General features: G+C 41.5%; 44 protein-coding genes and 1 pseudogene (1 of these 45 running past the window's edge). 18 read left to right on the top strand and 27 right to left on the bottom strand.

Going from position 1 to position 57,671, the window contains the following annotated elements:
• On the top strand, positions 1 to 1,521 hold the 3' portion of the coding sequence (locus tag H6G97_RS11050; protein ID WP_190940660.1) for a B12-binding domain-containing radical SAM protein. Its footprint begins 81 nt before the window's first position; the window shows 1,521 of its 1,602 coding nt (coding positions 82-1,602); its start codon lies beyond the left edge, outside the window; its stop codon occupies positions 1,519 to 1,521.
• 108 nt (positions 1,522 to 1,629) lie between these two features.
• On the opposite strand, the gene cas1d is transcribed toward H6G97_RS11050, so the two are convergent.
• The 4 genes from cas1d to H6G97_RS11030 form a co-directional block, all read right to left on the bottom strand.
• A complete protein-coding gene (gene cas1d, locus H6G97_RS11045) occupies positions 1,630 to 2,634 on the bottom strand; it encodes a type I-D CRISPR-associated endonuclease Cas1d (protein ID WP_190940659.1) in 1,005 nt (334 codons plus the stop codon).
• 212 nt (positions 2,635 to 2,846) lie between these two features.
• The gene (cas4, locus tag H6G97_RS11040; protein WP_190940658.1) at positions 2,847 to 3,440 is read right to left on the bottom strand and encodes a CRISPR-associated protein Cas4; all 594 of its coding nucleotides are present in this window, start codon (positions 3,438 to 3,440) and stop codon (positions 2,847 to 2,849) included.
• Between the two features lie 31 nt (positions 3,441 to 3,471).
• Positions 3,472 to 4,329, bottom strand: coding sequence for a CRISPR-associated endoribonuclease Cas6 (gene cas6, locus H6G97_RS11035; protein ID WP_190940657.1), 858 nt, complete (start codon positions 4,327 to 4,329; stop codon positions 3,472 to 3,474).
• The gene (locus H6G97_RS11030; protein ID WP_190940656.1) at positions 4,319 to 4,939 is read right to left on the bottom strand and encodes a 2OG-Fe(II) oxygenase; all 621 of its coding nucleotides are present in this window, start codon (positions 4,937 to 4,939) and stop codon (positions 4,319 to 4,321) included. Before H6G97_RS11030 ends, cas6 begins: the two co-directional genes overlap by 11 nt.
• Before the next feature lie 109 nt (positions 4,940 to 5,048).
• Between H6G97_RS11030 and H6G97_RS11025 the strand changes: the two genes are divergently transcribed.
• Complete coding sequence (locus H6G97_RS11025) at positions 5,049 to 5,459, top strand: hypothetical protein (protein ID WP_190940655.1); 411 nt, start codon at positions 5,049 to 5,051, stop codon at positions 5,457 to 5,459.
• On the opposite strand, the gene cas5d is transcribed toward H6G97_RS11025, so the two are convergent.
• The 9 genes from cas5d to H6G97_RS10980 form a co-directional block, all read right to left on the bottom strand.
• A complete protein-coding gene (cas5d, locus tag H6G97_RS11020; RefSeq protein WP_190940654.1) occupies positions 5,460 to 6,167 on the bottom strand; it encodes a type I-D CRISPR-associated protein Cas5/Csc1 in 708 nt (235 codons plus the stop codon).
• Positions 6,167 to 7,183: a type I-D CRISPR-associated protein Cas7/Csc2 gene (cas7d, locus tag H6G97_RS11015; RefSeq protein WP_190940653.1), complete on the bottom strand. Its 1,017-nt coding sequence runs from the start codon at positions 7,181 to 7,183 to the stop codon at positions 6,167 to 6,169. The genes cas5d and cas7d overlap by 1 nt, the downstream gene beginning before the upstream one ends.
• A 50-nt stretch (positions 7,184 to 7,233) precedes the next feature.
• Positions 7,234 to 10,602 carry a type I-D CRISPR-associated protein Cas10d/Csc3 gene (cas10d, locus tag H6G97_RS11010; protein WP_190940652.1) on the bottom strand — a complete coding sequence of 1,123 codons (3,369 nt, stop codon included), beginning with the start codon at positions 10,600 to 10,602 and terminating at the stop codon, positions 7,234 to 7,236.
• A complete protein-coding gene (gene hepT / locus H6G97_RS11005) occupies positions 10,595 to 11,038 on the bottom strand; it encodes a type VII toxin-antitoxin system HepT family RNase toxin (RefSeq protein WP_190940651.1) in 444 nt (147 codons plus the stop codon). The genes cas10d and hepT overlap by 8 nt, the downstream gene beginning before the upstream one ends.
• Positions 11,035 to 11,487, bottom strand: coding sequence for a type VII toxin-antitoxin system MntA family adenylyltransferase antitoxin (gene mntA, locus H6G97_RS11000; RefSeq protein WP_190940650.1), 453 nt, complete (start codon positions 11,485 to 11,487; stop codon positions 11,035 to 11,037). The genes hepT and mntA overlap by 4 nt, the downstream gene beginning before the upstream one ends.
• A gap of 58 nt (positions 11,488 to 11,545) precedes the next feature.
• Complete coding sequence (locus H6G97_RS10995) at positions 11,546 to 12,565, bottom strand: PDDEXK nuclease domain-containing protein (protein WP_190940649.1); 1,020 nt, start codon at positions 12,563 to 12,565, stop codon at positions 11,546 to 11,548.
• Between the two features lie 187 nt (positions 12,566 to 12,752).
• A complete protein-coding gene (locus H6G97_RS10990; RefSeq protein WP_190940648.1) occupies positions 12,753 to 12,944 on the bottom strand; it encodes a hypothetical protein in 192 nt (63 codons plus the stop codon).
• 453 nt (positions 12,945 to 13,397) lie between these two features.
• Positions 13,398 to 15,575 carry a type I-D CRISPR-associated helicase Cas3' gene (cas3, locus tag H6G97_RS10985; RefSeq protein ID WP_190940703.1) on the bottom strand — a complete coding sequence of 726 codons (2,178 nt, stop codon included), beginning with the start codon at positions 15,573 to 15,575 and terminating at the stop codon, positions 13,398 to 13,400.
• A 2-nt stretch (positions 15,576 to 15,577) separates the two neighbouring features.
• A complete protein-coding gene (locus tag H6G97_RS10980) occupies positions 15,578 to 15,838 on the bottom strand; it encodes a DUF433 domain-containing protein (RefSeq protein WP_190940647.1) in 261 nt (86 codons plus the stop codon).
• Between the two features lie 169 nt (positions 15,839 to 16,007).
• On the opposite strand from H6G97_RS10980, the gene H6G97_RS10975 reads away from it, so the two are divergent.
• Positions 16,008 to 16,871, top strand: a complete 864-nt coding sequence (locus tag H6G97_RS10975) for a WYL domain-containing protein (RefSeq protein ID WP_190940646.1) — start codon at positions 16,008 to 16,010, stop codon at positions 16,869 to 16,871.
• Positions 16,872 to 17,286: 415 nt separating this feature from the next.
• Here H6G97_RS10975 and H6G97_RS10970 read toward each other — a convergent pair whose 3' ends face one another.
• The 3 genes from H6G97_RS10970 to H6G97_RS10960 form a co-directional block, all read right to left on the bottom strand.
• A complete protein-coding gene (locus tag H6G97_RS10970) occupies positions 17,287 to 17,925 on the bottom strand; it encodes a histidine phosphatase family protein (protein WP_190940645.1) in 639 nt (212 codons plus the stop codon).
• Between the two features lie 262 nt (positions 17,926 to 18,187).
• Complete coding sequence (locus tag H6G97_RS10965; RefSeq protein ID WP_190940644.1) at positions 18,188 to 19,051, bottom strand: fructosamine kinase family protein; 864 nt, start codon at positions 19,049 to 19,051, stop codon at positions 18,188 to 18,190.
• Between the two features lie 122 nt (positions 19,052 to 19,173).
• Positions 19,174 to 20,472 (bottom strand): M16 family metallopeptidase, encoded by a 1,299-nt coding sequence (locus H6G97_RS10960; RefSeq protein WP_190940643.1) that lies wholly within the window; start codon positions 20,470 to 20,472, stop codon positions 19,174 to 19,176.
• A gap of 254 nt (positions 20,473 to 20,726) precedes the next feature.
• Between H6G97_RS10960 and crtD the strand changes: the two genes are divergently transcribed.
• The 3 genes from crtD (at position 20,727) to H6G97_RS10945 (ending at position 24,206) form a co-directional block, all read left to right on the top strand.
• Positions 20,727 to 22,286: a C-3',4' desaturase CrtD gene (crtD, locus tag H6G97_RS10955; RefSeq protein WP_190940642.1), complete on the top strand. Its 1,560-nt coding sequence runs from the start codon at positions 20,727 to 20,729 to the stop codon at positions 22,284 to 22,286.
• Positions 22,287 to 22,480: 194 nt separating this feature from the next.
• Positions 22,481 to 23,587, top strand: coding sequence for a saccharopine dehydrogenase family protein (locus tag H6G97_RS10950; protein WP_190940641.1), 1,107 nt, complete (start codon positions 22,481 to 22,483; stop codon positions 23,585 to 23,587).
• 229 nt (positions 23,588 to 23,816) lie between these two features.
• A complete protein-coding gene (locus H6G97_RS10945) occupies positions 23,817 to 24,206 on the top strand; it encodes a hypothetical protein (RefSeq protein ID WP_190940640.1) in 390 nt (129 codons plus the stop codon).
• A 244-nt stretch (positions 24,207 to 24,450) separates the two neighbouring features.
• On the opposite strand, the gene H6G97_RS10940 is transcribed toward H6G97_RS10945, so the two are convergent.
• Both H6G97_RS10940 and H6G97_RS10935 read right to left on the bottom strand, forming a co-directional pair.
• Positions 24,451 to 25,749, bottom strand: coding sequence for a cation:proton antiporter (locus tag H6G97_RS10940; protein WP_190940639.1), 1,299 nt, complete (start codon positions 25,747 to 25,749; stop codon positions 24,451 to 24,453).
• Between the two features lie 340 nt (positions 25,750 to 26,089).
• The gene (locus H6G97_RS10935; protein ID WP_190940638.1) at positions 26,090 to 26,992 is read right to left on the bottom strand and encodes a glycosyltransferase family 2 protein; all 903 of its coding nucleotides are present in this window, start codon (positions 26,990 to 26,992) and stop codon (positions 26,090 to 26,092) included.
• Between the two features lie 688 nt (positions 26,993 to 27,680).
• Between H6G97_RS10935 and H6G97_RS10930 the strand changes: the two genes are divergently transcribed.
• Positions 27,681 to 27,950 carry a hypothetical protein gene (locus tag H6G97_RS10930; RefSeq protein WP_190940637.1) on the top strand — a complete coding sequence of 90 codons (270 nt, stop codon included), beginning with the start codon at positions 27,681 to 27,683 and terminating at the stop codon, positions 27,948 to 27,950.
• Positions 27,951 to 28,531: 581 nt separating this feature from the next.
• Here the strand turns inward: H6G97_RS10930 and H6G97_RS10925 are convergent.
• Entirely contained in the window at positions 28,532 to 35,170 is a 6,639-nt protein-coding gene (locus H6G97_RS10925) for a HAMP domain-containing protein (RefSeq protein ID WP_190940636.1), read from the bottom strand.
• 428 nt (positions 35,171 to 35,598) lie between these two features.
• Here H6G97_RS10925 and H6G97_RS10920 point away from each other — a divergent pair, with 428 nt between their 5' ends.
• From H6G97_RS10920 to H6G97_RS10910, 3 genes are all read left to right on the top strand, one after another.
• Positions 35,599 to 35,802, top strand: a complete 204-nt coding sequence (locus H6G97_RS10920) for an amidase family protein (RefSeq protein ID WP_199349343.1) — start codon at positions 35,599 to 35,601, stop codon at positions 35,800 to 35,802.
• Between the two features lie 244 nt (positions 35,803 to 36,046).
• Complete coding sequence (locus tag H6G97_RS10915) at positions 36,047 to 37,126, top strand: WD40 repeat domain-containing protein (protein WP_199349342.1); 1,080 nt, start codon at positions 36,047 to 36,049, stop codon at positions 37,124 to 37,126.
• Positions 37,127 to 37,724: 598 nt separating this feature from the next.
• Complete coding sequence (locus tag H6G97_RS10910; protein ID WP_190940635.1) at positions 37,725 to 38,006, top strand: DUF5132 domain-containing protein; 282 nt, start codon at positions 37,725 to 37,727, stop codon at positions 38,004 to 38,006.
• Between the two features lie 47 nt (positions 38,007 to 38,053).
• Here the strand turns inward: H6G97_RS10910 and H6G97_RS10905 are convergent, their stop codons facing one another.
• Together H6G97_RS10905 and H6G97_RS10900 are read right to left on the bottom strand one after the other, a co-directional pair.
• A complete protein-coding gene (locus H6G97_RS10905) occupies positions 38,054 to 38,392 on the bottom strand; it encodes a thermonuclease family protein (protein WP_190940634.1) in 339 nt (112 codons plus the stop codon).
• Between the two features lie 15 nt (positions 38,393 to 38,407).
• Positions 38,408 to 38,566, bottom strand: coding sequence for a hypothetical protein (locus H6G97_RS10900; RefSeq protein WP_190940633.1), 159 nt, complete (start codon positions 38,564 to 38,566; stop codon positions 38,408 to 38,410).
• A gap of 87 nt (positions 38,567 to 38,653) precedes the next feature.
• Here H6G97_RS10900 and H6G97_RS10895 point away from each other — a divergent pair, with 87 nt between their 5' ends.
• The gene (locus H6G97_RS10895) at positions 38,654 to 39,355 is read left to right on the top strand and encodes a serine/threonine protein kinase (protein ID WP_190940632.1); all 702 of its coding nucleotides are present in this window, start codon (positions 38,654 to 38,656) and stop codon (positions 39,353 to 39,355) included.
• A 12-nt stretch (positions 39,356 to 39,367) separates the two neighbouring features.
• Positions 39,368 to 39,493, top strand: coding sequence for an amidase (locus H6G97_RS10890; protein WP_190940706.1), 126 nt, complete (start codon positions 39,368 to 39,370; stop codon positions 39,491 to 39,493).
• 242 nt (positions 39,494 to 39,735) lie between these two features.
• On the opposite strand, the gene H6G97_RS10885 is transcribed toward H6G97_RS10890, so the two are convergent.
• Positions 39,736 to 40,863, bottom strand: coding sequence for a BUD32 family EKC/KEOPS complex subunit (locus H6G97_RS10885; RefSeq protein WP_190940631.1), 1,128 nt, complete (start codon positions 40,861 to 40,863; stop codon positions 39,736 to 39,738).
• Between the two features lie 225 nt (positions 40,864 to 41,088).
• On the opposite strand from H6G97_RS10885, the gene H6G97_RS10880 reads away from it, so the two are divergent.
• On the top strand, positions 41,089 to 42,039 hold the full coding sequence (locus H6G97_RS10880; protein ID WP_190940630.1) for a malate dehydrogenase: 951 nt from the start codon (positions 41,089 to 41,091) through the stop codon (positions 42,037 to 42,039).
• A 202-nt stretch (positions 42,040 to 42,241) separates the two neighbouring features.
• Here the strand turns inward: H6G97_RS10880 and H6G97_RS10875 are convergent, their stop codons facing one another.
• Complete coding sequence (locus H6G97_RS10875) at positions 42,242 to 43,036, bottom strand: DUF4198 domain-containing protein (protein ID WP_190940629.1); 795 nt, start codon at positions 43,034 to 43,036, stop codon at positions 42,242 to 42,244.
• A gap of 906 nt (positions 43,037 to 43,942) precedes the next feature.
• On the opposite strand from H6G97_RS10875, the gene H6G97_RS10870 reads away from it, so the two are divergent.
• From H6G97_RS10870 to H6G97_RS10850, 5 genes and pseudogenes are all read left to right on the top strand, one after another.
• Positions 43,943 to 44,218 (top strand): HU family DNA-binding protein, encoded by a 276-nt coding sequence (locus tag H6G97_RS10870; RefSeq protein WP_190940628.1) that lies wholly within the window; start codon positions 43,943 to 43,945, stop codon positions 44,216 to 44,218.
• 619 nt (positions 44,219 to 44,837) lie between these two features.
• A complete protein-coding gene (locus H6G97_RS10865; RefSeq protein WP_190940627.1) occupies positions 44,838 to 44,990 on the top strand; it encodes a ribbon-helix-helix protein, CopG family in 153 nt (50 codons plus the stop codon).
• 24 nt (positions 44,991 to 45,014) lie between these two features.
• Positions 45,015 to 45,545 (top strand): annotated as a pseudogene (locus H6G97_RS10860) (methyltransferase domain-containing protein); the annotation flags it as partial.
• 816 nt (positions 45,546 to 46,361) lie between these two features.
• Positions 46,362 to 48,674: an NACHT domain-containing protein gene (locus tag H6G97_RS10855; RefSeq protein ID WP_190940626.1), complete on the top strand. Its 2,313-nt coding sequence runs from the start codon at positions 46,362 to 46,364 to the stop codon at positions 48,672 to 48,674.
• 107 nt (positions 48,675 to 48,781) lie between these two features.
• Positions 48,782 to 49,825 (top strand): chemotaxis protein CheB, encoded by a 1,044-nt coding sequence (locus tag H6G97_RS10850; RefSeq protein ID WP_190940625.1) that lies wholly within the window; start codon positions 48,782 to 48,784, stop codon positions 49,823 to 49,825.
• 451 nt (positions 49,826 to 50,276) lie between these two features.
• On the opposite strand, the gene cruF is transcribed toward H6G97_RS10850, so the two are convergent.
• The 4 genes from cruF to H6G97_RS10830 form a co-directional block, all read right to left on the bottom strand.
• Positions 50,277 to 51,158, bottom strand: coding sequence for a gamma-carotene 1'-hydroxylase CruF (cruF, locus tag H6G97_RS10845; protein WP_190940624.1), 882 nt, complete (start codon positions 51,156 to 51,158; stop codon positions 50,277 to 50,279).
• 232 nt (positions 51,159 to 51,390) lie between these two features.
• Entirely contained in the window at positions 51,391 to 51,606 is a 216-nt protein-coding gene (locus H6G97_RS10840; RefSeq protein ID WP_190940623.1) for a hypothetical protein, read from the bottom strand.
• A 331-nt stretch (positions 51,607 to 51,937) separates the two neighbouring features.
• Complete coding sequence (locus tag H6G97_RS10835) at positions 51,938 to 56,170, bottom strand: chemotaxis protein CheB (RefSeq protein WP_190940622.1); 4,233 nt, start codon at positions 56,168 to 56,170, stop codon at positions 51,938 to 51,940.
• A 177-nt stretch (positions 56,171 to 56,347) separates the two neighbouring features.
• Positions 56,348 to 56,719: a response regulator gene (locus H6G97_RS10830; protein ID WP_190940621.1), complete on the bottom strand. Its 372-nt coding sequence runs from the start codon at positions 56,717 to 56,719 to the stop codon at positions 56,348 to 56,350.
• Positions 56,720 to 57,671: the final 952 nt, after the last annotated feature.

The following is a 57,671-nucleotide window of genomic DNA, read 5'->3' as shown; positions in this document are numbered from 1 at the left end:
GCAATGCTACCGCCTTTAGGCTTGGTAACTGTAGCCGCGATATTACCTCAAGAATGGGAGTATAAGCTAGTAGATCGAAATGTTCGTGTCTGTACGGAAGCAGAATGGGCTTGGGCAGATTTGGTTATTATGTCGGCGATGATTGTGCAAAAAGAGGATTTGCTCTCTCAGATATTGGAAGCAAAACACAGAGGTAAGCAAGTTGCTGTGGGTGGCCCCTTCCCGACAGCGCTACCGAATGAAATGACATCCGCCGGAGCAGACTACTTAATATTAGACGAAGGGGAAATCACCCTACCTTTATTTGTAGCAGCGATGGCACGGGGCGATCGCACAGGCATCTTTCGCTCTGACGGTGAAAAACCAGATGTAACTAATACTCCCATTCCTCGCTTTGACTTGCTAGAGTTTGAAGCTTATGCGGAGATGTCGGTGCAATTTTCCCGTGGATGCCCCTTTCAGTGTGAATTTTGCGACATTATTGTGCTATATGGTCGTAAACCCCGCACCAAAGACCCATCTCAACTATTAGCAGAACTTGATTGCCTGTATAAACTGGGTTGGCGGCGCAGTATTTTTATGGTGGATGACAACTTCATCGGCAACAAGCGGAATGTCAAATTATTTTTGAAGTCCCTTCTACCTTGGATGGTAGAACATAACTATCCCTTTTCCTTTGCTACAGAGGCTTCAGTTGATTTAGCCCAAGATCAAGAACTGATGGATTTGATGGTAGCGTGTAATTTTGGAGCCGTTTTTCTGGGAATCGAAACCCCCGACGAAGAAAGTCTCACTTTTACACAGAAGTACCAGAATACCAGAAACTCGCTCAGTGAAGCGGTGAATAGAATTACCCGCTCAGGGTTGCGAGTCATGGCAGGGTTTATCATTGGGTTTGATGGCGAGAAAGTAGGAGCCGGCGCACGAATTGTCAAGTTTGTCGAGCAAACAGCAATTCCCACGGCCTTATTTAGTATGTTGCAAGCGCTTCCAGATACAGCCCTTTGGCATAGATTAGAAAAGGAAGGACGACTCCGTAATAAATCTGCCAACATCAACCAAACCACGTTGATGAACTTTGTCCCAACTCGACCATTAGAAGATATTGCTCGTGAATATGTGCAGGCGTTCTGTGATTTGTATGAGCCAGAGCGGTTTTTGGAGCGTACATACAGACACTTCCGGCTTTTGGGCGAAGCAACCTATCCGAAAAAAGGCAAAGCTGCCAAGAAACCATTGAATTGGAAAGTACTCCGAGCGTTTCTGATTATTTGTTGGCGGCAGGGTGTACTTCGTCAGACGCGCTGGCAATTCTGGCCTAACTTGTGGAGTATGTATCAGCATAATCCGGGTGGGGTGAGTAGCTACTTAGCTGTTTGTGCCCAAATTGAGCATTTCTTGGAGTATCGCCAAATTGTACGGGATGAAATTGAAGCTCAAGTGGCTGATTTTCTAGAAGCAGAAGCTAGGATAAAACCGGAAGCAGAAGTGATGGAAGTATTAGGAAGCTTAAAAAAATAACTCATAGCACTTAGAGCAAAGGTTTAAGACCTCCACTGAACTCTGTTCAGTGGCTCCTGTCTCCTGCCTTTATACATAGGAAATTTAGCGAGTGGGACAAATGACCAATTACTTGAGAATTAAGGGGGGATATTTATCGATTTCATTCATGAGGTACTTACTTAACAATCTCGCTTGGATTTCAAAGGATTCTTGATAGGTGCATTTGTTTCCCATCACTGGATGTTTGAAACTCGATAGTTTCTTTTGTTGGTAGGCGCGAAGAAATGTATACAGTCCTTCTTTGGTTAAAGACACAGCACCACTGAGCGGTTCGGTGGTAAAGTCAGTTAGGGCTAGCGATCGCTTGTTAATCAGCGACAACACTACAGCATCCACTATTAAAGGACGAAATTCCTCCATCAAGTCTAAGGCTAGGGAAGGTCTACCATAACGCTCGACGTGTAAGTATCCTAAATAGGGATCGAAGCCAACAATATTTAAAGCACTTTGCACGTTATGACGTAGCAATGAATACCCAAAACTCAATAACGCATTAACTGGATCGGTTGGTGGGCGGCGGCGTCTGGCTTCAAATCGAAATTCTGAGGTTTTGATTAGTTGTTGAAAGCAACCAAAATAGGCTGCACTACCAGCACCTTCTAAGCCTCTGAGTGAATCAATACTGCTAGTTTTTTCGATTGGTGCGATCGCGTTTTCCAATCGAGTAATGTTATTATTCAGGTCAGTATCAGGATGCTCTCGCTGAGTGCGAAGTAAGCTATGGCGGTAATTTTTTAATTTACCCCGCACAAATCCTTTAACTAAATGGATTGCTGGTTGTGATTCTCCCACAGCTTGCCATTGGGCTTTACGAACAAAGATATTTTTAGTAGCTTCTGGTTCTAAACGCCCTAAATATCGTCCGTTTTGTGTGAGAAATGTTAAGCAAATGTGACGTTCTAAAAGTTCATTGACGACGGCGGGAGAAATAGTAGCCCGTCCTAGTACTACAATTCCCTCTATTTTAATTAAAGGGATATCCAAGATTATTTTTTGTTCAGCTTTGACGGTGAGACGTTCGTCAACTTTACCGATAAAAGCATCGGCTTGTGTTACGTAAACTGTTCCCATGATTTAATCCTTAATTAATTGAAAGTTATTAAACTCAATACAATTTGGTTAGCTTATTTACTATGCGAAGATCCCCCCAACCCCCCTTAAAAAGGGGGGCTTATCTTCCTCCTTTACCCCCTTTTTAAGGGGGTCGCCACAGGCGGAGGGATCTTATTTGAACAGTGTTGAAAGTCAATACATTCTCAAACTATAAGTTACCAGAGGATGATTTAATTGACTTCTTGATAACTTTTGACTTTATCGGTTGCTTTGGGTAAACATTGCGAATAAAGACTGCATCCTTGGCAGCGTTTGCTGTAAACTGGTTTTGGCATTGCTCCTGTTTCTAATAGATTTGTGACAGCTTCAATAGTTGCGATCGCACTTTGTCGTAACTCTGCATTAATGTCTACTAATTGCCGTTGATGGGAGTGGGCATAATAGATATATCCAGTGTTAACTGGTTCTCCTGTCATCTCTTCTAAACATAAAGCTTGGGCACAAACTTGTAATTCATCGTTATCCCATTCGCGTTTGCGCCCTCGTTTGTATTCCACTGGATAAACTTGACCAGATTCGGCTTCAATTAAGTCAGATTTGCCGATAAGTTTGTATTGTTCAGACTTTAGCCAAATTGCTCGAAATTGCCAAGTTTCTCCTCGCTGTATATCGCTTGTCGTGTGGACGCGATCATGTAAAGTTGTACCTTCAATTGTGTATTGATTATCGGTAAACTCTCCTGCACAAAACATCCGCCAACAGCGATGCGGACAATAGGCATATTGATTCAATGCCGCAATGGAAATATATTCGATGTTATTCATAACTTAGGTGGTTTTTAAATGATTATTAGAATTATGGAGAATACAGCCGTCGCGTCATTCCCATACCCATTGTGGTTTTACGACCAATTCCTGCATACAAAGCAAAGTCAGCTAAAGCGTTAATTTGCTTAATTTGTATTGGTTCAACTACCCCTAAAATCTTGTAGGTAACTTCGCCAATAATGCCAATAAATTTGCTGCGAGAGTCGGCTAATATTTCTGTGTGAATATTGACAAATGAGGGAAATATTGACTCGATCGCAATGTGAGAAAATTCTATGCTACTGTACTTATTCCACCGCGAAAGTAGGGAATTAAACACAGATTCTCTGGTAGGAAGGGTAGTATCATACTGTCCTTGACGGAAGGCGGTAGGCGTGGAAAAGCTAAGGTTAATGGAAGAATTGCGTAGGCGTAGCCCGTCGCAGACATCGCTAGCTTCTTCGTATAATTGAGCGTAAGTACTGGCATTTGCCCAAGGTTGAATAGATTGGGGTGTGCCTTGAATGCTGGTAATATACAAGTCAGCCGGGCCAAGATGCCAAGGGCGATTGGGATTAAGATTTAGCCAAAGTTGAGTAAGTTTGCCAAATAGAGTGTCATCTAATAAAGAGATGCGCCACCAACAAGGAGTTCCGGCGGGAATGGGTTGTTGATGTGAATATTGCAATTTAGATCCACCTTTACCCCCCTTCAAAAGGGGGGAATTAATTTGTAGGGGGGAAAGGGTGAAAGCTTTATCTGCGGTGGAATCGTGTAAGCGATCACCTAATGTGCTATCTACAGAACTAACAAGGGTTAAAAATAGGGCGTGGAGATGTCTACCTGTGAGATATTGTGGTGGAATGGGTGATTGAGGTAGCAAATTCAACACTAAACTATGAGGCATACTTTCTCTTTTTGGTTGTAGATTGAGTGATTCTTGACTCTACAGTAAACTCAGGGATTTCCTGAAGTTCAGTTTCACTCAAACTATACTGTTCACAAACGAGACTTAGACGATTTCCTGGGGTTTTGACAGCGTTAACCGAATGGGTTAAATCACCTTGAAAGTAAACTAAGGTATTGAATTGGGGCTTAATTTGCCCAAGTTGGCGTTTGTGCGATCGCAATACCAGTTCTCCACCTTCCATATCCGCAGGTACTCGCACATAGAGGACACTGACAACCGCAGGCGGTTCAATAGTTTTGCTGTAGGAACGCAGGGAGCGATCGATATGCGGATCGACGCGGGAGCCTTCTTTTAGCTGTAAAGGATTGAGGTAAAAAGCATTACAATTCGGCTGGAGAGCCAAATCGAGGTAAGGCTTGAAGTAGGGAAACTGCTGTTCTACCTTTGCTAATCCAGAACGCTGAAATACTACGGAAAATCCTTTGGTGGCGACAAAATCGCGGTTGAGGTTGTTGATAGCAAAGTAAGGACAAGCTTGGATTTCTCCCCACAAGTTATTTAGGTAATCGCTGGGGAAGGCATTGGATTGTTGTTGATAGTGTTTCACTGGGGATAGAGGAGCGATCGCTGAATGTGGTATCTAAAATTTTAAAGACTGTCGAGTGATGATAGTAGTATTCTTTTAAGTTAGAAAAACTACATAGAGAGAAAGACTAATGAGAATTGATGATTACAATGCAGCAAAGGCACTAACTGAAAAACTTAAAGAGAACTTACCTATTAAAGCACGAGCCGGGAAGGAGTTTTTGAAGACATTAAAGCAAAAAGGAGTAAACGCCGATCCAGACAGAGAATTTGAAATTGATTTCGTTGGCTATTCAGGAGATGAAGGCGGGATTATGTGCGGACTAAAAGAGCTAAATAATCCCGAAAGTAAAGAAAAATATGTTTCTTCTATTACTCATCTAAAAATTGACTCTAATCATCCCCTAGCTGCTGAAGTGCAGACTTACCAACGCCAGCGAATACGTAAGTTAATGTTGCAAGACTCCAGAGGTTTTCAAGCTGAGTTAATGACGATAGAGCCTCGAAAAAATAAAAGCCGTGGTAAAGGTTTTGGGAAGTGATTAATTCCGAAAACGATATTCTATCCGAACTGGAATTTTTAAGTTTTGAATGCCATCAAATTGATAGTATTGACCTCGCATTTGGACATTCTGAATTAAGCTAACTGGAGGCATATTCACAACATCATAGCTAATCACTTGATTAGTAAACATCACATCTAAAGGATTCAATGGATGTGTACAAGTGAATATACCCTCAGTAATTTTAGGTTTCGGTAATTGTTCAACCGTCACTTCGGCTTTGCTCATCCATTTACCCAAGCGAATCCACTTTGCTAGTTTGAGTTCTTTTTGAGATATGACAAAAAACTCAAATAGACTTTCTGCTGCTATTTCCTTTGCTCTGCCAAAACTAGGAATGTTTTTTTGGGTTTTCTCCATTTCAACGTGGTAGTTGTTGTTAGCATACTTCCAGGTGTTGAGAATGGAAGAATGACTGAGCGATCGCGCCGGAGTTACGTAAATTCCTTGTTGATTGAGTGGCGTTAAATGCTCCTCATATTTTGGCACTTGTTCGGGGCAAAAATATCGATAAGAATGTTCTTCAGCAACGGTAGTAGAGTAGATTTGGCTATCAACTAATAAGAGTGCATAACAGAGAGCGTAATTGTGAATTATTGGCTCTGTTTCATACAATCGCCCGATTTCACGAGTTGCATAATAGAGGCTGTCATGAAGTTCTATTTGACAGCGATAAATAAACACCATTACTCTTTCCCCGCTTTAGCAGCAGTTTTCTTCTTGCTGATATGCTTCTTGGCATAATCCTTAGCTTCCGCATCAGCTTTTTGCAAAATTGCCTGAATTCCTTTCTCACTTCCTGTTAAACTTTTAACTTCATTAATTAAGGATACAAAAGCATCACCAATGAAATCTGTATGAACAATAAACTCATCAGCCATTAATGCCTCAATAGCATTTTTAGCAGCAGTAATTACATCATCTTCATCTAGTGGATCGGGAGCATTTAAAGTATTATTAGATTTCATTTGGTCATATATTGCTTGAGTCCAACGCAGGTTACTAGTAATTTCTCCATCCGCAAATACAACACCAATTAACTCATTTCTGACGCGCCCTGTACGGGTGGTTTGCGCTCCATAGTGACGAGTTCGCAGAATGTTATTAAAAACGTAAAGGAAGCTAGCTTCAGTGGGGTCTTTCAATGTGACAATACTAGGAAAGAAAACTTGCGGTCTAATATGGTCTTGCTGATTAATTCTACTGGTAACTTCACCAGGTTTAGAACCATTTTCACCCTTGGAAGCCATCGTACCATTTTCATAAGGAGCGTTGAGGGTGAATGTTTCGTGTGATTCATCAAAAGCTGTAATTGAGAATGCCGTGTCTACCACAACTTTTGATTTTTCAGAGCCAGAGTCACCAATAGCAAATCCGTAAATGATGCAATCAGGATTATCCATTGCGAAATTCACGTTGTATTCGCATTCTTCAGCCGTCATTAAGCCATAGTTACGCAGCAATTCCCGACCAACTAAACGCTCTGGGGTAGACTGTTTGCGCTTGAACATTGACAAACGGCTAATTGTGGTTTTGTCTTTAACTCCTGCTCTTACCCGTGCTTTATTCAGTTCTGCATCTGTCTGAAATAGAGGATAAGATTCAGTAATGCGAATAGTTAAGAAATGAACATATTTACCCATTGGTTTGTAAGGAATCTCAGCTTGAAAGAATTTGGATTCAACAGTTTTTAAAATTGCCATGATTTTCTCCAAAAAATTGTTTACTACTTGTTTACTTCTAGAGGAAGAATTTATTCCGATTCATTAACATCATCTATTACAGGAATATTTTCATTTCTTCCTGCATTTTCTTTGTCATCTTCAAGACGATAAAGAAATTCACAGGTATCTCGAATTAAGTTGAGTTGACGACCTGCCAAACGAGCGCGATCGCCTGCAAATGCGTTATCAAATACCTCCACTACAAAATACTTGGCGAAATCTAGAACAGCTTGCCGTTCTTCCTCTCGTTTGCTCATAATCCAACGTCCTTCAGCAGTAGAAGAATGAACGCGATCCATGAGTTTAAAAACTTCTGCTGCAACAGCCACAACTAATGTTTCTCCCTGAAACACACTTGACTCAGCTTTGAGTATAGTTTCAGCCGCAATATCAACTGGTTTCAACACAGCATTAGACTTAGGATTATAACGTTTATTAGCTCGATAAAATCTGCGATATAAATCTGTTAATTTCTTAGGATGATTCAGACTTGATGCTTTTCCCACAATTAATTGCTCCATATTAGTGTCATATTTCACACAAGGGTCAAAACAAGGATAAAAATGATAGGCATAAAGCCGAATTTTCTCGATTCGCGCTGTTTCCGAACCCTGATTGCGTACCCAGCGATTTAGATAAGAAAAGACGTACAACGGACTGGTTTCAAAATCTTTAGCCAGTTCTGTAAATCTCCCCCAGTTGGCATCGTAACCAGACTTACTCTGTCGCGCATTCACATCTAAATGAATGGCGTAAGCGGCGGTAAGCACATTTAAAGGTGCCGGGTATTGGATGCCGTTTTCGTTCCAGCCTTCGAGGATGTAGTCAAGACGGAAGCGATCGCGCCTTACTAAAGCACGGAAAGCATGAGGCGCACTATCAAGGAAAACGCTTTCCTCAAATTCAGCCCCATCATTAAAAGGTGGAATTGGTGACTCAGAAACTACAGTTTTAACATCTAAAATCATCGGGAAAGCAAACGCTAACCAAGTTGGCATTACCCAAGATTCTGTATCGGTGCTGTCTCTTCCTGGGGGGAGTGCCATGAAGTAAAATGTTAAAGGCTGGTCTTCAGGATAGGAAAGCTTAAAGGTGCGATCCTTATCACGTTGGAGGTTTTCATCAATTAAGAAACTATCTACACTTTGGTAGCGATCGCGCCCCAAGTTCGCCTGTAAATCCTTACTGATAAAATGATTGCGAACGCTGGTATCAAAGCGAGTTTGAGCAATACCATTGTATGCTTTCTGCAAAAACTTGTTAGTCTCTGGAGTAAAGTAATAAGTAGGATAAAAGTAGAGATAGCGATATTTACCATCTTCAAATCGCTTACCTACAGCTTGAGTTTGATTCATCAAGATTTGCCTCAGCATCATCTCCACACCTGCAATACTGGAGATATTGCGTTTAGCGTTAGAACCTCCTAACATTTGCTTGTTTGTATAAACTTGTGGCGTAAATAAAACTGCTGATTCCATTTGCTCAGTAACCGTGTAAGCAGAATGAGAAATTGAGCAGATTAATTGTTTCCCTCGCCCTGCTTTTTTCGCAGCATTATAATTATCTAACTCATTTAGAAATGTTTCAACTTGCGTTTTAACAGATGGCTCTTGATTAGTGCCTGGTAACATCACAACTCGTTTTACCCAAAGCCTTAAATCATCCCAACCATCAGGTAATTCATACTGAGAAATTATCGGAGAAATTAAGGCTGTCGAATAGCCAATGACTTGCTGACAAGCTTCACGTACATCTTCAATTCCTGGATGATGTTCTAAATATTTAGCCGCCAGATAGTACCATTCATAAGGTACTCCTCCCGTATTTCCCTTTAACTTGTTTTCTTTGAGACTTTCGTTAATGCGTTGAATTTCTCTAATTTGGGGTAAACATTCTGCTAAATTCCAAAATTCTGCAACTTTATGAGTTAAATCAAAATCGGGAACTGCTGGCAGCTTTTTATCTTTCTTACGAGCAGAATCAACGCGATTAACTGTTTCTTCCCAAATCTTCCGGCTAACTAAATCACCAAACTCTGCTATTTGGTCAATACGGATATCGTCTTCAAATTTGAAGTCATAATCAGCAGATAAAACATTTTGTTGCTGAAACTTATTGAGATTTTCGCTGCGACTTTTAGCAACAGAGCCTTTATTAGGGTTTAAGATGCGTAATGTAGCATCTAAGGCTACTTTCATCAAGCCTATATCATCAAAAAATAAGTTGTAATATTCGGCATATTTCATGCCTTTGCCATCTCTACCAAATCCTGTTTGTCTGAGGCGTAATTGACCTGCACAAAGCGATTTAATACTGTTAACTACACGGTCTGGTAAATCTTCCGGCGAGATAGCTGGAGCATTGCGCGAAGCCAAGTAAATCACGCCTGTTGGCAGATATAACAAAGGTTCATAGTAGGTATGCTCATTAGTATTGAGACTAGTATGAGCCTGAATTAAAGCATTATTCACCACATTAGTTAAAACTCCACGGTTTTCAGCAATACTGTGATAGGTAAATTTCAATTGTCCATCACTGAGGCTGTGGATGATTTCTTTGAGTCTAGGATGTTCTGCATCCTGGGGATGTTTAACAATTGAGGCGAGAGAATCAGCTAAACAAGTTAAATCAGATAAACTGCGAAGGGTACGGTCTTTAAGAAGAGGATTTAACCCGAATTCAGAAAAATTCCAGTTAGTATCCCAGCGACGTTGAGCATTATAAGCCATGCACAACAAATCATCTAGATACTCTTGATAAGCTTCAGGATTTTCTGGATTTATAAAGTTATCTAGTCCTAACTGCTGAACTTTTCTATCAATAATTTCACGATGCTCTGTTAGCGGTAGCTTGCGGCAGTTTTCAGGGACATCAGGAAACTTTTCAAAATCATGTAAAATAAATCCAGCAATTACTAATCTGCGTTCTCGCTCTTTCACCACTCGCTGCACTGTGGTATTGAGTTTTTCTAAACGTTTCTCAATTAAATTTGCTGGGAATAATCCATTGAGTAAGTGAGTATTCAGCGATTGGTCAGCAGCGTTATCTCGTCTGACTTTAGTTTTTCCTTCAGCTTCTCGTTGTTGGTCAATTTCATCAAAAAACTTACCGCCTTTTGCCGTTACACCAATGGCTATCCGCAATAGATTTGGTAAAACATATTCGGCAAAGTCTGCTATTACCTTATCATCTGGATTTTGAGACTGAATTGCTTCACGCAATAGCTTGAGTGTTAGTAACTCACCTTCAGTTTCAATAGTACGGTCTGAAGAATCACTATCAAAACCAAAATCACCTGATAACCAATCATCATCTACTGCTTCGCAATTCCCATTATTTTCTGTTTGTAAGAGTGATAACTGTTGATATTCATCCGAATTTTTACTTTTTTTAGCCATCTTCTTGACTCAATGAAATTAAATAAGAGTTAACTTGGCGCACATAAAGCGGATATTGTTGCAGCGCTAAACTGATAGATTTGAAAACTTCCGTAGGATCTATCTCGTCATATTCATGAACAAGACGATTTCTTAATCCTGATGATGGGGCTATTTGTCTCGCTAATTCAGGAGTAATCACACCGTATTTACCAAGACTAATAAAAGAATTAAAGTTAGTTTCCAACTTCCCTGGATTTAGCTTTGATAATATATGATCGTTGATATCTATCGCTGCTTGAGTCATTAATTGCAGCAGTCTTTCTACAACAAGTTGTTGACGAAAATCATTTAAAAATTCATCAAGGCTAGTAGACTTAAACTCCTCTAAAGTATTGTAGTATTTGGTGATTAACTTTAATCTAACCAAAATTATCTCAGCATCTATATTATTCATACTCCCCACTTATTTAGTTCTATTTCAATTTTTTTGTGTTGTTCTTGGCGAAATTTCTTCAACTCTGCTTCTGACTTTAATGAAGTTAATCTAAATGTCTCAAATTCGCCAGGATATTTCTCAAACAGCATAATTCCATCACGAGCAACGAAATGAGCAATTAACCAAGAACAGCGATTAAGTTCTACAACGTCAATTTGATCAGAATTTATTTTGAATAATTCGCCAATAACCATAGGTAATTCAAACCAAAGGAAACTATTATCTTTTACATAAGCCTCACGTTGTTCTTGATCGCACAAAACTGCAAAATCCCAGTCACTCTTAACGTTTGTCTTACCAGTAGCTCTAGAACCAAACAAAACTAACATTTTTAAGTAAGGAATTTTTTCTGGTAGTTGTAAGGAAAGTTTTTGTAACTCTGCAATTGTCGGTGTATTGTTTTGCATTTGATGATTTTCCATACGGATAAATAATCGTCAACATTTATTAGCTCACTTTATAATTCTATTCAAATCCTTCCAGTAATTTGGCAACTTGCTCTGGAGCCGGAAGCTGATTTTTTAATTCTTGAGGCAATGTTGAAACTATTTGATAACTAGCTGCACCAATTGGTTTATTCGATTCCTTCAACGCATATTCAACAATCGTTCTCTGCTTAGACTTGCAAAGAATAATTCCAATGGAAGGATTTTCATCAGGTAGTTTTACCGTGTCATCTAAAACAGCTAAATAAAACTGCATCTTGCCAACATATTCAGGTAAAAAGTTACCAATTTTCAGTTCTATCGCTACTAAACACTTTAAGCGGCGATGATATAATAAAATATCTATGAAATATTCCTCTTCATCAATTTCTAACCGATATTGACTACCGATAAAAGCAAATATCCCGCCCATTTCTTGTAAAAATGGTTCAACTCTTGCTAAAATCGCCTGTTCTAGCTGTCGTTCACTGTGTTCATCTGCTAGTTCCAAGAAATCAAAAGTATATTCATCTTTGACAGCTAGTTTTAATTGGTTACGGATTTCTGTTGGAACAGTTTTATCAAAGTTAGTCTGATTCAACAGAATCTTTTCATAGGTTTGATTTTCAATTTGGTGAATCAAAACATTCTTTGTCCAGCCAAATTTACGAGTCGTTCTGATATAAAATTCCCGTTCTATGTCATCTTTGCACTTCTCTACAATGACTAGATTGTGACTCCATCCAATTTCTCGCACCATTGGTGCGAGTTTTTCATTGTTGACATAAGATTCATAAAAAAGTCTCATCCGCCAGAGGTTAGCAGCAGAAAATCCGCTAATTCCTGGAAACTCTGCTTGTAAGTCTTTTGCTAACTGTTCTACTACGGATTTCCCCCAAGTAGCGCCCTGCTGTTGAGTAACAATTATCTGTCCAATGCCCCAGTAGAGGTTAATCATTTCCCGATTAACTGCTTTTAGTGCTTCGTACTGGGCTGAACGAATACACTGTTTTATTTCCATTACTAAATGTCTGTAATTGTCTGAAATGGGGTTACTCATACTAAACTCCAATTTATAGAAGCTCCTAAATTATATTTTTATTAACTTGCTTGTAATCACATATAACCTGTAAAAAATAATCTACTATCTATTAGGGCAGGCATTCTGCCCTAATAGATATTTATAAATTATGAAATTGAGGAGGTTGGTAAACAAAGAAATTCTTATTTACAAACTCCTTAACTAATTAAGCAGCCAATTTTATAAACTCTAGAGGAGTAATACAGATTTGCTGCGGAAATAGATTAAGTTCAAGTTGCTCATACTTGCTTGATTGCTGAATCTCTTTAACCAATTCCGGTACATCCTCAGTTACAGAAGGTTGTTCTGAGGTGTAAGGTTGCAGGTCAAAGAGTTCTAATTGAACATAGTTGTCCATCAGTTAGAACCTCCACTTAATTTTTAGGAATGTTTTCTCAAGAAAATGAGATTTAAAAGGTCTTTTATTACGTCAGAACCTCCATTTAGATTTTGGGCTTCTGCTTGCTTCATAAAGAAGCGAAGCATTAGTTGGACGGCTGTGATTATCAGTTCAACTACGGGAGAAGCATAGCGTCAGACGGATGCAAGCATCGGTACAACGAATCTCCTTCTCTGTCCTTGTAGGCTGACACCAACAAGTAAAGAATAGCACATGAAAGTTTTCTGACAATAAATTCAAAGACCTTATAAAATTCTTATGAATTCTCCTATATCATTGAGGTTGGAGAGCGATAAAGTATTGAGCAAACTAGAATCCCTATCAGGGATTGAAATCTCCTTTTCTGCACTTGAAGGCTTACGCCCTCCTACTGTAAATCAGTAACCAAAATCCCTATCAGGGATTGAAACTTCAAACAACCCATATCTCATCTCCTTTGCTTTTAAACGTGTAAGCAAGCGTATCCAGCAGCAGCGCAGAATGACCAAAAGCGATCGCATACGGCGCAGTAGCATCATGAAAGCTATACTGATCGCTGATGCCATAAATCTGAAAATTCATCGGTAGCCTTAGCCGCATCCGCACTTCAGCAAGAGGACGGCGAATCACGTAACAAACCAAACCTTCCTTTTTTAGGCGTTTGTTAATTTCCCCAACCCAATAGTTGTCAGGTTGCCAAATTTCCACACCAGTCAAAACCTGAACTTTCCAAGCATCAGCAATTGGCTGCAAGTTTCCAGAATAGGTAAACTTCCAGTTCAGCCGTTCCTCTCGGTAGGAACGCAACTTCATAAATGCTAGACAATGAGCAAATCTACCTTTAGCAATGGGTTGTCCAGTGCGTTCTGCGGTTTCTTTGAGTGTCCGTATAAATGCCGCTTCCGTCCACATTTCAATTTCTAAATTGCCCAAAATACCCGGTAAATCGTAAGTTTTAAACCTATCTGCCTCGTTTTCTTCCGTTAAGTCGTATAAACCACATTGCAAAGGACTTGAACCGCGAAAACTAGCAGCATCCTCAGCAATAGGATTTCCTAATTTACCAGAAAGTGCTTGCCAATCTTTCGCCCATCCTTGAATATGTCCAGCTTGTGACTTCAGACTAGTTTCAAATAATTGTTCGCAGGCTTCTTGAAACTTGTCTCGGCTTTGTGCATACTGTTGTTTAATTGTGCGATCGCTCAACTGATAAAACAGCCAAAATGATTGCACAGCTCCCCAACGACGATAATAACCACGAAAATCGTTGATTTGTCGATAATTCTCAGTAATTGTATTGTGAAAAAAGGGGCGATCGCAAATACTATTCACTTCTAAGGGTGGAGTATCACCTTTAAACAATCGCTCTACCAAAAAGTTAGGAACTAGAGAAAAAGCTGTAAAATTTTCAAACTTAACTATCTGTCCATCTTTTTCATATTCATCATGCCTTCCTAAGCGTCCTAAACGTTGGATAAAGTTACCTGCATCGGATGATTCAAAAATTAGGAAATTGATTTTGAAATCAACCCCAACATCAATTGTGCTAGTACCAATAACCAAGTCAGCAGCAAGACTTCGCTCCTTTTCTCCTTTTCCCGATAGCCCTGTATTCTCTCCAACTTTCAAGCCGTAAGGTTGTAAGATTTCCCGCAAAAATTGAGTTAGACGTTTGACTGCTGCAATTGAGTTAAGGATGATTGCGCCTTTGCTTCCTGGATACTGCTGAAACTGAGCCAAAATCAAATCACTATTTTCTTTTAACCAGGTTTCTGAAGCTTTAAACGATGGTTCCAAAGGAATAAAATTCAACGTAATTGTTCGTGCTACCTGCCGCCAGCCCTGTGTTTGCAGTTGCTGCCCCTCTTCTGGTGTATCGGGAAACTGATATTTATTTTGTTTTAGAGGATCAATTTCTTTACAACGAAATCCGGCTTTTTCTAATCGCCCAATTAAGTTTGTATCTGGTGTGGCTGAGAGAAACAGAAATTTCTTGCGGCGATTGGTACAGCGAATTAACAACATTGTGTTAATCACGCTAGCAATTTGGGGAGCTGCAAAAACGTGAAATTCATCAAAAATAAATAAGTCGAAATCTTTATCAATTCTGCCCCATAACTTATCTGGGCTATCGCCACGAATTATATAAGCACCTCGATGTAAGTAGTGAAAAATATCAGGGTTAGTTAATAATGCTTCTCTCTGGTTAGTCAGAGTTGCGATCGCAGCTCCTTTTTTCAATCCTTCATTTTCTGCATAAATCTCTAAATCAGCCCCACTCAGTCGCACTACACGCGGCTGATTCTCTGGCTCGAATTTCTCAACATATCCTCTAATCTGCGTTTCTTGATCGCGGGCGAGTTCATTGGTTGGGTAAAGTCCAATCGCAGAAAATTCGCCCTGAAGAACTTCTAGGTAAGCCGCTAGACTTTTACCATCGCCAGTCATCGCAGTGTTGAATACTACATCAATATTTGGATCGCGCAACGCTTCTAAAGTTGCAGCTTGATGCCAAGAAAGCAACCAATGTTTAGGTAATTTCACCCCGTCAGGTGTTGGAACTGTTTGGGAATAAACAGGCTTGAGAGTAATTCTGTATGCTTCGTTAATATTCATTTTTTTGATTCCTTTTGCAATCCTAAAGGAATTTCTACATAGCTATCTCTTGTCATCTTTGCAGCATAAGCAATACAGGCTAGGATATCTTCTCGTTCCAAACCAGGATATTCTTCCAAAATTGTCTCTATTTTTTCTCCACTTGCAAGAAGGTCGAGAATTAAACTAACCCATATACGATGACCTTTAATACAAGGTTTACCGAAACAAATATTTGGATCAATGGAAATTCGAGATAGTAAATCGTTCTTAGTCATTCAAACTTCTCCCAATTTGTCGTAATTTTTCTCAATGAATTCTCTTCTCCTAATTTTATATTCGGATATACACTTAAATAGTGTCCGTAACTGGTTGTTAAAAACTATATTGGCACGCAAAATAGAAGTTGACAAGAGAAACTATGTACAAACTATACGGACATTTTTAATGAGTCGAAAAGGTCAATCTATTACACTGTCGATATCAGAACATGATAAAGCCGAGCTAGAAGCGATCGCTCGTGAATTCGGTATGATGTGGGGAGAGGAGCCTAACATCTCTAAGTTAATTAAAGCGATCGCTCAACGTAAGTTACTCATCGGTAACAATAACAATTGGAAAGAACCACGCATCAGAGCATTACATAGATGTATCAATGCGTTGACAGACATCGGGCAAATTGAACAAGCCCAAATCATTGCAAACTTACTTCTCGAACGCAGCGAATTATCATTACCGTTGCGGGGCGAAATCGAACGTTTCTTAGAGAATTTGCCCCCACCTTGGCGCTTAGAAATAGATCGCTACATCTTGCGCGAACAGCCTTTTCAGCTTTCATATCAGGATGCAGCAGAGCGTGTGTTTAATTTTACCGTTCGCCACGCCAAAGTTACACCCCATGAAAAGCGGCAATATCTTGATTGCTGGTGCGAAGAGACAGAAGGAAACTTTGATATCCCAGAACTGGTTCACAACTGGAGTTTACGATTAGACAGGATTACAGAAGCTGCTGTCATGCCAATTTCTGGCGAGTGGCGAAATTTGGCTGAGATAGAAGTAGAGATGCACTTATTTGCTGGCTTGGCTTTTGCCTATCAATCTAAACCAGAAGACAATGTTAATGAGTGGCTACCAGATCAAGCGCGAGTCCGGCGAGTTGTTAGGCGAGTATCTAGTACATTTTGGTTTATGCGGGAAGTGATGCAGTATGCGCCAGATTGTATAGTGATATTACCAGAGAATGTGCGCGATCGCCTCAAACAAAAACTCCTCACCTTATGCCAGTTATACGACATCGAAACCAGGAGTTAAGTCTTGTGGGATAGGCATCTTGCCTAATATAGGCTATAATACCATGTTCGGCAAATCACTTATAATATGTCATTGCGAATGCAACGAAGTGGAATGAAGCAATCACAAAGGTTTGGGATTGCCGCGCTACGCTCGCAATGACATAAGTATTAAGTCGAACATGATATAACATATCAAAATAAATCGGTTCGGCAAGGCAGAAATCCTCATAATCGATCAAATTAATCTCCTATTTACTGAGGGTGTCAACCCACGCGATCGCCTACGACGGGCGGTTACGCCATCGCTCTTAAGGCGAACGAAGTAGCGCCTTCCAGTTAAAAAAATATACCATTTTAGGGGCGCAAGACCTTGCGCCCCTAAAAATCTAGAAATATTTGGGATAATTTATTTTTTGCAAGTCCCTAAGAGACTATTATGTTCCCGGACGAGAGCGAATATGATCGGGTATATGATGGCGATCGCCTAATATTTCTAACAAAGGGCCATTAACGTCAAATTTAACCATACTTACCGACGCAACCAAAATGTTCACCCGATAGCGATAGCGTCCCAAATCAATTCCTAGTAAACTGCAAAGCATAATCCGAATTGTGGCTTTATGGGAAACTACTAAAACATTACCTTGGGGATGTTTTTCTTGAATTTCAGCAATTACAGGCATAGAACGGTTAGCAATATCTACCGCAGTTTCTCCACCTAGTGGTGCATTCCAAGCGGGTTCTGTCAACCAATTTACATAGTTTTCTGCGTAATTCTCTTGGGCAAACGATTTACTCTTCCTTTCCCATTCGCCGTAACTACCTTCTCGAAGTCCGTCACGCAACTGCATATCCATACCGATAGCATCACAAAATGGCTTGGCAGTTGCAATTGTGCGCTTCATCGGGCTAACATAAACAGCCTCCCACTTCAATTGTTGATAAACATCGGCAAAACCGGATGCCATCTGCATCCCCTCTGTTGTCAACTCCGCATCAGTTTCACCGCAGAAATTACCACTTTGACTAAAAGTAGTTTCTCCATGTCTCAGTAAATATAAATTGAGTGTCATAGCTTGTATGCGATTGGGATAAAGGAGTTTGTGCAAAAATAAAATACCATCAATCTCGCAATCAAGTCTGTGACACTAGGACAAATTCAGAAAGCAGGAGGCAGGAGGCAGGAGGCAGAAGGGAACCGATGTTTAAAAACGTGGGATTGAAGTAAGGATGCCGCTAGATGCTCCACTCAAGACCGCACTGGCTCCCTTGTGTCTCGTGGCACTTTCCGCGACGCCGTGTCACTAGTTTTGCACTTTATTTAATCAGCATTCATTATCGTAAAATCTGGTCAATCATCCTATTGGCTTGCGAATCGTAACTGCCCCCAAATAAATTGAAGTGATTCAAAATGTGATACAGGTTATAAAGCGTTTTTCTCTGCTCATAGCCTGCATCTAACGGAAACACCTCGTTGTAACCCTTATAAAAGGGTACGGGGAAACCACCGAATAATTCGGTCATGGCGATATCAACTTCTCTATCTGCAAAATAAGTTGCTGGATCAAATATCACTGGTTCTCCCGACGCAGTACACCCAGCATTTCCGCCCCATAAATCGCCATGTACTAAAGAAGGTTGCACCTGATGATCCGCCAATAGTTCAGGGATAGTTGCTAGTAACTTGTCTTGTTTGGGAAAATTACCTCCCCGTCGCCTTGCTAACTGAAATTGATAACCCAGGCGATGTTTAATATAAAATTCCGTCCAGTCTGCTGTCCAAGTATTGATTTGAGGTGTGGAACCAATGGTATTGTTAATTTTCCAACCAAAAACTTGACTATTGCTAGCTTTATGCATTGCTGCTAACTTGCGTCCCATTTCTAGCCACGAATTGCTGTTACCGCTACCAAGTTCCAACCATTCCAGAACGATGTAACTAGAATTATCAGCAGTACCCCAACAAATTGGTTTGGGGATGCGAATACTAGCTGTTGCTAGCATTTCCTCTAAACCTAATGCCTCAGCTTCAAACATCGCAATTTGGGATGCAAGGTTTTGTTTGACGAAGTAGGTTATCTCACCATTAGAGACAGCATAACCTTGGTTGATGCACCCGCCACCAACCGATCGCCGTTGCTGACTCTGAAATTTTTCGCCAGTCACCTGGCTAATATGGGTGTCGATTTGAGTCCACATGATTAAATTGGGGAGTGGGGGATGAGGGAGCAGGGGAGGCAGGGGGAGCAGGGGAGGCAGGGGAAGAATAATTAATTATTGATTAATTATCAATGCCCAACGCCCCATTCCCAATTTTTAATTTACGGCTTGACAAAAACTACACCATAAGCGTTAGGAGATAGATACTCTTTGGCTGCTTGCATCAAGTCTGTTGCATCTTGGCTCTGAATTATTGCTGGGTAGTTAAAGGCGGGTTCCAAATCTCCTACCAAAGACTGATAATAACCATACAACCCAGAGCGATCGCTTGGTGTTTCGTTGCCAAATATAAATCTGTTAGCTACTCGCTGCCGTATACGGGCAATTTCTGATTCTGTTATCGACTCTGTTTGTAGTTTGCTAATGTGTTGAGCGATCGCATCCTCTACAACTGCTAAATTTTCTACTGCACATTTAGCTGAAATATAAAATATTCCTTGCAGCTCATTGATCATGTTGCTCACAGAAATTGAAGAAACTAATCCCCGTTCTTCTCGTAAATCCCTCACCAGTCTTGATGTCCGTCCGTGTCCCAAAATTCCGGCTAAAACATCCAATCCATAGGTGCGATCTAACTGCGTCATTCCTGGAACTCGCCAAACCATCACTAGCCTTGCTTGTTGCAAACTTTCATCGATAAATTCTCGACGAACAATTTCTGTAAATGGTGATTCAGCATTTAGTGGGGAGTGGACAGACACGCCATTAATCGTGTCTGTACTGGGCAATGGGGAGTTGCGAGTGGCTTTTGTAAATCCTTCCGCAACAGTCGCAATTAATTCTTCCACGGGTAAATTGCCTACAGCCACAGCAGTAATTGACTGAGGCTGATACCAATTTGCATGAAAATCTCGCATCTGCTGGGGTTTAAGTCCGGCTATCACCAATTCTGGCCCCAATACTGGACGGCGATAGGGTAGATAATCAAAGGCTGTCTCCATTGCCCGCCGATATGTACGCCGTTGGGGATTATCTTCTGAACGCCTAATTTCTTCTAAAACTACTAATCGCTCACGTTCAAAGGCATCATCAGGAATACTCGCATTTGATACTACATCTATTTGTAATGGCGCAAGCTCGGCAAAATCTTTGGGTGCAGTAGTTATATAGTAATGAGTATAATCTTGGCTCGTAGCGGCATTGGTAACAGCACCCCGCTCTTCAATTCGACGTTCAAATTCGCCGCTAGCCAGTCGTTCTGTTCCTTTAAAAATCATGTGTTCTAAAAAGTGAGCCATGCCATTAATGGCATCAGGCTCTACAGCAGAGCCAACTTTAATCCATAAGTTGAGGTTTACGGCTTCAACTGGCATTTGCTCGGCGATGATTGTCAAACCATTGGGCAACTGGCGCAGTGTCGGAGCATTGAGACGGGGAAGTTTCCGCAGGGTTGAGGTCATTGCTACTTGTGTCTGAGGAGCTATGTTACTCCTTTATCTTATCTGCCGCTTAAAATAAGCACTGCGATCGCACCACGAAGTGACGCAAAGAAGATTCTGGGTTAAATAGCGAACCGCAGAGGCACAGAGAACACAGAGGCAAAGACCTTCACCTAGCAATTTTGCTTGGTCGAGTAGTAGTGATGAAGCCATTAATCTGGATAAGGCTGTAAAATTATGAATAGCAATATTAAGAATTATAAAGATAAGTATCAATGTCCAGTATTTCTATTGACAAAAGCAAATCTCATGTAGTGATTATCGGCGCAGGAATAGGTGGACTGACTGCTGGAGCATTATTAGCTCATAGAGGTTATAATGTCTTAATTTTGGATCAAGCCCTCGTACCAGGTGGCTGTGCTTCGACGTTTAAACGCCAAGGATTTACCTTTGATGTGGGCGCAACTCAGGTGGCGGGGTTGGAACCAGGGGGAATTCACCACCGCATTTTCTCAGAATTGTCAATAGATTTGCCGGAAGCAACGCCTTGCGATCCTGCTTGTGCGGTATATTTGCCTGGGGAAAGCACACCGATTAATGTTTGGCGTGACAAAGAGAAATGGCAAGCGGAACGACAAAAACAGTTTCCTGGTAGCGAACCGTTTTGGCAGTTGATGGCAGCTTTATTTGGTGCTAGTTGGGAATTTCAAGGACGCGATCCGGTGCTACCACCACGTAATTTATGGGATTTGTGGCAGCTAGCGCAAGCGGTGCGTCCTAGTACATTAATTACTGTACCCTTCACTTTGTTTACTGTAGGAGATGCTTTACGGTTATGTGGACTCGGAAATGATCGCCGACTAAGAACTTTTTTGGATTTGCAACTGAAGCTATACTCCCAGGTGGATGCAGATGAGACAGCATTGCTCTACGCAGCCACAGCATTGAGTGTATCCCAACTGCCCCAAGGATTATTTCACCTCCAGGGAAGTATGCAAGTGTTGAGCGATCGCTTGGTACAATCCTTAGAAAGAGATGGCGGCAAATTGTTGATGCGCCACACTGTAGAAGAAATCAAAGTAGAAAACGGTAAAGCTACTGCTGTAGTTATTAGAAATCAGAAAACTGGCGAAGTCTGGACAGAAGCCGCCGACCACATAGTTAGCAATGTCACCGTGCAAAACTTGGTGCAGTTATTGGGACAAGCGCCATCTGGATATAAAAATCGGGTGGAAAAACTGCCCCAAGCATCGGGTGCGTTTGTGGTGTATTTGGGTGTAGATGCCAGCGCGATTCCGCCTGAATGCCCTCCCCACCTGCAATTTCTGTATGATGTCAATGGCCCCATTGGCGAAAATAATTCCCTATTTGTCTCCGTCAGTCATCCTGGAGACGGCCGCGCACCGGAGGGGAAAGCAACAATTATTGCTTCTTCATTTGTCGATCCTGCACAGTGGTGGCAGACTGATGATTATGAAGGATTAAAAGAAAAGTTTACCCAAGAAGCGATCGCTCGTCTTGCCCAATACTTTTATCTCAAACCAGAAACTATTATTTATCAAGAAGCGGCAACACCGCGCACCTTTGCCCATTTCACAGCCCGCGATCGCGGTATAGTTGGCGGTATTGGTCAAAGGATTCCTACCTTTGGCCCCTTTGGATTTGCCAATCGTACACCCATCCAGAATTTGTGGTTAGTTGGTGATTCCACCCATCCTGGCGAAGGTACTGCTGGGGTAAGTTATTCAGCGCTGACGGTAGTTAGGCAAATTGAAAAAGAGGCAAGGGACCAGGGAGCAGGGAGCAAGGGGGATAAAAAAGAATTGGGATTCTAACCACACCTGTTGCTTTAGGGGACTTCCAGAGAATAAATTACCCAATTTATTCAAATGATATTTTTCTTTTCCCCCTGCTCCCTGCCTCTTCGTTAAAAAGTCCTCCTTCCTTAGCAGGCAAGTCATACTTGTAACCGATGGCAAAAGGGACGAAAAACTGGTCAAATTAAGTTATTGTTGCGAATGCTGGAGTAATGACAGACAGCGTTTTAATTCTTGGTGGACGAGGGCGGATTGGTAGCACTGTTGCTCACGATCTAGCTACCCATACGCAGGCTCAAATTACGATTACTGGACGTTCTGCGGAGTTTGGGAAGGCTGTTAGCTTGTCTTCGGGAGGACAAGTGCAGTTTTTGGTGTTGGACTTGGCAGAAGTTGACAAGTTGCAAGATGCGATCGCAAACTCTAACTTAGTCATCCACTGTGCTGGCCCATTTCACTATCGAGATACTAATGTTCTTGAAACCTGTATTGCTCAAGGCGTTAATTATCTAGATGTCAGCGACCATCGTTCTTATACCAGCAAAGCTCTTAATTTGAGTGAACAAGCTGCTGCTGCTGGTGTGACAGCAATTATTAATACTGGCATTTTTCCTGGTATTTCTAACAGCATGGTGCGTCAAGGTGTTGAACAATTTGATAAACCAGAAAAGATCCATTTAAGTTATTTAGTTTCCGGTTCTGGCGGTGCTGGCATTACAGTGATGCGGACAACTTTTCTTGGGTTGCAGTATCCTTTTGAGACTTGGATAGATGGAAAATGGAAGATAATCAAGCCTTATAGTGAAAGAGAATTAGTTGATTTTCCACCTCCATATCGACGCACCGGAGTTTACTGGTTTGATATGCCAGAAACCTTTACACTGCCCAAAGCTTTCCCATCAGTAAAAACTGTAATTACTAAGTTTGGCTCTGTTCCCGATTTTTACAATCACCTAACTTGGATTGCGGCACACGTTTTTCCCAAGTGGTTAATGCAGCGCCGTTACATGATTGAATTTCTGTCTCATGTCAGCCATTCAATGACAGATGTTACTAATAATTTTACTGGGATTGGTGTAGCCGTTCGTTCAGAAGTTACAGGGCAAAAAGATGGTGAAACTGCCGTTTATTGTTCAACTGTAGTGCATGAAAATACAGCCGTGGCTTCTGGTTGTGGTACAGGTAGTATTGCACAATTATTGCTAGAAGGTAAACTCAAGAAACCAGGTGTTTTTGCTGTGGAAGAAGCACTACCAACAGATTTATTTGAAGAAGTAATGCAAAGCAGAGGAATTAAAATTAATCACAGTTGGTTATAGGTTAATACACTTGGGTTAAAGAATTTTATCCGATTCTACGAGATATTCAGATACACAGGTAGGGGCGTACAAATGTACGCCCCTACTAAAGTTAAAAATTAATATACCTTGCGGTAGAAGTAAAACTCTACTTAAACATTTAGGATGCCTGTGAGCCTGAAATCTTGAATATCTTGAATATATTAATACATCACCACGGCTCATAAAATAAAAATAGGAGCGTTTTTTTGTGCAAAAAATTTTATTAACTTTAAAGGAAGCGTTACGTTCAAGCTTTTTGGTCGTTGGTTTAATTATTTTCATTAGCTTGTCAGGTTCTTTCATTTTCGTTCAGCAACCTAGTTATGCAACTACTCTTGAAGAATTAAAGCTAATACCCCCAGAGTATAAACCAAATTCTGAAGAAAAAATTAATCGTGCTAACGAGTTTGACCCAGGTGTTGGCATTCTAGAAGAAGAACGACAAGAAGCTTATGAGCAAGCAATAAAAGATTCAAAAAACCTTACTACTATAGAGAAGACTTACGAAAGGAATTTGAAGGCTGAACAAGCACAAAATCCCCCAGAAAGTTTTGGTGAAAAAGCGAAAGAAGTTATTGAAAAGGTGACAGGTAAATAGGGAATATAGACCTAAAAACACAGTTTTTGCCCTGACTGGTTCTAAGCCTGGAGGCTTGGAACCGCTTCTGGGAGGCTTTGCCTCCAGTGACATGATGAGAGGCAGAGCCTCTTAGAATTCATTCCCAGCCTGGAGGCTGGGAACGAGGCAACAAAAGACTTTGGGTTTATCTTAGTGCCATTCGTGCGTTAGCCCTTGGTATAACACACCCTAGAAAAACACCCTACAAAAACACAAATTGCTTTTACTCAAATTCATCTATTGTGGTAGGAGTATTAGCCTTTATCTTATTAGCAATATTGCGCTCATACCACTTCATTAAGGGAGTTGCACTAATGCCATGTATAATCACAGAAGCTACAATAGTAGTGTAAGTTATCCAAGCAATTTGTTCGGCAGCTTCACCTTTTAAGCCATTACCAAACGCATAGGCGAGATAATATAAAGAGCCGACACCGCGAATACCAAACCATCCAATCAACCACCTAGTTCCTGGATGAAAGGTTCGGCGGTGTGATTCTACAGGGCGTTTGCCTATTGTGCTAATCCAAACTCCTACAGGTCGGATTATAAGTAATAGTAGAATTATCACTAATAAAGATTGCATAGCATAGTTAAGCATTGGTTGCAATAATAATATTGATCCCAATAGTAAAATTGTTCCAACTTCCAGCAGTTTTTCAACTTGCTCAACAAATTCCAACTGTGCTAGCGGTTTTTCAGGATCTCTGTAACTGCGTTGGACAACTAAGCCAGCAACAAATACTGCCAAAAATCCATAGCCATTCACCATTTCTGTTAAAGAATAAGTTAGTAAAATCGTGCTGATAGCAATAAAATCTTCCATTAACTCATCAGCACGACGGCGTTTTTGAATTTTCTTTTCAATCCAGACTATAGATTTGGCAACTACGATTCCCATAACAATGCCAGCTGCGATCGCCCAAATTAAATCAACCGCAATCCACTCTTTCAACCAGTTGCCCCAGTTATCATCTTTTAATGCATGAAGACCAAAATAAACGAAGGGAAAAGCTAAAGCATCATTTAAGCCACCTTCTGAAGTTAAACCAAATCTCAACTCATCTTCGTCGTTTATATCGGTCAGTTGTACTTCCGATGCTAATACTGGATCGGTAGGTGCGAGAATTGCTCCTAATAAAATCGCTTCTCCCCAATTCATTCCTAAAAACAATTTACCCACAACAGCCAGAGCAAGAATTGAAATTGGCATCAGAAATACAATTAATCGGGTTGTAATACCCCAAGTCCCCAACCTTAGAGGACGAACAATTTTTAAGCCGCAGCTAAACACAGAAATAATTACTACAAATTCTGTTATTTTTTCCAGCAGTTCGGCATTAAAAACGTCATCTCGACGTAATTGAATCAGCCCAAAGGCGTAAGGGCCTAGCAAAATACCAACTATTAGGTAGATAAGCGCAAAAGAAAGAGGTAAACGAGCAATCCAACCTGACCCTAATGTGACCATCAATAAAAGTAGACCAATCACAAATAGGTCAATAATATAGATATCTACCATATAGCAATTTATATAAAAATTACGCGTTACTTTGTAAGCATAGTTGTAATAGCTTAATGTTATAAATTACCTATGGGCAGATTTTTTTGAATTAGAGATTAGGAATTAGGTATTTAGACCCGCCACTAAATTTGAGAAGAAGAGAATAGAGTCTCCGACTGGGAATGCCATCCTTGGGGCTGCCGCCTCACTTGCTGGCGGCAAGCCATGAGCAGCATTTCCAGCCAAAGAGCTCTTAACGAGGTTTTAAAGAAGTTTTAAGCTTAAGTTGACACCAATGGGCACTGCCGTGCCCCTACACCACGCGATATAATGTTGTACCACACCTCAATGGGAACCGCTATAGCTCAACAATATTCTTAGTTTTAGCACGGAATGGAATATCTATTAAAACATAGAATATCCATTTTATCGCTATATCAAACTGGCGGTTTTGAATAAATGCAACTAAACGAATTGGTGTTTCGATTACTTGCTGGTAAGGATGTTTACGTAAATCATCCTCAAATTTGCTTTTGCTAATTAGGCGTTTTAGTGGTAATACAAGCCCCATAATAAAACAGCCATAATATTCAAATATAGATCCAAACTTTAAATTTTCATACAGGTAGTTTAAATCGCCGCCTATTCCTCTTAAAGCTCTATTTTCCGCAGGAGCATGAAAATGATCTGCTTGTGCTTGTTTCACCTTTATAATTTTGAAATCTTGTCTCTGAATTCGTCGCATTAACTCATGCTCATCGCAAGCATAGCTGTTAAAATACCTCAGATTTGTATCAAAGCGAAAGCGATTAAAAATGAATCGCCTAAATGACATAAGGCTACCCGTTCCATAGGTTTCCGTTCCTTTTTCCCAAGAACTCCCATATTGGTAAACGCATCCCCAGATAGCTGTAACTTCTGAATTTTCTTGGTAGACTTTAACTAACTCATCAAGGCAATCTGGAAATAGACTAACGTCATCATCAGTAAACACAATGAATTCACCCTTTGCATGAGCAACTCCACGATTTCTTGAGTAACATAACCCTCGGTTTTTATCGTTATTGAGAACCAAAAGGTTAGCCATGTTTTCTTCACAAGTCTTAAGAAAGCTTTGTGTATCATCCTTTGAACCGTCATTGACAACGATTACTTCATAGTTCGGATAGGTAAGGTTTGCCAGTGCGGGAAAACTATAGCTGCGTAAACTTGAAGCTCTGCCATAGGTGCAGATCACAATGGAGACAAGAGGCTTTTCCATTTGTATATGTCTTTCTTACAAATTCGTTAACTGAGAAATTTAGGAAAATAACGTAAAACTAATTGCAGAATTAAGTTATTTAATTTATATGATTCCCAATAATCTACACAGTCTAACAATTAGGAAAAAGCATATTTCTTGTGAGCAACAATACTTTTGTGCCCAGTTGTGAATTGGTGTCAACTTCAGCCGCAATATGAAGTAATATCCCGTTTATAAGATTTAGCTGTTCATTACGACTGCCTTTTTCTCTTTTCCCTCTTTTGTCACTTTCAGAAAACAATAATCGAAGCAACATTCTGAAACTTTTATGTAGTCGAGCTTTGAGCTTTTATTTTCTAACAGTAATTCAAGTTTGTAGCCAAAACCTGGAGATGGAAACCCTGAAAGGCTTTCAGCGATTGGGCTCTACCAAAGTGACAAAAGAGGGTTATATTATGTTCGACTTAATACTTATGTCATTGCGAACGTAGCGCGGCAATCCCAAACCTTTGCGATTGCTTCATTCCACTTCGTTGCATTCGCAATGACATATTATAAGTGATTTGCCGAACATGATATTAGACATCGCCTTTTTAACCATTTATAGTATTTTTGTACTATAATATAGATAGCCTCCACAAAGCCTAGCTAAATGTATAACGGCTGTGTGAAAACCTTCTGGAAGATGGATTCAAGGGTTAGTTCGATGATGAAGTATTACATTCTCAACCTCAATCCGACTGCCAAGCATGAATGGGATCGGTGTATTTTACGCGATCCGTTGACTGCTAAACGCCCAGACATTGCCAAATTAATTGCTGAAGCGGTTGGTGCGGATACAGGCAGTTATTTAGTGAGCGTGAATATCGAAGTTCAAGTTTTGGAGCAAGCCGCAGTCCCTCAAGCCGAACAACTTTCGCTTTCATTTCCAGAGGTGAGTGTGCCGTCACAACCACAACTGCGGGAAGCAGCTTGATGCAATCTAGAAATTAATTAATCATTGCCTAATACCAATTTTTTATGAAGCTGCATATAATTCGATCCCCCCTAGCCCACGCCAGTCGCTCATGGGGGAAACCCCCAAGACCGCGCTGGCTCCCCTTAACAAGGGGGGAACCGGAAAAACATCTATCATATCAAAGTCCCCCAGTTTATCGGGGGATTTAGGGGGATCAAGAAATATGTAACTTCACATTAAATTGGTATAAAACCCTTGTAGAGACGTAGCAGTGCTACGTCTCTACAATCATTTTCACTTTTATCGTACCCAATACTTGATTGGTTACAGCAATTTTCAGGTAATACCAAATTGGAAAAAGAATGCGACAAATAGGTAGGGGCACAACATTGTTGTGCCCTTACGAATAATTGATGTGTCGCAAACATTATTTGAATTGGTATAAATAGACCTCTTGCAAAAGGAACTTTTGCAAGAGGCAGGGAAAGGGGAAAAGGGCAAAGGGAAAGGGAAAATTTCAATCCTTTTCCCCTTCCCCCTTACCCCTTTCCCCACTTCTGCAAGAAGTCTATTAGAGATCCCCTATGCGATACATCCCATCAACGGTATAGCCAAACACGCAACAGTGACAGCAATTGTTCGGTATCTACGGGTTTGGTGATGTAGTCTGATGCACCGGCTTCAATACACTTCTCGCGATCGCCTTGCATGGCTTTAGCGGTCAGTGCAATAATCGGCAAAGATTTAAGTTGCTCGTTTTGGCGGATTAAGCGTGTTGTTTCGTAACCATCCATTTCGGGCATCATTACATCCATTAAAACCACATCAATATCTGGTGTAGTTTCCAACAAAGCGATTCCCTCTCTGCCGTTTTCAGCATATAAAACCTGGATTTGATAACGCTCCAACATACTGGTAAGGGCGAAGATATTACGCATATCGTCGTCTACAATTAGCGCTTTTTTGCCAGCGAGTAAGTAGTCTATGGAATGCAGTTGTTCAAGTATTTCTCGTTTGGGTGCTGGTAAATTTGCTTGAATTCGGTGTAAAAATAATGCTGTTTCATCGAGGAGACGTTCGGGCGATCGCACATCTTTAATGATGATTGTTTCGGCAATCCGCCGGAGTTCCGTTTCTTGAGCTTTGCTAATTTCTCTACCTGTGTAGACAATGATTGGTAAAGTTTTGCCCTGGGGCAAAAGCTTTATCTGCTCGATCAGTTCAAACCCGGTCATGTCGGGCAGCCCTAAATCGAGGACAAGGCAATCAAAATGCTGGGTACGAATAGCTTCTAGGGCTGCTGCACCGCTGGCGACAGCAGTGGTAGAAACATCGCTGTTGCCAATCAACTCAACAATACTCAGCCTTTGAGTGTCGTCGTCTTCGACTACCAATAAATTTTTCACTTGGCGCTCAACAAAACCTTTAATTTTGGTCAACGCTTCGGATATTATCTCGCTGGTTAAGGGTTTTTGCAGATATGCGATCGCACCTAGTTGCAAACCGCGCTGTTTTCCTTCTTCAACGGTCATGATATGTACGGGAATGTGGCGGGTATTTGGGTCATGTTTGAGACGATCCAATACCGTCCAACCATCCATTTCTGGCAACCGGATATCTAGCAAAATAGCTGAAGGTAGAAATTGCTGCGCTAACATCAAACCTGTACTACCTGTTTGGGCAGCTATCACCTTGAATCCTTGCTGTTGCGCCATATCTAGAAGGATACGCGCAAAATTAATGTCATCTTCGACAATTAGTAAGACGCGATCGCCTCTTTCAATAGTAGTGCGATCGTCATTTAGAAGTGGAGAGTGGGTAGAGACGCGATTAATCGTGTCTGTACTGAGTGGGGAGGAGGGAGTGGGTAGTGTTGATGCAGAATCAGAACTCAGCGATCGTGATGGGCTAAACGCCCCGTTATCGCTAACAGGACTCAATTGTGGTAGATAGAAGGTAAAGGTGCTACCTTGACCGGGTTGACTAATTAGTTTAATTTCACCGCCAAAGAGACGGGCGATTTCGCGGCTAATTGATAAGCCCAATCCAGTGCCGCCGTATCTCCGACTGGTAGAGCCATCGGCTTGCTGGAATGCTTCAAAAATCACTTTCTGTTTGTCTGGGGCAATGCCAATACCTGTATCGCTGACTGAGAAGGCGATGACAACCTGGGCGCTATTCAAAGTTTGGTAGTCCTTGCTCCATCCCTGCTTTGCCACCGCAATCTGTAAGCGTACCTCTCCTCGCTCTGTAAATTTAAAAGCGTTGGAGAGGAGATTTTTTAACACCTGTTGTATACGTTTGACATCTGTATAGATGCTAACTGGCAATTCAGGAGTAAGTTCAATCGTAAAGGCAAGTCCCTTACTCTGAGCGATTTGCCGGAAGTTACGCTCGATTTGTTCGCCCAACTCTGCCAATGGCATTTGAGTCATGTCAATCGACATAGTTCCAGATTCAATTTTAGCGAGATCCAGAATGTCATTGATTAACGCCAACAAATCATTACCTGCTGAGTAAATTGTTTGGCTGTATTCGACTTGCTTGGCGCTGAGATTGTGATCAATGTTATCTGCCAACAACTTCGCCAAAATTAACAAGCTGTTCAGTGGTGTCCGCAGTTCATGGGACATATTGGCGAGAAATTCTGATTTGTATTTTGAGGAAAGGGCGAGTTGTTCAGCCTTGTCTTCCAAAGATAATCTTGCTTGTTCAATTTCCCGATTTTTGCGCTCAACTTCTTTCTTTTGCATCGCCAACAACTCTGCCTTTTCTTCTAATTCGGCGTTGGTTTGTTGCAGTTCCTCTTGCTGTCCTTTGAGTAAATCTTCAGAGGCTTTGAGTGATTGCGCTTGTTCTTCTAAGCGCTTGTTAGTTTCCCTGAGTTCGCTTTGCTGGGATTGTAGTTCTTCAGCTAAAGATTGCGACTGCTTGAGTAATTCTTCAGTTCGCATGGATGCTGCGATCGTGTTGAGGACGATCGCTATACTTTCGGTAAGTTGGTCGAAGAATGTCAGATGAATTTCGCTAAAGCGGCGGAAGGATGCTAATTCTATGACTGCTGTCACCTGTCCTTCAAAAAGTACAGGTAACACTACGGCATTAAGTGGAGCCGCTTCTCCTAAACCAGAGGCAATTCTGACATAATCACTTGGCACATCCGTTAGCAGTATTCGCTCTTTTTCTAAAGCGCATTGTCCCACCAAACCTTCACCCAAGTGGAAGCGGTTAGCCAGATGTCTGCGTTCACGGTAAGCGTAGCTACTAATTAATTTCAAAAACGGTGTATTTTCCCCAGAGTCCATCAGGAAGAATACGCCATGTTGCGCTCCTACCAAGGGTGCTAGTTCTGAGAGAATTAGTTTAGATACGGTTTCTAAGTCTCGCTGACCTTGCAGCATTCGGGTAAACTTGGCTAGGTTAGTTTTCAACCAGTCTTGCTCAGTATTTTTCTGCGTTGTCTCGCGCAGATTAGCAATCATCTGGTTGATGTTGTCTTTAAGGATTGCTACTTCCCCTTGTGCTTCGACGGCAATTGAACGAGTTAAATCACCTTTAGTTACAGCTGTTGCAACTTCTGCGATCGCTCTTAATTGAGTTGTCAGTGTAGCAGCAAGTTCATTTACATTATCCGTCAAATCTTTCCAAGTTCCAGCCGCGCCGGGTACTCTAGCTTGTCCGCCTAACTTCCCTTCAATTCCCACTTCCCGCGCTACTGTAGTTACCTGATTGGCAAATGTTGCTAGAGTATCAATCATCTCGTTGATTGTCTCTGCTAAGGTTTCAATTTCTCCCTTAGCATCTAACATTAGTTTCCGTTTCAAGTCACCGTTAGCAACTGCTGTTACAACTCTGGCGATACCGCGTACTTGTGCCGTTAAGTTACCCGCCATCGAGTTCACGTTATCTGTTAAATCTTTCCAAGTTCCTGCAACACCTTGGACTTGCGCTTGTCCGCCCAACTTCCCTTCAGTTCCCACTTCTCGCGCCACCCGCGTTACTTCACTTGCAAAGGAACTGAGTTGATCCACCATTGTATTGGTGGTGTTCTTCAAGTCTAAAATTTCACCTCTGGCATCGACGGTAATTTTCTTAGATAAGTCGCCATTCGCTACTGCCTTGGTAACTTCCGCGATGTTGCGGACTTGTCCGGTGAGGTTCCCCGCCATCGAGTTAACGTTATCAGTTAAATCTTTCCAAGTCCCTGCAACTCCTCTGACGTAAGCTTGCACGCCTAACTTACCTTCCGTTCCCACCTCACGGGCAACCCTTGTTACTTCTGATGCAAAAGAATTTAGCTGATCCACCATTGTATTAATGGTGTTTTTAAGCTCTTGAATTTCGCCTTTTACATCGACAGTGATCTTCTTAGATAAGTCGCCGTTTGCAACGGCTGTCGTAACTTCGGCAATGTTTCGTACTTGTGCTGTTAAACTTCCCGCCATGAAGTTTACGCTGTCGGTTAAATCTTTCCAAGTGCCGGCTACACCTTTAACTTCTGCTTGTACACCTAATTTACCTTCAGTTCCCACCTCCCGCGCTACCCGCGTCACTTCACTTGCAAAGGAATTAAGTTGATCCACCATTGTGTTAACGGTGTTTTTCAACTCTAAAATTTCACCTTTGACATCAACGGAAATTTTCTTAGATAAATCGCCATTAGCTACAGCTGTGGTAACGGCGGCAATGTTTCGCACCTGTGCCGTTAAACTTCCCGCCATGAAGTTCACGCTGTCGGTTAAATCTTTCCAAGTTCCAGCTACACCGCGCACATCTGCTTGTACGCCTAGTTTACCTTCGCTTCCCACTTCCCGCGCCACCCGCGTTACTTCACTTGCAAAGGAATTGAGTTGATCCACCATTATATTGATGGTATTCTTGAGTTCGAGAATTTCGCCTTTGACGGCAACGGTAATTTTCTTGGATAAGTCACCATTGGCGATCGCAGTTGTCACTTCGGCAATGTTCCGCACCTGTGCCGTTAAGCTTCCCGCCATGAAGTTTACGCTGTCGGTTAAATCTTTCCAAGTACCAGCAACGTCTTTCACTTCTGCTTGTACACCCAATTTACCTTCAGTTCCCACCTCACGGGCGACTCGCGTCACTTCACTTGCAAAGGAACTGAGTTGATCCACCATTGTATTAATGGTATTTTTCAACTCCAGAATTTCACCTTTAACATCGACAGTGATTTTCTTGGATAAGTCGCCTGTTGCAACCGCCGTAGTTACTTCGGCAATGTTTCGCACCTGCGCCGTCAAGCTTCCCGCCATGAAATTCACGCTGTCGGTTAAATCCTTCCAAGTGCCAGCCACGCCGCGCACTTCTGCTTGCACGCCTAATTTACCCTCACTTCCTACCTCACGAGCTACCCTTGTTACTTCTGATGCAAAGGAATTAAGTTGATCCACCATTGTGTTAATGGTGTTTTTGAGTTCCAGAATTTCACCTTTGACATCGACAGTGATTTTCTTGGATAAGTCGCCTGTTGCAACCGCCGTAGTTACTTCGGCAATATTCCGCACCTGTGCCGTTAAACTTCCTGCCATGAAGTTTACGCTGTCGGTTAAATCTTTCCAAGTGCCAGCTACACCGCGCACATCGGCTTGCACACCCAGTTTACCCTCGCTTCCCACTTCACGAGCAACCCTTGTAACTTCACTTGCAAAGGAGCTGAGTTGATCCACCATTATATTGATGGTATTTTTCAGTTCAAAAATTTCACCTCTAACATCAACGGTGATTTTTTTAGATAGATCACCATTTGCGATCGCAGTCGCAACTTCGGCAATATTTCGCACCTGTCCGGTGAGATTACCCGCCATTAAATTAACGTTGTCAGTTAAATCTTTCCAAGTACCCGCTACTCCCGGAACTTCTGCTTGCACACCCAACTTACCTTCAGTTCCCACTTCACGCGCAACTCTTGTTACTTCTGATGCAAAAGAATTGAGTTGATCCACCATTGTGTTAATGGTGTTTTTCAACTCCAGAATTTCACCTTTGACATCCACAGTGATTTTCTTAGATAAATCGCCATTTGCTACAGCAGTAGTCACTTCGGCAATATTCCGCACCTGTGCCGTCAAGCTTCCCGCCATGAAGTTTACGCTGTCGGTAAGGTCTTTCCAAGTACCCGCTACCCCGCGAACTTCTGCTTGACCGCCTAATTTTCCTTCTGCACCCACCTCACGCGCAACTCTTGTCACTTCCGATGCAAAGGAATTAAGCTGATCCACCATGATGTTGACGGTGTTTTTCAACTCTAAAATTTCGCCTTTGACATTAACAGTGATTTTTTTCGATAAGTCGCCATTTGCTACCGCCGTTGTCACTTCCGCAATGTTACGGACTTGGGCTGTTAAATTCCCTGCCATCAAGTTAACGTTATCTGTCAGATCCTTCCAAGTACCTGCTACACCTTTAACTTCTGCTTGTACGCCCAACTTCCCTTCAGTTCCCACCTCACGCGCAACTCGCGTCACTTCCGATGCAAAAGAATTAAGCTGATCCACCATCGTGTTGACGGTGTTTTTTAGTTCCAGAATTTCGCCTTTGACATTGACAGTGATTTTTTTGGATAAGTCACCATTTGCGATCGCAGTGGCAACTTCGGCAATGTTGCGAACTTGTCCGGTGAGATTACCCGCCATCAAGTTAACGTTATCAGTCAAATCTTTCCAAGTGCCAGCCACACCTTGCACTTCGGCTTGAACGCCCAACTTCCCTTCGGTTCCCACTTCACGGGCAACCCGCGTTACTTCCGAAGCAAAGGAACCAAGCCGATCAACCATCGTGTTGACGATATTAGCAGTTTGGAGAAACTCACCTTGGAGGGGTCTGCCATCAATTTCTGTGGCGATCGTTTGCGATAAGTCACCATTGGCGACTGACCGAATTACCCGAGTAGTTTCAGCTGTTGGTTGAACTAAATCTGTAATTAGAGTATTGACAGAAGTAACACAATCTGACCAGGAACCTCGAACATCTCCGAGAGAGGCGCGATCGGCAATTTTGCCTTCTTTGCCGACAACATTACCAATGCGTTGTAGTTCGGCCGCCATCCGCTCATTCTGGTAAATAATATCATTGAGCGTATCAGCTATTTTCCCTGCCACACCAGTATGGTCTATGGGCATCCGAGCAGAGAAGTCACCTTGCTTAACAGCATTCAGCGTTCTTAGTAGCTGATTTAAATCGAGATTGTCGCTGTCTCTAGTCAACTGTTCGGTTGCCATAGCCGTATCCTTAATCTTAATCCTTGAAGAATTTTTTGTATTTTTTGCACCCCGTACTTATTTAGAGTACTTTTAGCCAATGCGTATCACAATAGAAAGTAGGGAATAGAAAGTGGATCAAACTAATTTTTATGGGTGCGAGTGTAAGCAGTTGATAAAGACTGCTAATTAAATGGTATTGCCGTCGATGTATCTAGCATCCCACTTAGCTAATCATAGCGAGTTGGACTCTGTTATGCAGCATTAATTGTCGGCGATGCCTAACTTAGGCGAGTAAGCAGGTTGATGACACGACCTCGATCGCAGTGTAAGGACGCGATAAATCGCCGTCTCTACAAAGAACTGATTATTGTAAAGACGGCAATTTATCGCGTCTTTGCGATCGAGGTGCAGCCATTCAAGTGGACAATTGCAGTGTGCCGTATTCAATGGCACCAGGAGCGTATGTTGTACCGTTCAATGTTACAGGGCATCCGGCGGTTGTGATTCCGATTGGACAAACTCAAAACGGCTTGCCGATTGGGATGCAAATCGTGGGTGTGGGTCAGCGATGGCAAGAGATGGAGCTATTCGCTATTGCTCAAGAACTTGACAAAGTGGTTGGTAATTTCCGCAATCCATTGGGCTATTGAAATCAGCCTTAGTTGTCATGCAGCCGCAATTGTTGAATTTTGTAAAGATTGTCAAGGAGTAACCAAGGGGTGTGTAAAGCCTGAAAATGACTCTATGTCTATCTTTTGAAGAGTGTAATAGATTATGAAATTAGTTATGAAAATGACATTGAAAAGATGAAGAATTATGCTGGAGTCAGTTTTTATCTGTCCAAGGAAAGCAAGCTTTATTAGCTTGACTGCTTAGAGTTTCAACAATATCACTATGAAATTACTCATCCTATTTAAAACCCTAGCATTACTTAGTCTTTTCCTAGCTACACCATTTAGTATGATTGCTACCGTTCCGCTTGTAGCAAATACACTTAATACTCCCACAAATACTGAACAAACAAAGCGGTTGAAACTAACTTTATCAGGACATACTGCACCTGTGCGTGCATTAACCCTTTCCCCTAGTGGTCAAGTTCTTGCTAGTGGTAGCGATGATAAAACAATCAAACTTTGGCAGACTACTACAGGTGCATTGCTTCACACTTTAACTGGACACGGTGATCGCATTAAATCAATAGTGATTACTCCAGACGAGCAAACTTTAATTAGTACCAGTTTCGATAACACTATCAAATTTTGGGATACGCAAACAGGAAAGGAAGTTCGCACGATTTTAGAAAAAACAGGGGTGAAAGCAATGTTGTTGACCCTAGATGGACAAACTTTAATCAGTGGTAGCGGCGATAACACTATCAAATTTCGGAATCTCAAAACTAGAAAAATTGACCGGATACTGAGAGCAGAAACAACAGCACTTGCAATTAGTCCTGATGGTAAAACCCTCTTAAGCGGGGGTGATAATGGGGGAAAAATTCGGGTTTGGAGTCTGGTAACAGGTAAAGAAATAGGCAGCTTTACCCCACCACTACCCAAAAAAGAAGACCTGATCAACCGTTCGGAGAGAGCATCAGCTCCAATTACGCTTGCTATTAGTAAAGATGGGAAAATGCTCCTGTCTGGTGGACATGACGATAGTTTTCAATCTGGTGGAGTCAGAAGCACAGATGGTAAAGGTTTCAAAGCTTGGGACTTGAAAACAGGAAAGCTAATTCATAATTTATCGTTGGGTACGAGTATTGATGCGTTAATTATAAGTCCCGATAGCAAAACATTTATTACTGGTGGTTTAGGTAGAGAAATCATATTACGCGACATCAAAACAGCGAAATCAGTCATGAAACTTACCGGACATGCAGGTGGAATTTATGGACTTGCATTAAGTAGTGATGGTCAGACTTTATATAGCGCTAGTGGCGATAAATCTGTTAAAGTTTGGCAGATAAAACCGTAAAGGTAAGGCTAATGCTAAACTCAAAAAGCTGTGTTTTTGGAATCAATTTCAACCAGTAATGTCTTAAGATTTCAGACGGAGCAAAAAACTAACTCAAGGAACAAATATGCACGAGCAGGTGCAATAAACAGTGTTTTGCTGTAAGAATCTAAATTAGCATCTAGTGAAAGTTATCAAAAAAGGTTAAGAGAAAAAAATAAAATGCTGTATTGACGCAATCACCTTTCAGGATGTTCCTCAAAGGAGGGAAGTTTTTATTATATCTTTTGAGAAAAACAAGATGGTTGTGCTGATGATTACTGGACTCGTCAGTGGAGCTTGATTGATCCTCATGTTGAACTTACAAGCTTTCAACCCGATGATAGTGGGCGAGTAGTTGTCTATGTTCATCAACTAGTGCAGGGTTTAGATGGAAACTTGATCCGCGACTAAATGGTTCAGCATATTTACACTATTGAGAATGGCTTGATCCGACGCATGGACATTCAGGAGTTATAAACACGAGCGCCTATAAAGCTAACAAGCTGTGTACTTCAGCAGACAGGTAACTTCTAATTACATTAAAATGAGATTAAGTAAAACGAGGGAGGAAAAAACTATGTCAGTTAAACTTTTACCCGACCTTGGCGATTTAGCGGAAGGATTAGGAGTCACAGGTATTGTAGGGATAATTCTTTTACCAGTATTCTTCCCAGCCATCGGTGGTGTTGGTAGGCCAATAGCTAAAGCACTTGTCAAAAGCGGAATCGCTTTTTATGACAGAAATAAAGAAGCTTTAGCCGAACTGAATGAAACCTGGGACGATATCATTGCAGAGGCAAGGGCTGAGGTCGGTGAAGAACGGATGAAATCAGCCCAACCTATAGACATGAATGGCTGAATGCTGGAAAAACAGTGGTGGTAGTCTCAATGCTTCTCTAAATTCGACTACTTCAACACTCCAAGCTTGGATGCTTTTGCTATTTCCTGAGCCTGTTCAAAACCCAGTTGATTCGGGCATACTACCCCTGAGTTAAGCATTTTAGCCAAGCCGCTTAAAAGCAATTCTTCTTGGAAACTGATATCAGCCTCATCTTTACCGTAAGCCATCACTTCAGCAACAGTTCGCCCCTGGTTATCTTTTTCCACCGGAATGACCATCAGTTGCTTATCAGCAGCAGCGACTAGCTTGAGCAGTTTCTGTTTTGCTTCATTAGCCAATGGTTGATCTGGAGCTTCATCTTGTTTCAATTCGGGGGCATCAATTCCACAAAGCTCAACTAACATTTGGCTGCCATCAGTTTAGCGGACTACGATGCTGTCCCTATCTGGCACTTGGGTAGTTATCCATTCTTCGGTAAGGGCGATGGATGGCTGATTAGTTCTTTGGAAAATCAAGATACCGGTGATAATAGCTTTGGTGATAGCTCTGTTGTCCCAATATAGAGATTGCCATTTCAAAATTAAGCTCAATTCCAACTGTTGCCGTAATAGTTGAGATAAATCAAGTAGTTTATCTTGTTCTTTGGTGTCAGAAACTTATCCGGTATGGACAAATTGCTTCCAGAACGCCTGCTCAAAAGCATTTATCAGGAACTACTGCCTAGATTACAAATTGAAAGTGTCAATCCCCGTAATCCCATTCAGGTCAGCTATCTTCCACAACCCTGGCGGCTGCTTGGCAAAGGAAATTATGCCGCAGTAGTTTATCATCCCGATTACCCTGAGTGTGTAGTTAAAATTTATGCCCCAGGACGACCAGGCTTTGAAGAAGAAGTAGAAGTCTACCGTCGTCTAGGCTCTCATCCGGCATTTTCTGAGTGTTTGTACGCCAAAGATAGCTTTCTAATTTTGAAACGGCTTTATGGAACAACTTTGTACGACTGTATGCACTTAGGTTTACCGATCCCCAGGCAGGTGATAAGAGACATAGATAAAGCTCTTGACTATGCCCGACGTTGCTCCCTCTACCCTCATGATGTTCACGGGCGTAATGTTATGATGCACAAAGGTAGAGGATTAGTTGTAGACATCTCAGATTTTTTACATCTTGAAGCCTGCTCAAAATGGAATGACTTAAAGAAGGCTTATTACTGGTTATATCTCCCCTTGCTATGCCCACTTCGACTCCGTGTGCCATACTCTGCCTTAGATATAATCCGCAAATCTTATCGTCTGGCAACCTCTTTCAAAACTTCCTCTTGTCAAATACTCCTAAGATTAACTCGTTTTAAATGTTTGAAACGTTAGGTTAATTTATTATTGCAAACATTAAGTATTTCTGTGCCAAAAACTGATGGCAAGCGGTGGCGTGAGATGGAGTTGTTGGCGATCGCACAAAAACTTGATCAAGTAATCAATGCCTTTCATAATCCATTAGGTTACTAAGCAGATTTCGTTGTGTATTCAAAATTGTTCAGAAGTTCCCACAAGGATTTCACATGAATCTTCGTGCCATTTGGGTAACAGAGAAAGATTTCTAATTACTTGGACAAGTCTCTTTAACCTTTCTCCAGTCTGCTGTAGGGCGAACGCGCTTGTTGTGGTTGCACGATTCCAAGCGATCGCTCTAAGTGTAAAATTTGGAATCGAAAAAAATTTTATCAGGCGATTCTCTTAAGAAAAGGCAATTATCCACTATAGTCATCAGCACCAGAAATAAACCCCGTCTCTTTGAGCAGCTGTCGTAGTTTTGTATGAGGAAATTTTGTGTCCTTGTTGTTATTTTTATACATATCAACAAAGAAGTCTTGCATCAGTGCAATAATGCTGCGATATTTGACGATGCTAGTAACATAAAACTCATCTAACTTCATGACCCCATCAGCGTGTATCTGCTCAATGCTGTCAAGTAATATAGCTCCGAGTTCATAAGGTTTTAAACCTTCTTTTATCTCATATTTTTCCATTATCGTGCGTTTATCGTTCTCAGGACATAAATCATATCGTGAGCGAATAAGATGACCAAGATTTCGCAAGACTTCTCCGTAGTCGTAAAATTGGTTCTGCTTAAAAAAAGACTCTTCATCTTTGGTTAAAGAAAAACTCTTATCAAGTACTAAACCAAAATCAGTCAAATATATCTGCTTGCCGTCAGTGAGGATGTTGCGAAAATGTGCATCGAAGTGAATAATTCCCTTTCTCCTCAAAAAGGTAATCGTCGTGCATAATTCATCTAAAGGTTGCTGAAGTTTGTTAGGGTTTTCTTGCAACCATGTTTCCAAAACATACGGTATGTACTCTAAAAACAGAACTAATTCATAGTTGGCGTTAGCTCTATCTAACACATAATTCTCGATACTCAGATTATTACCCCAATGCTCCACAAAGCTTTTGTGATTTTCCATATCGATATTCTCGCGTTGCCCAAAGAACGGAATAATTCGATAATGGTACATTAGGGGAAATGTGGCGTTCGCTCCTTCTAATACCCAGTTAGTAGTCTTAATGTGTGTTATGAGTTCACGAAAGACACCAAAACCAATAGAACCAACACCATAGTTAAAGCAAGTTGGTAAGTCATACAGATTTTTGGTAGAAAATAGGTTTTCGTATTCGATATCCGTAATCGGAATGCGCTTGACAAAAATTTTGAATTGCGCAAGAACGATCGTATGATTTCGCCCCGAACTTGAACTTGATGTGCCTGGCTCATTATTATCAAACAAAGAACACAATTGCGTATTATCCAACCCAGCAAGTTGTGAACTAAGTTTAAAGTAACTCTTGGTTCTAAGTTCTAGATGGTTTTTAACCATTTTCTTCGTTTAGACGCAGTATAAAAAACCGTAACATTATTGTAATTATTTTAACTGGTTGGCAAAAGGCGTTTCACCCAGGGCGGCTTCGCTAGGGGGATTAATTTATGCCACTGTTGGATGGAATGATTGCACAATTCAATTGCCGAATTGCGTGATTTTGGACAATATCAGTTATATTCTTAACCCAAAGCGAAAAACAGTTACAAAAAAGGTAGATACGACATGAGTAGCAAAACATCCAAGGTCGGGGTCATTGGTGCAGGGAATGTGGGTGCAGACGTAGCAAATGCTTTAGTGTTACTCCGTAAATGTGTAAGAGTGGTGCTTTTTGACCGAACCTTATCAAAAGCTGAGGGGCAAGCATGGGATATTGAAGACAGCATTCCCTTACTTGAAGAAATGGAGATTATACCATCAAATAAGTATGAGGATTTAGCTGATTCTGATGTAATTGTCGTAACTGTTGGGGTACAGCCGAAACTTGGACAGAGCCGATTAGATACGTTGAGTGACAATGCAGAGATCATGCGTTCGACGATGAGAGAATTGGATCGAGTTGCACCGAATTCAATTGTGCTTATCGTTAGCAATCCAGTGGATGTACTAACACGGATTGCGATCGCCAGTTCCACAAGAGCAGAAAACCTAATTTTCGGTTCGGGAACCGTTCTTGATACTGCTAGACTGAGATATCAACTTGGTAAGCAACTGAATGTTGCAAAACAAGATGTTCATGTTTATGTGATTGGAGAGCATGGAGACAGTGAATTTGTCGTTTGGTCTAGTGCATTTATTGGGGGGATTGCATTAACGGAATTTCCTATACCACAAGGAGAAAAGCTGGAACAAATTCAGCAAGAGTACGCAGAGTTAACCCGTAGGCGAGGCTATAACATTTCCGAACGCAAAGGAAATACTAGCTATGGCATATCAATAGCAGTTTGTCAATTAATTGATACCATCCTGCGAGATGAAAAACAGATATTTCCAGTATCAGTGAGAGCAGATTCTAGCTATGGAGTTGGCACTGAAGTTGTTTTTGGACTTCCATGTATCATTAGCTCAATAGGTATTGAGCGCCAACTGGTGTTACCAAGAAATGCTCATGAACAACGTTTATTAGAAGAGTCAGCCACCAAACTGAATCTTGCCTATAATTCTTTGGATAATTAAAATCAACTCATATAGCCTATCTAAAATGCGGGATAAGCTCATCTAATTGAGTATATATCTTTTAATAGGCTATAGTAATTGATTTTTTTATAGGTATTTTTGACTTATTTTTCTTTTGTACTTACTTGTTGAAAGAGACGTGCATATCCTCAAGCTACTATATACAAAGACTTTTCTACTTGTACACAAAGTTTAAATAGAATTACTTTCTCATCAAAACCCTTCGGCTTGTTCTGTAGAACCCACTTCTAGCAAGAATCGCTAGAAAAGCGAACGCACCTAACCCAAACCAATTTTCCGGCTCAGGAACAGATTGTACCCCTAAAGAGGCAGAGTAAGAAAGCTCATCAGTATCAGGATCATTTTTTAAAGGTATGCTGTAACTTGCTTCAATAGTTTTCAATCCCTCTTGCGTCCAGGGGATGGAAAAGATGCCGTCTTTATTCACATCTTCTATTGATTGCCCCAAATATTCCACTAAAACATCTTTTATTGGCGCTCCGTCAAATAAAACCTGAACCTCAAGATTTTCTCCTGTTGCAACCTTAAAGGGATTTTCTAAAGGAACAATTTCGAGTTGAAGACCTAATGGCTCCTTTATCGCATCAGACCAGCTATAGAGGCTTTTGGGGTAATTAAAAGAGCGAAAGGCTTGAGTGTATTCGGTTGTTGCTTCTTTTTTAGAGATGTTTAGATACTGATTATCCGGGGTGACAACGTAGAAGCCTCGGTCTACGAAGGCGGATAGTGCTGCAACGTCTTTGTTGGGAATGATAGATATTCCATTTGAAAAATTCTTGATTTCAATAGGGACAACAGCTTTGGTTAGATCGTAAGCTGTGAGTTCCTTAACACTTGCCGGAGCATAGGGAATTACTGACTCTTCCCCCTCCTCTGGATGACCGAACAATAGCGGGATATCTTCGCCCTGATTGCCAAAGTAGAGAGAGTGAGCTACAGCAGGCTGAACCATTATCGGTAAAATGGTAATAGTCAAAAGCAACTCTCTTAGCCGGATTGTTATCATTTTGCTTCTCGCTAATGTGTCGTTTTCGCATTGCTTTCGATACAGTTTTTTTGCACCAAAAATAACTTTATTCAAGCATGACAGCGCCGGAAATAATTTGTTAATAAAGATAAAATCTCTTAGGAGCAGCGATAGTGTAACTATTACTACTTACAAGGTCTTTTTCCTTAATATCTGCCCTTGTCAATTTCTGAGCTAAGTTATTAAGTAAAACTTTGCCGTTATCGGTCAAAAAATACAATGCCCCCCTTGGGCATTTACTAAGTTGTTTTTCCACGAATCAAAAAGATTTTGTACTTATGCTTGTCTGTAAATTGGTTGTCAAAAGAGGCAAGGGGCAGGGGGAAAAACTGAGACGGAGCTTGTACTTTGCCCCAGTTCAAGCAGACAAAGAAGGACAGGGCTTCTCAACTCTTGGAGAGGCTCCGCCCTAAGCGTACTCCTAGGTCGAAGCAAGCGGGAGCGTAGCGTCTCTAAGAGTTGCTTATGCTCGCAGGCTTTACGAGACGCACTCGCGATCGTACCCGTGTTTCGCTTTGCTTCACGCTCTTGGGAAGGGCTTGCTCCCCCAAGCTTTTAGCTCCCTTCCCCCTGCCTCTTTGGTGAAACATCTAAAAATGAACAAGAGAATACTGCAAAATTTCAATTGCTACTTTATATATTTTTTATAAAAAGTCCTGTTTCTATTTATGTAGATTTTCTTAAATCTCAAATATTACGATAATTAACATATATAGTTAACCACCCGTGCTAATTGATAGGCTTTATAATTAGCCAATCGCGTAAGCCATCGAACCTTTGAATATCGCAAGCTTTACTGATGTAGGTAGGCTATTGGATCGCCCAACTTTTCAAGTCAATACTTTAAGGTGATTTATGAACAAAGGCGAATTAGTGGATACCGTAGCAGCAAAGACCAACATCACAAAAAAGCAAACCGATGAAATCATCAGTGCTTTTTTGTCAGTCGTTACCCAGGCTGTAGCCAATGGGGAGAAGATAACGCTCGTTGGGTTTGGGTCATTTGAGCGACGTGAGCGTTCAGAGCGTGAAGGGCGTAATCCTAAAACCAATGAGGTAATCATCATTCCAGCTACTAGAGTTCCTGTGTTTTCTCCTGGAAAACAGTTTCGGGAAAAAGTAGCACCTTAACCTATACAGATGTATTTACTTTACCAGTATCAATCTAATCATTATAAAGCTACGTAAGCTACTGAGTACTGTCGCTTACAAAATGTATGATCTCACGTTGGCTGGCGATATGGAAATATCGAAGGTTATCGGTTGTTGTACTACTGTTGGATTAAGGGCAATGGATAGCGTGGGTTGCTGTCGGGGAAGCATTAGAGGGATTGCTGGGGAGCTAAAATGAGTTGTCTAGTTTAATCGCGTAGGCGCAGCCCGCCGTAGGCATCGCTTCCTCAATCGCCTTAATGTTTTCAACTCCGTACTTTGGCAATGGATGCTGATGTATATCAAAATGCTGCCGATGCTTTTTTAAGAAACGATAAAAACTTACTTGACCAGAGTACCTATTTTGTGTGAAAGTATTTTATCCTTTCTTGATAATGTCTTAATAATTATTGGTTTTAATGAGCTGCAACTTCATCCTCTAAAATAGATTTTACGTCCTCACTATTATTTAGAAAAATACATTCTTTGCTTCATCATCTCTTAAATTAAAAGCCAGTGGTAGTCCCATGTTAAAGAACATATTAAGTGATTGATATTAGAGAAGTAGTTGCTAAATCAAATTTTTCTAATATCTATTATGAATAAAAAATGGGCTGCTAAACGACTTACAATCAATCTTACCTCCAGTGAAGCAGAGAAGCTGGAAAAATACTGCTTAATGACTGGCAGACCAGCAACTGATGTAATCCGGGAATTAATTCGTTCTCTGACTACTGAAGATAAAGAGTAAAAACCTAGAATTAAAGAAAAGCAGATTTTAGATGTTGACTGTGGTATCGGCGGCAGTAGCCGGATTTTTAGCGCGAGATTATGGGTTTGCTGTCATAGGGATTACTATCAGCCCTATTCAGGTGAAACGCGCCCAGGAATTAACACTCTTTGGGCTAAACGCCCAGTTTGCGGTCGATGATGCAATGGCATTGTCGTTTCCAGATGCCAGTTTTGATGTCGTTTGGTCTATTGAAGCAGGCCCCACATGCCAGAAAAAACCGTTTTTGCTAGAGAATTAATGCGGGTGCTAAAGCCTGGTGGAGTGTTGGTTGTAGCTGACTGAAATCAGAGGGATGAACGCCAAAAACCGCTAAATTTTTGGGAGAAACGAGTAATGCGGCAACTCCTCAATCAGTGGTCTCATCCAGCTTTTTCCAGCATTGAGGTACTTACGGCAGACTGGACGCAAGAAACCCTTCTTTCTTGGTTCGATTCGATTTGGCAAGGAGTGGCTCTACCAAAGGGATTAGTGCGTTTTGGGCTGTCTGGTTTCATCAAGATGACCCCAGAAATAAACATCCAAGATTGCTAACAAGCTTTTATCGCCACCAATAGCAATTGGTTACAACGCTTGGATCGGTTATTGAGGATGAGTACGTAGTATCGTAACTTGCAGTACCTATTCTCGGTAGTTAAGTATGCCTGGCGAAACATTTAAAGCGTTTGTGCAACAAATTGATATGTATGGAGCTTTAATAGTATAGAAGGAAGAACATCTTCGTATAACCACTGCTGGAATGGCACAGCAATAGGACTGTCTAAGCGTCCAAAATAATACGGCCCTGGTTCATAGATTTCTAGCCAAGCTTGAAAATCTAGAGTCAATAGAGGGTGTGATAGTTGAGTTATTATCCAGACGTGATTATATGGACTAAAGTCAGCAACAAGCGTGCGAAAGTTATGAACCTGTGGTTTACCCCTATCTAATGGCTCTTAAGTTCTAAAGCTATGAGTTGAACTTAATTACCTTATCAGTTTGGTTTCATTTCTCTTGCTAGTTTCTAACAATATTAGGTTAACTTTATACACAACCGTAAAGGAGTGGTACAATAACAGCAACTATTTAATCTTACACAAAGTTTAGATTGCCGCAGCAGTAGAGTTACTAAATATACCACAAATTCCTAATACACAAAATAAAAAGTTAAAAATAACACTTAAACCAATCATGTTTAACTGAGAACAATGCAATGAGAGGATATTAGCGGAAGATGCTTTAAATAAATCATTAGCATTTAAAAATAACTCAAATAGTTTCTAAGTAGTTCCGAAACTGTATGTTGCAATAATATCAACTTTAAGAATTATTATTTGATGTGTGTAAGCTTCTATGGTCAAGCGATCGCTCCAAGCATCACTCGCCGGAATTGAACAAGCTAAAAAAACGTTTGCTCAGAAGGGGTGGACACAAGACAATTTGGCTTTTGAAGTCAACTTAAAGACCCGCCAACCAATTTGGCGGTTTTTTAGTGGGCGTTCGGTTGACCGTCATATCTTTATAGAAATTTGCTCTGTGTTGTCGTTGAATTGGCGGGAAATTGCGGCTAATCCTCCAGAAGAATCAAGCGAATCAAAAGAACTTGCTGCTGCTGAATTTTTAGATATTGATGCTCTAGTACAACAAGTGCGATCGCAACGCTTTGACAAAATTCAAGACCAGTGCGGCACTTTGCAGTTATTAGATGTTAGTCGCCCCGTTAGAATCGACGACATTTACATAGATGTCAACATTTTGGAGGAGATTGCAAGCTCTCAGTGGTTAGAGTTTGCTGACTTGCAAAAGTTTACATCAAAAGAATTTGATCGCTTTGGTTTAGGTGAAGTATCCCAAATACAAATCGCGGGGATAACGGCAGTTCAAACTTACTCAAAGCTACGGGTGTTGGGTAAACCGGGAGCAGGTAAAACCACTTTTTTACAACATCTGGCGATTCAATGCAACCGAGGTAGATTTGCTGCAAATCGGGTTGCCATTTTTGTCACCTTAAGAGATTTTGCCGACGAAACGAGAGTTGCAGGAGAGTTCAATTTACTCAACTATATTTGCAAAGAATTCCTTACCTGTGAGATTGCAGATCCATCTGTGCTAGAAACTTTGTTGTTATCAGGCAGAGTGTTGCTGTTGCTGGATGGATTAGATGAAGTGCTTCATCAAGAAAGAAAGAGTGTCGCCAATGAGATTCGCAGATTCTCTGAAAAGTATCAAAAGAATATATTTGTCGTCACCTGCCGCACGGCGGCTAAAGCTTTCAACCTTAGACGCTTTACAGATGTAGAAATTGCCCCATTTAGTCAAGACCAAATTGTTGCTTTTGCTCAGAAGTGGTTTACAGCACTTACAAAAACGAACATCCAGAATAAACAAGAACAGGCAATTAAGTTTATTAAGAAACTAGATTTACCTGAAAACTTACAATTTCGTAGACTTGCCGTCTCCCCCTTGTTTTTACATCTCGCCTGCTGGGTTTTTCATCACCAAAACAAATTCCCAAACCAAAAAATTGCGTTTTATAAGCAATGTTTAGACCTCCTCCTGGGCAAATGGGATGAAACTAAAGCAATTGAACGGGATGAAGTGTACGAAGGTTTCTTATTATCAGAAAATCTGAAGTTGCTGAGTCAGGTTGCTAGCGTGACATTTGACCAGGGTAATTACTTTTTTAAACAACGCATTGTTGAACAATACATTAGCGATTATATCTGTGATTTACCTAATGCTTCGACGGAACCAGAGGAATTGCAATTAGATAGTGAAGAGGTACTTCAGGCGATAGAGTTACAACATGGATTACTAGCAGAACGAGTGCGGGGAATTTTCTCCTTTTCTTATTTGACGTTTCAAGAATACCTGACTGCTCGAAAAATCGTTGCTACTTATAATTTACAAGCATTAGAACAACCGTTAGAACGTCTGGTGAGTCATATTACTGAACCCAGGTGGCGCGAAATCTTTTTGTTAACGGTTGCCATGCTGCGGAGTGCAGATTTTTTAGTACTGTTGATGAAGCAAGAAGTTGATGCACTAGTGGCTGAAGATCCATATTTGCAAAAATTTTTAACTTGGGCAAGTCAAAAGTCCCTTGCCGCTCCCCCCCAGCCTGCTGCAATTTGCGCGTTTTACCTTGCTCTGGCTCGAACTCCTCACCTAATTTGGCACTTTGCTCTTGTCTGCATCCTTGATGAAGGTATTTTTTTGGATGCGGCATTAGATAACCTAGTAATGGAATGCACTATTGACTGCAAATCTAATTTTGCCGATGCCCATGCCTGCGATGATGCTTTGAGTTATACTTTAGCGATCGTTGAAGATGCTGGCTTACACCAAGCTTTACAACAACTTAAAGACCTACTGCCTGATCCAGAACAAGGTAGAGAAAGGTTTCAGACATGGTGGCACAGAAGTTATCCTGCCTGGATGGAACTGTTAAAAGCCACGATCGCCAAGCATCGAAATATTGAGCATCACTGGCACTTCAGCCCACAGCAACAGCAAGTATTACAACAATATTATGATGCCAATCAGTTGCTTATCGACTGCCTTAATAGCAACTGTGAGATCACAGACGTTGTGCGGCAGGAGATTGAAGCGAGTTTGTTGTTGCCGATAAAAGAACTTCAAAAGCGAGAATGGCAGGGATTGTGATCGGGTAGGGGAGCAGGGAGAGGGAAAGTCGTTTTGAAAGAGTGAAATTGGATAATTTATTTTTTAGAGTTCCCTAAAACGCTTTTATTCACTAAGAGAAAAAATCTATGCTTGGACACGACATTATTGTTATTGGCACTTCCGCAGGCGGACTCAAAGCACTGGGCGCAATCTTGGGTGCTGTGCCTGCTGATATTGATGCTGTCTTCTTCATTGTTCAGCACCTCGCAGCAGATAAACCCAGCATTCTCCCGCAAATACTTACAGATGTAGGCTCTCTTGAAGCATCTCACCCGGCAGATGGAGAGTCAATTAAAACCGGGCGAATCTATGTCGCACCGCCTGATTATCACCTGTTGGTTAATCAAGGCTCAATGCGTGTCGTGCGCGGACCTCAAGAAAACCGCTTTCGACCTGCGATCGATACGTTATTTCGTTCAGCTGCCCGCGCTTATGGTACAAGGGTGGTAGGTGTGGTACTCACTGGCTATCTTGATGATGGCACGGTGGGGTTGCAGGCAATTAAGAAACGGGGCGGAGTGGCGATCGTTCAAGACCCGAACGAAGCAGAATACCCCAGCATGGCAAAGAGCGCCTTGCGCTATGTGAACGTCGATTACTGCCTGCCGCTTGCAGAAATCCCAGACCTACTAGTGAAGTTATCAAAAGAACCCGCCGCCAAGGAGGAGGCATATCCCGTGACCGAAGAGATCGAAATTGAATCCAAGATTGCTGAACAGCAGATGAATACCCAGGAGTTTTTAAAGAATGTAGAAGCGATCGGGACTAGAACGACTTACACCTGCCCTGAATGCAACGGCAGCATTTGGCAAATTGGCAAAGAACAGCCGTTGCGGTTTCGCTGTCACACGGGGCATTCCTTTACAGCTAATGTGTTCCTGGCAGAGCAAACTCAGAATCTCGAAAATGCGCTGTGGTCGGCTGTGCGGGTAATGGAAGAAAAGGTTACATTCTCCCGTCAAATGGCAGAACAGATGAGAAATTCCAATTTAACTAGTGCCGCAACAAAATTTGAGGATCATGCAATGAATTTGGATAAAGAGGTGTCCTTAGTTCGAGGCATAATTCTCAAGGGCTTTGCCACGAAACGAACTATTGCAGCAATAGAGGAAGATCGCGCTGAGTGCTGAGTGCTGTTAGCGGAAGCAGGGCGTTTAGTCCGTGCTAAGTAAAAAAACCGTTTAATTCAAGGTTTTGAGCAACCAACACTGTCCTAAACTATTTAAGAAGTAAAAGTTAAAAAGATAATCCCCATAAATAAATTAAGGGGAAATGATTAAGTCCGTATTATTTCTTGCGCTACGCCACGACGCTCGTTCGCTCTTAGCGTCTCCCTTTGGGAGAAGACTCGCTAACGCTGCGCTATCGAAATAAATGTTTTTATTTCGTTCCATAAATAAATTTAGGGGCTTCTCTACAAGATGCTACGCGAACAAACCATTTTTCTTTTTCTTTATGAGTACCTTTTTACTTTTGCCTTGTTCGGTGACTACGGCTATAGTAAGTCTTTCCCCTCTGCCCCTTTACTCCTCTGCCTCTTGTACCCAATGCTCAATGTCCTTTCATTTCACTGCAATGACTCTAGTTACAGAAATTTCTGGTGGATTCAATGGGAACTTGGACAGGTGTAGATGAGCCTTTCAACCACAGCAGCACTGCGGGAGTTACACCCAGCAACAAGCCTAGCAACACGGGTACAAAGAATCCAGCTGTTAAGCTCATGACTGTAGCGAAACCAAAGTTACTTAAATAAACTGCAAAAGGTATATTAAGTTGCGATCGCTCCCAGTCAATTGGATTATTTCTCCACAACAGTGCAGTCACAGTCATAAATACTGAGCTAGTACCCAGCCACCCCGCAAAGTTTTGGTAAGGCATTCCAAAGAAGGGGCCTGGTTGTTGCCAATACCAAAAGGGTAGAGAAGTTTGACTCATTGCAGGATCGAGAACAAAATCCCAGGAGGTTAGTAATAAAGCACCCAAAGCGATCGCACTTATATGCCGCCACAAGTTGGGTTTTTTGTCCACTTCTAAACCTGTACGTGCCAGCAAGTAAGAAACAAATCCCAAATAAAACCACGACAAGGGAATTGTAAATGGGACTAAACCCGCAATCTTATAACCTAAACCGCTTAGGTAACTATAATGACCAAATGGAAAACCAGTACTGGTTCCTAGTAATTCACTTCCTAGAGAAATAAATACTGATGGCAACAGAAATGCTAAGGCGCGACCTAAACCCAAAATCCGCGTGGCATACAAGAAAACACCTGCCGCACCTAAAATCATATAAACTACACCACCTCCTGCCATACTCCATTGCATGGCAGTTTGTCCAACCTTGGATAAGTTGAAAATTACTTGGGCATTAGGTACAACCAGTAGTATTCCTACCAATCCAAATACCGTTGACACCAGATGACCAATGAGGCTTACGCGTTCAGCAATAACAAGTTGTCTCATGATAATTCCTTAATAAGATATGACACGCGGCTACTCGGCTGCTAAAAGTTCCAAATGTTTAAGAACATATTTAGAAAGTCATTGAATACAATCGAGCCTCAGTTAAGATTTGCAGGAGGCATTACCACTTTTTTGGCTCAAATCTTCCTTAAAAATGCTTGCGTGTTTGTATTTAAATCAACCCTGCACTAAGTCAGCTAGCGGATGAGAGGAATACTAGGTTGTAGCCTTGTCAAAAGCCTGTCGTCCGCAAATCTGCCTCGGTGAGGAGTATCATGGTTTCTGCACCAACTCTGCCAAAGTCAGGCTCTCGCCCTAATGCCATCTCAATAAGATACGTCCATGTGCCAGATTCAGGTGTGTAGCTGCGTACAATCCCTTCTCCACCAACAAAGCTCACCCATTGGGTATTGCTAAACTTTGGCATTTTCATGAAGGTTGCAGTCATGCGTAAAACTCCTCAATTCATAGTTGATACTTTCTGTTTTAATAAAATAAATTAAATATGTTTTGTATCTATTTAAGTAAAGATATTAAACATCATCTATAACTTGAGAATGTTTTAGGTGGAAATTATACAACTTATACGTAATTCAAACGTTTATTCAAACATTTGATATGGCAATCCTAAATTATTAGTGAAAAATTAGATCCCCGACTTCTCAAAGAAGTCGGAGATCTGAACACCGCACATTTTTTACTTTTTCATAATTAAAATTAGTTGCTCTGTACCTCAATTACGAATTACGTTAACGTAGCGGGGCGTAGCCCATTACGAATTACGAATTATCTGTGCCTCGTCCACTCAAATTTGCAATCATCAATACTAATTGAGTAAGCTCAATCGGTTTAGCTAGATGCGTTTGGAAACCAGCATCGATTGCCCTTTGCCGCTCTTGTTCGGTGGCATAGGCAGTGATTGCTGCTGCTGGAATTTGTCCCCCAGCTTCAGCTTCAAGCGCTCTCACCTGACGAATCAGGGAGAAACCATCCTCCTCTGGCATCCCAATATCTGCTAAAAGCACATCATATTTGCCAGGAGATTCAGTTAAAGCAGCGATCGCTTCCCTTGTCGATGTCACAATTACTACTTCAGCCCCAAACTCTTCTAACATCCACTTTAATAAGTCGCGGCTATCCTTTTGATCGTCTACAGCCAAGATGCATAACCCTTCAAGGGTAAGGGGTGGATTTTTACCATCAAATGTGTCCAGAGTCTCTGATAAAAGGCTCGGCTCTAAATAAGTTGGCGATGTAATCTCCGGTGGCATTAAGCGCAGAGGCAGCCTGACAACGATCGTGGTTCCTAGTCCCTCACCTGGGCTTTGCGCTTGAACTGTTCCACCGTGAAGTTCTATCAGATGACGGACGATTGACAAGCCTAATCCAAGTCCCTGAGTTGTTTTGCTGCTGCTGGAATCTCCTTGGCGGAAGCGATCGAAAATGTATGGCAGCAAGTCTGCCCGGATGCCAATTCCTGTGTCGCTGACTCGAAGTTCAGCGTGAGTAGATACAGCTTCGAGCATAATTCCCACTCGCCCACCGGCTGGAGTGAACTTAATGGCGTTAGAAAGCAAATTCCAGAGAACTTGCTGTAAACGGTCAAAATCTCCGACAACCGTCGCTGAGTTCAACTGTGAAACAATTTCAATGCTTTTCGCCTCTGCGGAAAATTCGATAGACTCAATGGCGGCATTCACTACTGAAACTAGATCGATTAGACGAGTATTTAAATGAAGCTTGCCACTCGTAATTCGGGAGACATCGAGCATATCATCGATTAACTGACCTTGCACCTTAGCACTCCGCTCCACCACTGACCAGGCACGAATGACTGCTTCTGAATCTAAATTGCGGGTGCGGAAAAGTTGCGCCCAGCCCAGTATAGTATTAAGCGGGTTACGAAGTTCATGGGAGAGGTTCGACAGGAATTCATCTTTGGCTCGGTTGGCAATTTCCGCCTGTTGACGGGCTGACTGCTCCTGTGCTAGAAGCTTAGATCGCTCTAACTCTAACTGTTTGCGATTGCTAATATCTTCAATCGCCAGCAAAATCATTTGAGCCTCTCCCTGTTCAATAATTTTCCAACCATTGAGCAGCATGGTTTTCTCCCCAATCCGCTCAAAACTATGCTCTACTTCCCAGTTGTTAATACTGGTATTGTTGGCGAGAATGTCTTCTAAGAGCGATCGCAGTCCGGGCAAGTTCCATTGACCGTTCCCTAGTTCAAAAATCAGAGATTGGGCTGTCTCTGATGGTGAAACCTGAAATGTTTCATAAAACGAGCGATTGGCTTTGTTCACCCGGAAATCAGAATCAAGGACGATTAACGGCACTTGTACCGTCTCCACAATCCCTTCAGCGTAATTTCGGGCTTGTTCTAAGGTTGCGGCACTGCGTTTAAGAACATCAATATCTATTAACACCAACACTACACCGTCAATCTTGTTTTCTGTAGTGCGATAAGGACGAATGCGGAGGTTGTACCAATGTCCCCCCAGAGTTTGGACTTCTAATTCTTTGATGCTAAGTGTCTCAAGAACCTCCAAAATTAGAGTTTCTAACTCAGGAACATCGAGATTTGCTCTGATGTCGCTCAAAGGTCGTCCAGCATCGGCGGGAATCAAATTGAAAAGTCGCTGCGCCATTGGCGTAAAACGTCGAATGCGTAAGTCCAAAGTCAATATCAAAATGGGAATATTGATACTGGCAAGCAAATTCGTCAGATCGTTGTTGACTTGGTGTAATTCCTGATTTCGACTACGAAGTTCTTCATTAGTGGTGTTGAGTTCTTCGTTGGTTGCCTGAATTTCTTCTTTGGCAGTTTCTAGCTCCTCATTGGTGCTTTGCAACTCTTCATTACTGGAGAGGATTTCTTCATTGGCAACTTTCAGGTCTTGATTGATATGCTCCTGCTCTTGGATCACCGCTTGTAGATATTCTTGAGTTGCAGTCCGCTCTTGGATGGCGGTTGCAATTTCTTGCCTTAGCTGAACAATCTCCTGCGCTAAATCTGACTGCTCTTCGCTCTCAGGATTTACTGTGCTGGGGTTGTTAATTGTGGGTGGGGCTGATTCAAATAAAACCAGAAAGTAGAGTTCTTCGCCAGTCCCAGGGTTGAATGGAATCACCTCAAGATTGATGATTTTTGCAAGATCGCCCTCTTCAATTTGTAACCCTTCTCTTCTAACTAGAATTTTTTGCCGTTGTGCCTGATAAATTGTTGCCCGTAGCTCGATGAGCAAGCCTTGGCGCACCATTTTGAATAAGTTAAGACTCGGTTTCCCCGGTACAAGTTTGAGGTAGAGATCGATTTCTCCCCGAAATTGCAGCACGTCCATCTTGTCGTTGATCGTCACACCCACTGGGGCATAGCGATTCAAGATTAGTTGGTCAGTTTTTTTCTCTAAATCAAACTCATCCGATGGATTCTCATTCTTCTGCTTTGATTCGTCCACTTTTACTACCGGATAATTGCTGGTAATGAACGAAAAAGTTGGACGAATTGCAGTTATCTTTTTGGCATAAATTTTATACTTTTTGTCAATTACAGTAAACAAGTCCGAATATTTACCTGTGCTTTCTGAAGTCCCTAGCAGCAAGAAGCCAGTCGGATTAAGACTGTAATGAAAGATGGGCAGTATCCGTTTTTGCAACGTTTCGTCCAAATAAATCAGTACATTCCGGCAGCTAATTAAATCTAAGTTAGAAAAAGGGGGATCGCTGCCCAAGTCTTGCCTAGCAAACACACACAGTTCGCGGACAGCTTTGTTAATTTGATATCCACCGCCCTCAAGGGCATTAAAAAATCTGCGGCGGCTCTCTGATGAGACTTCCACCATTTGATTCTCTGCATAAATACCCGTTCTCGCTTTGTCAATCGCTATTTCGCTGATGTCTGTGGCAAAAATTTGGATCGGCGGCGAGGTTAGTTTATTTGACAAAAACTCCAGCAAGGAGATAGCGATGGAATACACTTCTTCACCCGTCGAACACCCAGCTACCCAAATCCGAATCGGCAACTCTGCTGATTTGTTTTCGATGATGGAAGGAAAGACTCGCTCTTTCAACAGTTCAAATGCTTCGGGATCGCGGAAAAAATGGGTTACATGGATCAGAATTTCTTCATAGAGCGCCTTGACTTCACCCGGATTATTTTGCAAATACTCGGCATAATCCTCCAAGCGTTCTAGTTTATACAACAGCATTCGCCGCTGGATTCGGCGATCGAGGGTGTTGGGCTTGTAGTGGCTGAAGTCAACGCCAGTTTGCGATCGCAATAATACAAATATAGTCGCTAGGGCATCCCCCTGTTCGGCCAACTTCTCAACCGCGATTGGTGGCAAAGAGTTAGAAATAAAAGGATTGCGACTAAGGTTTACCAGTTCCTGGGCAATTTTTCGCGGCGGTAGCACAAAATCCACATTCCCGGTGGCAACAGCAGTATTGGGCATACTATCGAATTTTGCCGTGTCTTCACACTGAGCAAAAGTCACGCCTCCAGCTGCCTTGATTGCCTTCAGCCCTAGTGAACCGTCTCCATCTGCTCCAGATAAAACTACTGCGATCGCTTTGTACCCTCGATCTGCTGCCAATGAAGTAAAGAACGCATCAGCAGGCATATATTTACCATGAACTTTCTCTCGCGGCGTGAGTTGCAACACCCCACTAGACAACATCATCTTAGTGTTAGGCGGAATAATGTAGACGTTATTAGGTTCCACAGTCACGCCGTCTCGCACTTCATTGACGGGCATTTTAGTTGTTCTTCCTAGAATCTCGCTCAACAGACTCTTGTGGTTAGGATCTAAGTGTTGAATCAGTACAAATGCCATCCCTGTATCGGTAAGCAAATGCTTAAGTACCTGCGTAAATGCCTCTAATCCACCCGCAGAGGCGGCAATGCCAACGATGGGAAATAAAGCATTTGCAATGTCTTGCTGCTCTATGTCAAACGCTTCATTAACGGTAAATTCAGATACGAGTTGCTCAGAGGGTTGATCGGATGTCATAGGATCAGGTTCAGTACCGCAATGCTTTGGTGGCTAAGGTTTATATTTTAGGTTGGTTTACCAAATAAAAACAGGAGGAAGGAAAGTGAAATATACTTATCCGAATTGTACTGCTATATCATTACTTATCAAAATTTATACTACTATATTTAAGACATTAATTAGAGCTAGCTAGCATCAGCGCAAATGAAGATTATTGGCAATTACTAAAATGCCAAGCACAGCAACAAAATCGTTAATAACTACAGGTTTAGCAAAGCATAGACTAAACCCAGCTAAGAGAGAACGTTGATAGATATCTTCAGTTACAGCGCCTGTCAGAGCGATCGCTGGCACTGCTTTGCCTCGCTCTCCCGTAAGTGTTCTTACTTGCTGAATCAGAGTATAACCATCCTCCTTTGATGAGGAAATATCATTCAAGAGGACATCAGGTTGCCATTGAACAAATATTTCCAGAGCTTGCTCTCCTAAAAATGCCGCTTGCACCTTCACACCATAGGATTGCAACATCGCTGTTAAATAATTGCAAAAATTGACATCATTATCCACAAGGAGTACTCGCAGCCCTTGAAGAAATGAAGGATGAGTAGGAAATCTATTATTTATAAGCATCATAGTTTCAAAATTGAGGTTTTATTGAGCTTTGCAATGTCCTTAAGCTGTACATTTATTGTGCTTGTTTGAAGTTCAATAAATATCTCATCAGTAGATACAAAAATAGCAGAGACAATGTTTTTAAATTACTCTTAATTATAATCAGCGTTAAAAACTAATGAAAAAATCAGCATTTATCGTTTGCTTTAGTTTCCCAAACTCAAATGGATATCTAAAACGGGCTATGCTCACCCTAAAGCTGTGTCAACAAGTAGTTATTAATACGACTATATAACTCGTATTTGATTTTTGAAAAAATCAGTACACATCTATATCCTTCCTTTTTTATTCCCTCGCCAATCAAGTAAATTCAATAATTAAATCGAATTTCGATAGTTGATTTACTAAACATAAACTTTATCAATAGGGTTTAGCCTAACATCCTATTGTTAGAGTTGATGTTTGAATAGATGTTTTAATAGCGTATATCTTGTATAAAATGTATATTTTATTAAAATTTTTCTGATATAGAAACATTTAAATTATTTAGATGAGCGATAACTTATTCCTGAAGGGGTAGGGCAACGCATCTAAATATTAAAGATTTATAATCAAGGTGGAATTCCCAAACACTCCACCAGACAGGAATTCTCGGAAATTAGGAATGGCAGTCATGAAGTAATTTTTCGATTACTAAGCGGATTAAATCTGGTGGGATACCGTCTAATTTCAACTCAGTTTTGATAAACTCATCGATTGAAGTTGCTGTAGTTTTCTGCAAAAGTGCCAACATCTGTTAAGAGGTTGTTTTAAAAGTGTTTGGCTGTGCTTTTAAGTACTTCTAGATCCCCCCTAACCCCCCTTAAAAAGGGGGGAACAGGAATCAAAGTCCCCCTTTTTAAGGGGG

This window comes from Nostoc flagelliforme FACHB-838 (assembly GCF_014698065.1).
Taxonomy (GTDB): domain Bacteria; phylum Cyanobacteriota; class Cyanobacteriia; order Cyanobacteriales; family Nostocaceae; genus Nostoc; species Nostoc flagelliforme_B.
This window is presented reverse-complemented; position numbering and strand designations above follow the sequence as displayed.

What these genes read in the sequence shown, in the direction of transcription:
- H6G97_RS10960 (WP_190940643.1), bottom strand. Translation starts at nt 20,472, where the DNA reads ATGACCTCAACCCTGCGGAAACTTCCCCGTCTCAATGCTCCGACACTG.
- H6G97_RS10920 (WP_199349343.1), top strand. Translation starts at nt 35,599, where the DNA reads ATGGCACCAGGAGCGTATGTTGTACCGTTCAATGTTACAGGGCATCCG.
- cas5d (WP_190940654.1), bottom strand. Translation starts at nt 6,167, where the DNA reads ATGGTGTTTATTTATCGCTGTCAAATAGAACTTCATGACAGCCTCTAT.
- H6G97_RS10880 (WP_190940630.1), top strand. Translation starts at nt 41,089, where the DNA reads ATGAGTAGCAAAACATCCAAGGTCGGGGTCATTGGTGCAGGGAATGTG.
- H6G97_RS10910 (WP_190940635.1), top strand. Translation starts at nt 37,725, where the DNA reads ATGTCAGTTAAACTTTTACCCGACCTTGGCGATTTAGCGGAAGGATTA.
- H6G97_RS10995 (WP_190940649.1), bottom strand. Translation starts at nt 12,565, where the DNA reads ATGAGTAACCCCATTTCAGACAATTACAGACATTTAGTAATGGAAATA.
- H6G97_RS10895 (WP_190940632.1), top strand. Translation starts at nt 38,654, where the DNA reads ATGGACAAATTGCTTCCAGAACGCCTGCTCAAAAGCATTTATCAGGAA.
- H6G97_RS10980 (WP_190940647.1), bottom strand. Translation starts at nt 15,838, where the DNA reads ATGACTAAGAACGATTTACTATCTCGAATTTCCATTGATCCAAATATT.
- H6G97_RS10870 (WP_190940628.1), top strand. Translation starts at nt 43,943, where the DNA reads ATGAACAAAGGCGAATTAGTGGATACCGTAGCAGCAAAGACCAACATC.
- H6G97_RS10835 (WP_190940622.1), bottom strand. Translation starts at nt 56,170, where the DNA reads ATGACATCCGATCAACCCTCTGAGCAACTCGTATCTGAATTTACCGTT.
- H6G97_RS10865 (WP_190940627.1), top strand. Translation starts at nt 44,838, where the DNA reads ATGAATAAAAAATGGGCTGCTAAACGACTTACAATCAATCTTACCTCC.
- cas1d (WP_190940659.1), bottom strand. Translation starts at nt 2,634, where the DNA reads ATGGGAACAGTTTACGTAACACAAGCCGATGCTTTTATCGGTAAAGTT.
- H6G97_RS10930 (WP_190940637.1), top strand. Translation starts at nt 27,681, where the DNA reads ATGATGAAGTATTACATTCTCAACCTCAATCCGACTGCCAAGCATGAA.
- cas10d (WP_190940652.1), bottom strand. Translation starts at nt 10,602, where the DNA reads ATGGCTAAAAAAAGTAAAAATTCGGATGAATATCAACAGTTATCACTC.
- H6G97_RS10935 (WP_190940638.1), bottom strand. Translation starts at nt 26,992, where the DNA reads ATGGAAAAGCCTCTTGTCTCCATTGTGATCTGCACCTATGGCAGAGCT.
- H6G97_RS10990 (WP_190940648.1), bottom strand. Translation starts at nt 12,944, where the DNA reads ATGGACAACTATGTTCAATTAGAACTCTTTGACCTGCAACCTTACACC.
- H6G97_RS10915 (WP_199349342.1), top strand. Translation starts at nt 36,047, where the DNA reads ATGAAATTACTCATCCTATTTAAAACCCTAGCATTACTTAGTCTTTTC.
- H6G97_RS10950 (WP_190940641.1), top strand. Translation starts at nt 22,481, where the DNA reads ATGACAGACAGCGTTTTAATTCTTGGTGGACGAGGGCGGATTGGTAGC.
- H6G97_RS10940 (WP_190940639.1), bottom strand. Translation starts at nt 25,749, where the DNA reads ATGGTAGATATCTATATTATTGACCTATTTGTGATTGGTCTACTTTTA.
- H6G97_RS10855 (WP_190940626.1), top strand. Translation starts at nt 46,362, where the DNA reads ATGGTCAAGCGATCGCTCCAAGCATCACTCGCCGGAATTGAACAAGCT.
- H6G97_RS10850 (WP_190940625.1), top strand. Translation starts at nt 48,782, where the DNA reads ATGCTTGGACACGACATTATTGTTATTGGCACTTCCGCAGGCGGACTC.
- H6G97_RS10975 (WP_190940646.1), top strand. Translation starts at nt 16,008, where the DNA reads ATGAGTCGAAAAGGTCAATCTATTACACTGTCGATATCAGAACATGAT.
- hepT (WP_190940651.1), bottom strand. Translation starts at nt 11,038, where the DNA reads ATGAATAATATAGATGCTGAGATAATTTTGGTTAGATTAAAGTTAATC.
- cas6 (WP_190940657.1), bottom strand. Translation starts at nt 4,329, where the DNA reads ATGCCTCATAGTTTAGTGTTGAATTTGCTACCTCAATCACCCATTCCA.
- mntA (WP_190940650.1), bottom strand. Translation starts at nt 11,487, where the DNA reads ATGCAAAACAATACACCGACAATTGCAGAGTTACAAAAACTTTCCTTA.
- H6G97_RS11025 (WP_190940655.1), top strand. Translation starts at nt 5,049, where the DNA reads ATGAGAATTGATGATTACAATGCAGCAAAGGCACTAACTGAAAAACTT.
- H6G97_RS10970 (WP_190940645.1), bottom strand. Translation starts at nt 17,925, where the DNA reads ATGACACTCAATTTATATTTACTGAGACATGGAGAAACTACTTTTAGT.
- cruF (WP_190940624.1), bottom strand. Translation starts at nt 51,158, where the DNA reads ATGAGACAACTTGTTATTGCTGAACGCGTAAGCCTCATTGGTCATCTG.
- H6G97_RS10925 (WP_190940636.1), bottom strand. Translation starts at nt 35,170, where the DNA reads ATGGCAACCGAACAGTTGACTAGAGACAGCGACAATCTCGATTTAAAT.
- H6G97_RS10885 (WP_190940631.1), bottom strand. Translation starts at nt 40,863, where the DNA reads ATGGTTAAAAACCATCTAGAACTTAGAACCAAGAGTTACTTTAAACTT.
- H6G97_RS10965 (WP_190940644.1), bottom strand. Translation starts at nt 19,051, where the DNA reads ATGTGGACTCAAATCGACACCCATATTAGCCAGGTGACTGGCGAAAAA.
- H6G97_RS10840 (WP_190940623.1), bottom strand. Translation starts at nt 51,606, where the DNA reads ATGACTGCAACCTTCATGAAAATGCCAAAGTTTAGCAATACCCAATGG.
- crtD (WP_190940642.1), top strand. Translation starts at nt 20,727, where the DNA reads ATGTCCAGTATTTCTATTGACAAAAGCAAATCTCATGTAGTGATTATC.
- H6G97_RS10905 (WP_190940634.1), bottom strand. Translation starts at nt 38,392, where the DNA reads ATGTTAGTTGAGCTTTGTGGAATTGATGCCCCCGAATTGAAACAAGAT.
- cas4 (WP_190940658.1), bottom strand. Translation starts at nt 3,440, where the DNA reads ATGAATAACATCGAATATATTTCCATTGCGGCATTGAATCAATATGCC.
- cas7d (WP_190940653.1), bottom strand. Translation starts at nt 7,183, where the DNA reads ATGGCAATTTTAAAAACTGTTGAATCCAAATTCTTTCAAGCTGAGATT.